This is a genomic window from Actinomadura rugatobispora (assembly GCF_042656285.1).
Taxonomy (GTDB): Bacteria; Actinomycetota; Actinomycetes; order Streptosporangiales; family Streptosporangiaceae; genus Spirillospora; species Spirillospora rugatobispora.
The window spans coordinates 55,810-112,027 of sequence record NZ_JBHSON010000013.1 but is presented as its reverse complement, the minus strand read 5'-3'; the positions used below and the strand labels follow the sequence as shown (position 1 = coordinate 112,027).

The following is a 56,218-nucleotide window of genomic DNA, read 5'->3' as shown; positions in this document are numbered from 1 at the left end:
CCGTGACCGTACCCGCCGGCCGCCATGTCCGGCCGCCCGTCGATCAGCAGCCACTCGGCGGCCGAGGGCACCCCGACCCGGACCGTGAGGTCGAGGCTCGTCCCGGCGCCCGGCTCGCCGAGCTCGCGCATCACCATCGGCGGCAGGCAGTCGCCCGCCAGGCCGAGCAGCGCCGGACGGGCCAGCGGACGGTCGGGCAGCCGCATCCACCAGCGGTGGGCGCCCTCGTCCACCGAACGCCGCTCGATGCCGCCGAAGAACCCCGCCGGGAGGCCGTCGGGGATCGCCAGCTCCATCTCGGGGCAGTCCGCGGGCGGCGGCACGGCCGGGGCCTCGGCGACCGCGCCCTCGGGGATGTCGGTCCCGGCCTCGCCGGAGGCCCCCAAAGCCTGCAGGACGAGCTCGTCGCCGACATGGGCGGTGACGCGGACCTGCGACGTCCGCCTCCCGGCCGCGACGACGTCCGCCTTCAGGTCGAGGCGGTCGCCCTCGCCGCACGCCCCGACGAACTGGGTCGTCGCCCACAGCAGCCGCCGGCCGGTCGACGCCTCGATGAGCGCGGACACCAGCGCGGCGCCGGTGCCGCCGTAGATCCGCCCGAACGGCGCGAGATGCCGCTCGCCGAGCTCGACCGTGGCGGTCTCGCCGCGCTCGTCCACCTTCAGCGCCAGCCACTCCCGGTCGGCGGCGCGCTCCGCGGCCTCGTCCCCTGCCATGCGGTTCGTCCCATCGTTCACGGCGCACCGTCCGGTACGGTCCCCGCCCGGACTTTACTCGACACCGATATCGACTGACGGTCCCGGGCCCCCGCCATCGGCCTCGCCGACGGCCCGGAGCAGCGGCCAGACCGCGGCGCTCATCTCGTCCGCGCCGCCGGGGCAGCCGCGGCGCAGCCAGTCCAGGATGGTCCCGAGCAGGGCGCCGGCGAGGAACGCCGCGTCGGAGTCGTGCGGGATCTCGAGCGGGTCGTCGACGTGGGTCCGCCGCCCGTCCTCGGCACCGGTGAAGTTGACGTGGATCGCGATGGCGAGCCGCTGGTGCATGCGGTTGATCACGCGCGCGCTGCCGCCGTCCCCGACCAGCGCCCGGTACAGGCGGGCGTGCTCGGCGACGTGCGCGAACACCGCGGTCAGCGCGCCGGCGGCGAAGTCCTCGCCGCCGGGCCGGTAGGACCGGCCGACGACGGGGGCGGCGGCGATCAGCTCGTCGAACAGCGCGGCGCACGCGCCGGCCGCCAGGTCGTCCACGCCGCTGTAGTGCTCGTAGAACGTCGACCGGTTGACGCCGGCCCGCCGGGTGATGTCCCGGATGGTGATCCGCGCCAGATCCCGCTCCTTGATCAGGTCCAGCACCGCCGTCTCGAGCGCGGTGCGGGAGCGGTGGACGCGGGGATCGGTGGACCGGTGGGCGTGCACACTCCCTACTGTATTGTTTCCGACAGATGTTGGAAAACCGGCATATGTCGGAGTAGAGGCGGTGCCGGCGGAGACGAGCGGGGAAGGGGCGATCGCATGACCCGGAACGTGGCGGTGGTCATCGGAGTCGGCGGGATGGGGCAGGCCATCGCCCGCCGCCAGGGGGTCGGGGCCCGCGTCCTGGCCGCGGACTTCGACCAGGATCTGCTGGAGACGGTGACCGGCTCGCTCCGCGACGAGGGTTACGACGTGACCCCCCAGGCGGTCGACGTCTCCTCCCGCGAGTCGGTCACCGCGCTCGCCGGGCGGGCCGCCTCGCTGGGCAAGGTCCACTCCGTGGCGCACACCGCCGGGCTGTCCCCCGTCCAGGCGCCGGTGGCGGCGATCCTGGCGGTCGACCTGCTGGGGGTCGCCCTGGTCCTGGAGGAGTTCGGCAAGGTCGTCGCCCCCGGCGGGGCCGGGGTCGTCATCGCCAGCATGGCCGGCCACTTCCACCCCGGCCTCCCTCCCGAGGACGCGCTGCGGCTGGCCACGGCCCCGGCCGACGAACTGCTGTCCCTGCCCGCCGCCGACGCCGCGGCCTTCGCCGACTCCGGCGCCGCCTACTCCTTCGCCAAGTACGCCAACCTGCTGCGCGTCCAGGGCGCGAGCCCGTCCTGGGGCGCACGCGGCGCCCGGATCAACTCGATCAGCCCCGGCGTCATCGCCACCCCCATGGGCCAGGCCGAACTGGCCGGCGAGCACGGCGCCGGCATGAAGGCGATGGTCGACGCCTCCAACGCCGGGCGCCTCGGCACGCCCGCCGACATCGCCGCCGCCGCCGACTTCCTGCTCGGCCCCACGGCGGGCTTCCTGTCCGGAACCGACCTGCTCGTGGACGGGGGCGTCGTCGCCGCCGTCCGCTCCGGGCGGCTCGGCTGACCGGCCGGGGCTCTCAGCCGGGGACCCGCCCGTTGCCGCCGGCGGCCCGGGCGAGGACCTCCGAACGGCCGGCGCGTGCAACGACCAGCGGCCGGTAGCGCATGACGAGCGCCGGGGCGCCGAAGGAGACGACCCCGGTCAGCGTGTCCCCCGCGAAGTACGCGGCGACGGTGCCCTTGACGGGGCCGCCGCCCAGGCCGTCACCGTGCAGCGGGACGACCTCGTCCGCGAGGTCGGTCCGCCCGATCGCCTGGATCTTCAGCTCGAACTGGTCGGACCACACGTAGGGCGGGCTCGTCGGCGGGAGCTCGGCGCCGAGGATGTCGCACGCCGCCGTCGCCGCCTGGTCGCACGTCATGGTCCAGTGCTCGCCGCGGTGGTGGTGGCCGGCGGCGGGGTTCCACCAGGCGGCCGCGTCCCCGACCGCCCAGACGCCGCTCATGCCCACCACGCGGCCGCGCTCGTCGCAGGCCAGGCCGTCCTGGACGCGGACCCCCGCGCCGCCGAGCCAGGTCAGGTCGGGGACGGCGCCGACGGCGGCCAGCACGACATCGGCCGACAGCACGGTGCCGTCCGCCATCTCGACCGTGCGCCCGTCCACCAGCCGGGCGATCCGCGACCCGCAGCGCAGGTCGACCCCGGCGCCGGTGACCAGGCGGGCCGCGAGCGCGCCGACCCGGCGCCCGAGCACCCGCTCGCACGGCACGCTCAGCGCCTCCAGCACGGTCACCTCGACGCCCGCGCGGCGGGCGGCCCAGGCGACCTCCGCCCCGATGAACCCGGCCCCGATGACGATCAGGGACCGGGCGGAGCCGAGGGCCTTCCGCAGCGCCAAAGCGTCGTCGAGGGTGCGCAACGTCGCCACCCCCTCGGGCTGGTGCGGCAGCCTGCGCGGGACCAGCCCGGTCGCGATGACGACGGCGTCGCCGGTGACGGTGCCGCCGTCGTCCAGGGTGACGGTCGTGCCGTCCAGGGCGACCGCCCCGGTGCCCAGACGCGCCGACACCTCCAGCTCGGCCAGGCCCGCCCGGTCGCGGAGGCACACCCGCTCGGGCTCCCACTGCCCGGAGAGGATCTGCTTGGACAGCGGTGGACGGTCGTAGGGGGCGTGCTCTTCGGCGCCGACCAGCGTGATCCGGCCCGCGTAACCGCCCGAGCGCAGCCGCTCGATCGTGCGCAGGCCGCCGAGCCCGGCGCCCACGACCACGACGTGCCGGGGAGTGTTGGAAGACAAAGGAGAACCGCCGTCAGTCGGACGCGGGGAGCGGCTTGGCCGACTTCTGCGCCACTTCGGCCCCGTTGACGGCGACCGGGTGCTCGCCGCCCTTGACGCACAGCAGCTCGATGTCGAGGCCGTCGGCGGTGTACCGCTTCCCCAGCAGGAGGCCGGCGCCGGTGGCCGCGGCCTCGACGGGCTCGCCCGCCTCGCCCTTCGGCACCATCCCGCGGCCCCCGCAGGTCACCTCGAGGTCCTCGGCGGGGGCCCGGACGACGACCAGGGCCGTCGAGTCCACGACGCTCTCCAGCGTCTGTCCCAGGGTCAGCTTCATCGGCAATCGTTCCTCATTCGTTCGGTGTGGCTCGGTCAGGTGTCGGTGCGCAGCAGCATGACCCCGCTGGGGGTGAGGCCGCCGCTGCTCACCACGGCCACGCGGGCGCCGTCGACCTGGCGGTCTCCGGCGTCCCCGCGCAGTTGCACGATCGCCTCGTGGAGCAGGCCCATGCCGTGGGTGCGGCCGTGCGAGAGCTGCCCGCCGTGGGTGTTGAGGGGGAGCACGCCGTCCCGGGCGATGTTCTTGCCTCCCTCCAGGAAGTCCCCGGCCTCGCCGATCTCGCAGAAGCCCAGCGCCTCGATCCAGGACAAGCAGTTGAAGGTGAAGCCGTCGTACAGCTGGGCGAGGTCCACGTCGCCGGGGCGCAGCGTCGTCCGGGTCCACAGGTGCGCCGCCGGTCCCAGCACCTGCGGCTCATGCGTGGAGGTGCTCTGGTCCCATTCGAGCCGCTCGACGATCTGCGTGCCGACCGCCTCCACGCGGATCGGGCGCACGCGCAGGTCCCCGGCGGTGTCGGCGGCGGAGACGACGACGGCGACCGAGGCGTCGCAGGGGACGTCGCAGTCGTAGAGGCCGAACGGCGTGGTGATCATCCGTGCCCCGAGGTAGTCGTCCATCGTCATCGGCTCACGATAGATCGCCGTCGGATTGAGCGCCGCGTTGGCCCTCTGGTTGAGGGCGATCCAGCCGAGCGTCTCCCGGGTGGTCCCGTAGCGGTGGAAGTGCCGCTGCGCGCTCTGGGCCAGGACGTGCGCGGCCGAGGTCGCGCCGAACGGCATCCCCCAGCCCATGTCACCGGCCATCCGCCCGCCGCCGCCGAAGCCGAGCCGCCCTTCGCGCAGCAGGCGGTCGTGGGTCGACTGCCAGACGGTCCGGAAGCACAGCACGTGCCGGGCCAGCCCGGCCGAGACCGCCAGCATCGCGGCGATCACCGATCCGCCGGGCCCGAAGGTCTCCCCGCCGCCGTTGTACCAGGTCGGGCGGATCCGCAGCGCCGCCTCCAGCGCCGTGACGCCGCCCTCCCCCATGCCGTGCTCCAGCCCGCCGCCCGGGTAGGTGGACAGGCCGTCGATGTCGTCCATGCCCAGGCCCGCGTCGGCGACGGCGGCCCGGCACGCCTCGACGGTGAGCGCCAGCGGGTCGGCCATCAGCCGGCGGCCGATCCGGGACGCCCCGGCGCCCGACAGCACGGCGTCGTCCTCGAACTTGCGACTGCGCACGGGGGGCCGCACCAGTGCGCGGATCCGTTCGGGGGACTCCTCGTCCTCGGGGAGCGGGGCCGGCCGCTCGGGCTGGTCGGCGGCGGGCCGGAACAGCGGCAGCCAGACGTCCTCGACCTGCTCGAAGGTCACCTCCATCCGCATGCCCAGGCGCAGGTCCTCCTCGGCGCAGTCCACCAGCCGCGTGGTCAGGCGGACGCGCGGGTCCTCCTCGACCGCCACCTGCGCCACGATGTACGGCGAGGGAAGCCCCGGCAGCCGGAACCGGTGGCTGACGGTGAAACCGATCAGGGTGGCCAGGCCCGACACCTCGCGCACCCGGGGCGGGGAGCCCTGGCAGTGCGGGCAGACGGGCTTGGGCGGGTGCACGAGCGCGGAGCACGACCCGCACTCCTGCAACCGCAGCCGCCCGTCGGCGCCGGCGGTCCAGTAGAACTCGTTCCAGGGCGTGACGAACGGGAGGGGCCGGCCAGGCGCGCTCACCGGCCCGGCTCCCGTCCCGCGGAAGGTCCCGCGTGGGTCACGGCGTACTCCTTTTCATGGGCGCTCAGCCGTCGAGCTTCGCCCGCGTCGTGCGGACCGTGATCGGCTCGGCGAGGCGCTGCTCGTCGCAGATGCGCTGGACCTTCTCGATCGTCTCCTCGAGACCGGCGCCCAGGCGCTCACCGGGGGTGAAGGTGGCCGGCAGGTGCTTCATCCCGTTGATGATGCCGGTCGAGTCGTAGTGCACCGCGCCCTCGGGGTCGCAGACGAAGTCGGGCATCCGGTCCAGCACCGCGGTGAGCATGATCTTGAAGGTCACGCGCGCCACGTTCGAGCCGATGCACCGGTGGATGCCCAGCCCGAAGCTGTTGTGGCGGTTGCCGGTGCGGTCGAGCCGGACGGTGTGCGGGTCCTCGAACACCGTCTCGTCCCGGTTGGCCATCGCCCACGACAGCCAGAGGCGGTCGCCCTCCTTGAACTTCGTGCCGTTGACCTCGCAGTCCTGGGAGATCGTGCGGCCGTCGCCCTGCGCGGGGGTGAAGAAGCGCAGGAACTCCTCGGTCGCGCTGTCCAGCAGCGTCTCGCGCTCCCGGCTCAGCCGCTCCCGCTCGCCGGGATGCTGCGACAGCCACTCCAGGGAATGCGCGGTCAGCGCCGTGGTGGTGTCGAAACCGCCGCCGATCAGCAGGTTCAGGACGCCCAGCAGCTCCATGTCGTCGGGCCGGCGGCCGTCCAACTCGAGGTGCACCAGCTCGTTGATCAGCCCGGGACGCGGCTCGGCCCGCACCTCGTACATGGTCTCGAACATCCGCTCGCCCATGCGCCGCATGAGCTGCCGCACCCGATCGAAGTTCCGCGAGCTCGGCGGCGTGTAGACGAGCGCGTGGATCGGCTCGCAGTAGATGTCCCAGTCCTTCAGCGGCGCCCCGAGCAGTGCCATCGTGAGCACCGCGGGCACGATGTTGGCCAGGTCGTCGACGAAGTCGATCCGGCCCGTCTTGATCTTCTCGTCGAGGCAGGCGCGGGTCAGCTCCTCGATCACCGGCTTCCAGCGCGCGACCGCCGCCGGGGACAGGTAGGGGTTGAGCGCCTGCCGGTAGTAGCGCTGGTCCGGCGGGTCCATCTCCAGGAAGCCGCCCCGGGTCCGCTGCTTGCGGTCGGCCACGTGCGGGATGTTGATCCCGACGTAGCCGGTCCCGGTGCCGGTCACGTCGTTGTCGTTGGACAGCAGGTCGGCCCGCCGGGCGAGGTCGAACAGCTCCTTGTTGCCGCTGGCGAACCAGTAGCCCCCGTGCGTGTCGTTCCAGGCGACCGGGCACCTGCCGTGGAACTCGTCGGTGAGCTGCTCGAACTCCACCCGGTACCGCGTGGAGTGGCGGTCCAGGCTGATGGTGTGTCCGCCGGGCGCGTCGTCCGCGGTCGGCGCATCGTCCATGGTCATGGCAAGCTTCTCCAGCCCGAGATCGGTGGTCGGGGTCAGGACAGGTCGATCGCCCGTTCCGGGCAGGAGCGGACGGCCTCCCTGGCCGCCCCCTCCTGCTCCTGCGGCACGTCCTCGTCGATGGCGTACGCGTGGCCGTCCTCGTCCCGCAGGGCGAACAGCTCGGGCGCGTTCATCGCGCACAGCGTGTGCCCCTGGCAGATTCCGGGATCGACGCGAACCTTCACGGTGGGCCTCCTCGCGCAAGTCGGTTCATATGGGGAGTCGGATCGGATGTCGGATCGGATAAGGAGGTCGCGGCTCAGCCTGCGGGGGGCACCGCGATGGTCTTGACCTCGAGGAAGTCCTCCAGGCCCTCGGTGCCCCACTCGCGGCCGAGACCGCTCTGCTTGTAGCCGCCGAACGGGGACTCCACGTCGAACCACTGGGCGCCGTTGACGCTGACGGTCCCGGTCCGGAAGCGGCGGGCCATGGCCATCGCCCGGTCCTGGTCGACGCTGAACACGGCCGCCGACAGGCCGTACATCGTGCCGTCGGCGATCCGCAGCGCGTCCTCCTCGTCGTCGAACGGCAGGACCACCAGCGCCGGGCCGAAGATCTCGTCCTGGGCGACGGGGGCCTTGGGGTCCACGTCGGTGATCAGCGTGGGCTCGACGAAGTAGCCGCGCTCGAAGCGGTCGGTCGGCTTGCCGCCGAGGACGACGCGGCCGTCCCGCGCGGCCAGCTCGTAGTAGCGCAGCACCTTGTCGCGCTGCGCGGCGTTGATGACCGGCCCCATGACGTTCTCCGGGTCGGTCGGGTCGCCCCACTTCACCTGCTCCATGGCCCCCTTGGCCATGTCGACCACGTCGTCCAGGCGGGCGCGCGGCACCAGCATCCGGGTCAGCTGGGTGCAGCCCTGCCCGGAGTGGATGCACACCGCGCCGGCCAGCGCCGGGACGACGAGCTCCAGGAGCGGGTCGTCCAGGAACACCGCGGCGGACTTGCCGCCCAGCTCCAGCGTGACCCGCTTGATCGTGTCGGCGGCGGCGCCCATCACCTTGCGCCCCGTGGCCGTCGAGCCGGTGAGGGTGACCGCGTCGATGTCGGCGTGCGTGGCCAGCAGCTGGGCGACACCGTTGTCGCTGGTGGTGACGACGTTCAGGACGCCGGCGGGGATGTCGGTGTGCTCGGCGGCCAGCGCGCCGAGCGCCAGCGAGCTCCACGGGGTGTCGGGCGCGGGCTTCAGGACGACCGTGCAGCCCGCGGCCAGCGCGGCGCCGACCTTGCAGATGCCGAGGTAGAGCGGGTAGTTCCAGGGTGTGATGGCCCCGACCACACCGGCCGCCTCACGCCGGATGATCCGGTCGGCGGGCCTGCCCATGACGGACTTGGTGGGCAGCGTGTGCTCCCACTCGTAGGTGTCCAGCAGCCCGATGTAGTGGTCGAGGTAGCCGATCGACTCCTCGATCGCGACCCCCGGCGTCTGGCTCACCGGGCAGCCGGTCTCGGCCACGTACCCCGACCGCAGGGTCTCGACCTCGGCGCGCAGCGCGTCGCGCAGCTGGACCAGGCAGCGGCGGCGCAGCTCGACGTCGGTCGACCAGCCGGTGGTGTCGAAGGCGCGCCGGGCGGCGCCGATCGCGCGTTCCAGGTCCGCGGCGTCGGCCTCCGGCACCGCGCCGAGCACTTCTTCCGTCGCCGGATTCACGTTGTCGAAGGTGCGGCCGCGGCCGGCCGCCACCAGCTCGCCGTCGACGAGCATCCGGTCACCGAGCGTGGTCATCATCGACTCCCGTTCGTTGGGGGTGGGGACGTACCGGCCCCTCGGGGCGGAGCCGGGCGGGCACGGGCGGGTTCATCGGGGGTGGCCCAGGGATTCCAGCGCGGCGTCCGCCGCCGCGAGCACGGTGCCGGCCTTGGCGTCGCCACCGCCGTCGGCGAGCGCGACCACCAGCCGGACGTCCTTGCGCAGCAGCGGACCGGCGTACTCCGCCAGGGGCGTCAGGGTGAAGTCCGGCGGTCCCAGCACGGACGCCGAGAAGCTCCCGCCGGATCCGTGCGCCAGCACCTGGGAGAGCTGGGCGCGGTCCACGCCGAGCCGGGCGGCCAGCGCGAACCCGCTCTCGGCCACGCCCAGGTTCGCCGCCATCATCAGGTTGTTGATCAGCTTGGCGCTCTGCCCGGCGCCGACCTCCCCCAGGTGCAGGACGGGGTCGCCGTAGCTCTCGAACACCGGCCTGGCGCGCTCGACCGCGCCGGCGTCGCCGGCGGCCATGACGAGCAGCTTCCCCTGCTCGGCGGAGTGCCCCCCGCCGCTGACCGGCGCGTCGACGAAGGCGACGTCCCGGGCCGCGGCCAGGTCGGCGAGCCTGCGGCAGGTGTCGGGGTGGACGGTGCTGTGCACGGCGATCAGCCCGCCGGGTTCGATGCCCGCCAGGAGGCCGTCCGGTCCGGACACCACCTCCTCGACCCCCGCGTCGTCGACCACGCACACGCACGCGATGTCGCTGGCCGCGGCCAGCTCCGCCGCGGAGCCCGCGACGGCGGCGCCGGTGTCGGCGAAGGCCGCGAGCGTCTCGGGGCGGCGCGCCCACAGCGTGGTCGGGAAGCCGGCCGCCGCGATGCGGCGGGCCATGGGGCCGCCCTGGCTGCCGAGGCCGATGAACCCGACGCGCGGGGTCGCGGGCGCGCTCACGTGACCGCCCCCGCGATCTTGAGGTTGATCAGCTCCTCGTCGCCGATGCCCAGTTCCCGCAGGATCTCGTCGGTGTGCTCGGCGAACAGCGGGCCGCGGGTCAGCTCGGGCGCCTCACGGTTGAACTGCACCGGGGTGCCCACCAGCTCGCGGGTCACGCCCTCGGCGTCCACCACCTCCGCGATCTGGCCGATCGCCCGCAGCGACCGGTCGTGGCCCAGCTCGTAGGTGTTCTGGACGACCGACCACTGCCCCTCCATGTCCTCGAAGGCGGCGACCCACTCGTCCTTGGTGCGGCTCGCGATGATCTCCGCGACGATGTCGCTGACCGCGGCGGCGTTGGCCATCAGCTTCTGCGCGGAGTCGAACCGCTCGTCGGTGGCGAGTTCGGGGCGGCCCGCCTTCTCGCAGAACTCCGGCCAGTACCGCCCCGGCTGCAGCATCGACAGGGACAGCCACCGGCCGTCGGAGGTCTCGTACACGCCCGTGAGCGGGTTGCTGGCCCGCGTGGCCAGCCGGTTCATCTTCGGCAGCGGACCGCCGGCCATCAGGGCCAGGTTCACGTTCATCTGGGTCGCCCAGGCCCCGACGCCCACCAGGGAGATGTCCACCGTGGCCGCGCCGTGCCCCTGCGCCCGGGCGAACAGGGCCGCCGAGATCCCGGCCGCGATCGTCATCCCGCCGATGTTGTCGCCGTAGGCGCCCACCGGCTGCTGGGTCAGGAACTCCGCCTCGGGCGGCGTGGCCGAGTCGGCGCTGCCGCCGCGCGCCCAGAAGGCCGTGCTGTCGTACCCGCCCTTGTCGGCCTCCGGGCCGCTGTGCCCGAAGCCCGTCCCGGCCGCGTAGATGATGTCGGGGTTGACCGCGCGGACGTCGTCGACCTCGATGCCCAGCTTGGCCCGGGCGCTGGGCAGGAAGTTGGTCAGGAACACGTCGCTGGTACGGATCAGCTCGTGCAGGACCCGCTTGGCCTCCGGCTTCTCCAGGGCCAGCCCGATACTGCGCTTACCGCGGTTGGGACCGTCCATCATCGGCGAGAACGTCGACCCCTCCGACCCGACGTTCTGGCTGAACACCTTGACGATGCCGCGCTGCGCGTCCCCCTTCTCCGCATGCTCGACCTTGATGACATCGGCGCCCCAGTCCGCCAGGACGGCACCGGCGGACGGCACGTAGGTGAACTGGGCGACCTCGAGGACCCGGACACCTTCCATCGGCTTGAACACAGTTGCGTGACCTCGGCTTCCTGACGGGGTGGCAGTGATCTTTCATGCGGAGACGGAGTCGTCCTGCCGGAGGCCCGCGACGAGATCGCGTCGCAGCACCTTGCCGGTGGCCGTGGTGGGGAACTGGTCGACGAAGGTCACCGAGTCGGGGGTCTTGGAGCCGCGCAGCCGCTCCCGCACCCAGGTCCGCAGGTCGCCGGGCTCGACCGCCGCTCCGGGGCGGACGACGACGAACGCCGCGATCCGCTGCCCCCATTCGGCGTCCGGCACGCCCGCGACCACGGAGTCCAGGACCGCCGGGTGGCCGTTGAGCACGTCCTCGATCTCGGCGGGCGCGATGTTCTCGCCGCCCCTGATGATGGTGTCGTCGGCCCGGCCGCGGACGAACAGGTAGCCGTGCTCGTCGAGGTAGCCGAGGTCCCGGGTGGGGAACCAGCCGTCGGGGCGCAGCATGCTCCCGGCCTCCAGGTACTCCCCGGCGACCTGGGGGCCGCGCACCACGATGTCGCCGACCAGGTAGGCCGGGCACGGGCGGCCGTCCCCGTCGTGCACCTCGATCTCGACCGACGGCAGGGCGCGGCCCACGGAGCCGAGCCGGGTGCGCACCGCCGGGTCGGAGCTCGCGGCGGCCTCCCGGTGGTCCTCGGGCCCCAGCACGGCGATGGACGAGGCGGTCTCGGTCAGCCCGTAGGCGTTGACGAAGCCGGTGTGGGGGAACCGCCGGAGCGCCTCCTCGATCACCTCGGGGGCGACCTTCGCACCCCCGTAGGACAGGGACTTCAGGCAGGCGGGCCCGCGCGTCCCCCGGGCCTGGAGCTCGGCCACGATGCGGGCGAGCATCGTCGGGACCACCATCGCGTGGGTGACCCCCTGGCGCTCCACGGTGTCCAGCCACTCCCCCGCGTCGAACCGCGGCATGTAGACGATCCGCCGTCCGCTGTAGAGGTTCGACAGGGCGTTGGCCACCGCCGCGATGTGGTACGGCGGGACGCTGACGAGGGTGGCGTCGGTGTCCGGCACCGAGGCGAACTCGACCGACCCGAACAGGTACGCCGTCAGGTGCTCGTGGCGCAGCACGGCGCTCTTCGGCGTGGAGACGGTGCCGCTCGTCATGAGCAGCGCCGCGACGGAGCCGGGCGGGGTCGTGACCGCCGCGGACGAGTCCGTCCCGGCCGCGGGCAGCGCCAGGAACTCCGCGGTGCCGACGGTCGCCGCGCCCGGCACGCGCTCCGGCGTGTCGGTCACGACGAGCGGGGACTCCTGGCGGGCCATCACCTCGCCGAGCTGCCGCTCCCCCAGCCGGTAGTTGAGGGGCAGGAACGGCACGCCCGCGAAGGCGGCGGCGAACAGCGCGACGGGGAACTCCGGTCCGTTGGGCCCCAGGTACACCAGCCTGCGCGCACCGGCCGCGGTGACGTGCCCGGCCCCCGCCAGCGCCCGGGCGCGCAGGTCCGCGCCGGTGAGGCCGGTGGCGCGGTCCCCGACGAGGACGCGGCCGGCCATGCCGTCGGCGACCATGTCGAGGATCATCGCGAGGTTCATCAGCTCTCCAACCGTCGTCGCGGTCCGCCGGCGTCCGTCAGCGTCCGCGCTTGACCTCTTTGAAGGGGACGTCCCGGTCGAGGGCCGGCTCGCGGGGCATGCCCAGCAGCCGCTCGCTGATGATGTTGCGGGAGATCTCGGTGGTGCCGCCGCCCAGGCTCGCGCTCTGCCGCATGAGGTAGCCGATGGACACCCGGCCGCCGATCCCCAGGTCGGCGCCCGTGCCGGTGGCCGCGTTCGCCCCCGCGATCTTGAGCGCGATGTCCTCCCTGAGCTGGGAGGTCTCGGCGTGCAGGAGGCGCAGCATGGACGAGCCGGCCGGCGGGAGCGCCCCGCTGCCCAGCGCCCGCGACACGCGCTCCACCATCTGCTCGTGCACGGCCGTCATGACCAGCGCCTCGCCGACCAGCTCGCGCACCGCCGGGTCGTCCGACCTGCCCAGCGCCCGCGCCACGTCGATCGGCGGCACGCGGGGCATGGTCGGGGGGAGCCCCCGGCCGCTGACGTAGGGCGAGCCGCCGCCCACCGCGTTGCGCTCGTGGAACATCTGCCGGGACGCGACCTCCCAGCCGCCGCCGACCTCGCCGACGACGGCCGAGGCCGGCAGCACGACGTCGTCGAAGTACTCCTCGCAGAACTCCCGGGAGCCGTTCACCATCCGGATCCGGTTCACCGTCACGCCCGGCGCCTTCGTCGGCACGAGGAACATCGTCAGCCCGCGGTGCTTGGACACCTCCCAGTCGGTGCGGGCCAGGCACAGCCCCCAGTCGGCCGCGTACGCGGAGGTGCTCCAGGTCTTCGCCCCGTTGAGGATCCAGCGGTCGCCGTCGCGCTCGGCCCGGGTGATCACCCCGGCGAGGTCGGAGCCGCCGCGGGGCTCGGACAGGAACTGGCAGAGCGCCTCGTCCCCGCGGATCGCCGCGCTGATCCGCTCGCGCTTCTGCTCCTCGGTGCCCACGTCGAGCAGCGTCGCGGCGCAGATGCTGAACGTGGGCGTGTTGAGCAGCAGCGGCATCTCGTAGCCCCTGCACTCCTCGGTGAACGCCTGCTGGTGCGCGGGCGACAGGCCGAGGCCCCCGTACTCCTTCGGGAAGCAGATGCCGGCGAAGCCCCCGGCGTACAGCTTCTTCTGGAGTTCGCGGGCGCGGTGCCACTCCTTGATGTCGTCATCGGCCGGCGGGGACACGTGGCCGTCCCAGCGCGGCATGTTCTCCGCCAGCCACGTCCGGGCCCGGGCGCGGAAGGACTCGACGCTCTCGGTGGTGTTCTCGGTCATCGCGGGTCGTTCCCTTCGGCCGGTCGGGCGGAGGCGAGGTCGGCCAGGCGGAGGCGGTGGTCGCGCGGGGTCCCGTAGAGGGACTGGTCCAGGACGGCGCGCCGCAGGTACAGGTGGAGATCGTGCTCCCAGGTCACCCCGATGCCGCCGTGCAGCTGCACGCAGTCCTGCAGGATGACCGGGGCCCGATCCCCCACGTACGCCTTGGCCACGCTGACCAGCCGGGGGGCGTCCGGCGCCGCCGCCTGCACGGCTCCGGCCGCCGCCTGCGTCGTCGCGTGGCAGGCCTCGATCCAGGTGCGCATGTCGGCGAAGCGGTGCTTGAGGGCCTGGTAGGACGCCAGCGGCCGGCCGAAGGAGTACCGATCGAAGGCCCACCGCGTGGTGAGGTCGAAGATCCGGTCCAGGCCGCCGCAGAGTTCCGCGCACTGCACGACGATGGCGATCTGGAGCTGGCGCTCCACGGTCCGCAGGTCTCCCGGCACGCCCACCAGCGCGTCCTCGCCGACCTGGACGCCCTCGAAGCGGACCTCGCCGAAGGCGCGGGACAGGTCCAGGGACCACTGCGGGGTGACGGTCACGCCGGGCGCGGAGGCGGGGACCAGGAACTGGGCGGTGCCCTGCGCGGTGGCGGCGGTGACCAGGAACAGGTCGGACTGCGCGGCGTCCTCGACGCGGTCCTTGACGCCCTCCAGGACGATGCCGCCGCCGGCGGGCGTCGCGGTGAGGCCCGGGGGCTCGGCCGTCCATTCCCCGCCGGGCTCGTAGACCGCCCAGCTCGCGACGGTCTCACCGGCGACGAGCGACTCGATCTCGGCGGAGTGGTCGGGGCCGGTGCCGTGCGCGTGGACGAGGCCGGCAAGCACGGCGTTGACCGGCAGCAGGGGCCCGGGGGCGACTCCCGCGCCAAGTTCCTCGGCGATGAGGGCCAGGTCGCGCACGCCTTCTCCGGAGACGCTGCCGCCGCCCAGTTCCTCCGGCACGACGGTCGCCGCCCAGCCCAGCTCGGCGCCCTTGCGCCACCAGTCACGGCTCCAGCGGAGCTCGCCGTCCTCCAGGCCGCGGATGCGGTCGAGCGAGCACTCCTTCTCGCGGAGCCCTCGCGCGGACTTCTGCAAGAGCTTCTGATCCGGCGAAAGAGCCAGCTCCATCGGGGACTTCCCCTCACATCCGGGCGGGATCGGCGGCCGGGCGCCGACCACGGGGCGCTGCGGCGACCCGGCGCCGTTCGAGACGCATCTCACTGAAGCGGATATTCAGATACATGTCAATATATCTAAATGTTTTCCCGGTGAGCTAAATTCATGGTCGGCGAACACTGGAACCGTGGTGGAGTGCAGAGGAGAGGGCGTCATGTCCCGCGAACCCGTTACCGCGACAGAGGTCTTCAAGGCGCTGGGCGACCCGATCCGGTGGAACATCGTCCAGCAGGTGGCTCAGCAGGACGAGTTCCCCTGCAGCGTCCTGGAGGACACGCTGCCCATCTCCAAGCCGACCATCTCCTACCACACCAAGATCCTGACCCAGGCCGGGCTGATCGAGGTGCACAAGCGGGGCCGCAACTACTTCTACTCGCTGCGCCAGGACGTCCTGCGCGAGGTGCTCGGCGAGCTGTGGGCCCTGGCGCCCGCGCCCGGACTCGCCGAGGGCGGCCGCCGCGACGGCGAGGACCGGCCCCCGCCCGCGACCGCGCCGGGCGACTCCGCTCCCGGCACCGCCCTCGTGACCTGGTAGCTCCCCTCCTCGATCTTCCCGATCTCGCGCCGCGTCCGGCATGGGCTCACCTGCCTGTCGGAGGACTGGACCTGGCCATGGGGGCGTCAGATCACCGATCGCAGCTCGGCCCCGGAGCGCCGCGCCGTCTCGAGGGCGGCGCCGCGTCCGGCCCGGTGTCCGGCGGCCGGATCGGCGGCGCGCCCGCCCACGGCCGAGTAGAGGCCGGGCACGGGGAGGCCGGCTCCCATCAGGACGGCTCCGGTCGCGGCGTCGAAACCCAGCTCGGCCTGGCGTGAGGCCGCCGCGGCGCCCGCCTCCCGCGCCGCGCACCAGGTGCGGACGGCCAGTTCCGGACTGGGCCGGGCCGTCGGCGGCGGTCCGTCCGCGTCACCGCTCGCGCGCGCCGCGCTCCACACGGCGGGCCCGACGAACTCCCAGTGGCGCGGGTCCAGGGCGAGCACGACCGAGGAGCAGCCGACCTCGCCGACGATCGTCTCCGCGAGCCGAGCCGTGGCGGCGCCGCCGTCGGACGGCGGCGCCGCGTACCCGACACCGCACACCCGCCCGGCGTCCATCATCAGCTCGTGCACGTGGCAGCGCGGGTGGACGGCGACCCCGGCCGCGAGCGCGGCACGCTGGAGGCCGGACCGCAGTGCCCGGCGGGACCGGGCGGAACGTGAGAGGGCGAGTGGCCGCGCCGTCGGCACGCCCCGGTCAAGGACGGTGACGCGGGCTCCGGCCCGTGCCGCCGCCAGGGCCGCCGCGGCGCCGGCCACGCCGAATCCGACGACCACCACGTCCGCGTTCCTCGGGAGCGGCATCGGGGCCTCCTCGCCAGCGCGGCCCCGGAACAGGTGTCCGCGGGGCGGTCCTCCGTCGGCACGGCTCACACTACGAGCGGGTGGTGACACGTGTCAACGACGAGTTCAGGCAGGCTCCGCCGCGCTGCGGCGCGGTCGTCCTACGTCGTCTCGCCCTGGTAGATCCGGTAGCCGTCGGTCAGGCCGGGCGGTTCCGGCCGGGACGCCGCCCCGCCGTACGCCCGGGCCAGGTCGTACCGGAAGAAGCCCACGATGGCCGGGAGGTCGCCCGCGACCGTCGTCAGCCGGGGCGAGACCACCTGCCCGACCTCGGTGCGCTCGACGCCGATGACGGCGACGTCGCCGGGCACCTCCAGGCCGAGCCCCTTGGCGGCGAAGACCAGGGCCAGGGCGACCTCGTCGTTGTAGCAGGCGATCCCCACCGGACGCCCGCGGAGCGAGACCAGGCGCTCCAGCGCCTTCCGGGCGGCCGCGGCCTCGATGGGCACGTGGAGGTGCGCCGGCGGCGCCAGGCCCGCCTCCGCGCAGAACGCGGCGACGGCCTCCGCGCGCCCGGGCCCGTACGGGTCGTCGCGCCGGTCGCCGGTGAACGCGTAGGCGATCTCGGTGCGGCCCCGCGCGTGCAGGTGCCCGGCCTGCAGGCGCCCGATGAACAGGTTGGGGTCGCCGGACCGGTACCGCGGCAGGACCAGGCAGCCGGCCGCGCGCAGCGCCTCCATGTCGTCCTCGGACAGCCCGCCCAGGTTGACCACCCCGGCGGGGCGCAGCGTCTCGATCATGTGGTGCAGCCGGTCCGGCGCCTTCCGTCCCGCCCTGACCCCCGCGAAGTGCACGACCACGGTGAAGCCGAGCTCCTCGATGTCGGCCGACAGCGCCTCGATGACCTCCTGGACGCGGGTGACGGTCGCGTGCGGCACGGCCAGGACGATGAAGTCGCCGCGTCCCCTGACCAGTGCCCGGCCCGCCGTGGAGCGGACGTAGCCGAGGGCCGCGGCGGCGCCGCGCACCCGCTCGACCGTCTCGGCGCTGAACCGCTCGACCTGGCCGTTGAGCACATGGCTCACGGTGGCCCGGGAGACCCCCGCGAGACGGGCCACGTCGACGCTGGTCGCGGGGCGCCGGGACGGCGGCTTCCCGTTCTCCGGCTGCCCGGACACGTCGTCTCCCGAGAGGTCGCGGACGGCGGCATGAGGACGATACATGATATATAGACGTATATAAAACTTTCACATCAGGAGCGGCGATGACGGAGGAGCGTACGCACGCCGGGCGGCGCGCGCTGGTGACCGGCGCCGGTCAGGGCATCGGGCGCGGCATCGCGCTGGAGCTCGCGCGCCGCGGCGCCGGAGTCGTCGTCAACGACCTCGCCCCCGAGCGCGCCGCCGCGGTGGCGGACGAGATCACCGCGGCCGGCGGGGACGCGGCGCCGGCCCCGTTCGACGTCACCGACTGGAGCGCGGTCGAGCAGGCCGCGAAGACGGCGGGCCCGGTCGACATCCTGGTCAACAACGCCGGCAACGCCGGCCGGGTGGCCGCGCTGGGCCGGGAGGACTTCGCGCCGTTCGCCGAGACCTCCCCCGCCGACTGGGCGCCCTTCCTCGGCGTCAACCTCTACGGCGTCATGCACGCCGTGCGGGCCTTCCTCCCCGCCATGATCGACCGATCCTGGGGACGGGTGATCACCGTCATCTCCGACGCGGGCCGGGTGGGCGAGCCGACGATGGCGGCCTACTCGGCGGCCAAGGCGGGCGCGGCCGGGTTCAGCCGGGCGGTCGCCCGGGAGGTCGGCCGGCACGGCGTCACCGTCAACTGCGTGTCCCTCGGGACGATCATGCCCGAGGGCGCCGAGGACGATCCCCGCCTCGCCCGCAACCTCGGCCGGTACGTCATCAAGCGGTTCGGACGGCCCGACGACGCGGCCGCGATGGTGGCCTTCCTCTCCGGCCCGGACGCGGGCTGGGTGACCGGGCAGACCTACCCCGTCAACGGGGGCTACTCCTTCTCGTCCTGACCACGGTCCGCCCGGAGCCCGGAGCCCGGAGGCGGCGGCCCGCGGGCGGCCGGGCTACGCCGCCGGCGGCGGGACGCGCGATTCCGTGAGCCGGTGGACGGTGCGCTCGATGATGGGCAGCAGGGCGGTGATCGGCATCTCGCGGTCGCGGAACTGGCTGAGCAGCCCGGAGACGACGTGGTAGAGGATCTCGCTGACGTCCCTGGCGTACACGGGGTCGGTGTCCTTCAGCAGCTGGTGGATGGCCGGCTGGAAGGCGTGCTTCCCGAAGGTGACGAGCCGGTCGCCGCCCGGGCCCCGCCGCGCGATGTCGACGGCCATGAGCAGCCGGGGGTGGCGTTCCCAGGGCGCGAAGATCTGCCGGAACATCCGCATGAGCCCCTCGTCGATCGGCTCGCCGGGAATCGGCTCGATCGCCTCCACCGGGGCCTTGACGTTCTCCTGCATCCACTGCTGCAGCGCCGTCACGATCATCTCGTCGCGGTTGCCGAAGCTCTCGTAGATGGTCCGGGTCGACACGTGCGCGCGCGCCGCGACCTCGCGGATCCGGACGGACTCGTAACCCTCCTCCTCGAGAAGCTCGGTCACCACCTGGAGCACCGCCTGCTCGCTCCGAGTCTGGGCCGTCAAACCCACTGCACTCCCACCTCCACCGGGTGCCGCCTACGCCAATGCCCGGGAAAACCGCGTCGCCCTGCCTCCGTCCCAGCCCCAGTACTGTAGCGGCGCGCCCGCCGGGTCCGGGCCGGTCAGAAGTCGGTCCCGCCGTCGATGTTGACCAGCGCCCCGGTGAGGTAGCCCGCGCGGGGCGAGAGCAGGAACGCGATCAGCTCGCCGACCTCCGACGGCCGGCCGGGGCGTCCCAGCGCGACGTCCAGATGCCACTCCTCGGCCATCACCCGTTCGAGCACGCCCTCCGGCGGGACCCCGCGCTCGGCGGCGATCCTGGCGCGCAGCCCCTGCAGCGCCGCCGTCTCGATCGCCCCGGGGCACACGCAGTTCGCGCGGACCCCGTCGGCGCCGTACGCCTTGGCGATGCCCTTGGTGAACGTGGCGACGCCGCTCTTGAGCGAGGCGTAGGGCAGCCGGGCGATCTCGGGCGCGCGGATGCTGTAGGCCGCGGTCGTGACGACGGTGCCCCCGCCGCGCCGGAGGAACGGCAGGGCGCTCTGGACGCTGCGCACGGTGCCCAAAAGCACGTCGCGGAAGACCTCCTCCCACCGTGCGTCGGCGACCTCGATCGGCTCGTGCCCCAGCAGTCCCGTGGTCACGGCGATGCCGTCCAGCCCGCCGAACCCCTCCGCCGCTGCCGCGACGGCGCGTTCCGCCTCGCCCTCCCGGCCGACGTCGGCGGTGACGGCGACGGCCTGGGCCGCACCGGCGTGCTCCAGCTCCGCCACCGCGGCCTCCGCCCGCTCCCGGCCGCGGGCGACGATCGCGACGCGGGCGCCCTCCTCCGCGAGCTGCCGGGCGGCCGCGAGGCCGATGCCCGCGCTGCCGCCGACCACGACGAACGCCCTGCCCTCCAGCAACAGATCCATGACGGCCCCCTACGACGGGGCTCCGCCGGGCGAGTCGCGGCGCGCCGGCATGACGGAGGGCGCGGCGCGCCAGTCCGGGACGCCGTCCTCGGGACGGGCGACGGGGAAGCGGTCCTCGTGCGCCACCGACCAGTGCGCGTGGTTGAGCTCGTGGAGCGTGAAGGTGGAGTTCAGCGCGTTGGCGAAGCCCATGTTGTCGACGGTCTGGTTGACCGACTCCTTGATCATCAGGGCCGTCATCGTCGGCAGCGAGGCGATGCGGCGGGCGAACTCCAGCGTCCGGTCGCCCAGCTCGTCCGGCGGGAAGATCTTGCTGACCATGCCGAGGCGGTGCGCCTCGTCGGCGTCGATGGAGTCGCCGGTGAGCATCAGCTCCTTGGTCTTGCGCGGCCCGAACTCCCAGGGGTGCGCGAAGTACTCCATGCCGCACATGCCCAGGCGCTGGCCGACCACGTCGGCGAACACGGTGTCGTCGGCGGCCACGATGAGGTCGCACGCCCACATCAGCATCAGGCCGGCGGAGAACACGTTGCCGTGCACCTGCGCGATCGTGATCTTGCGCAGGTCGCGCCAGCGCCGGGTGTTCTGGAAGAAGTAGTGCCACTCCTGCAGGTACAGCCGCTCGACGCCCTCCCGCGTGCCGCCGTTGGTCCTCCAGGTGACGTGCTGCTCCGGGCCCGGCACCTGCTCGGCGATGGCCTGCTTGGAGCCGACGTCGTGGCCGGAGGAGAACATGGGCCCCATCCCGCCCAGGATCACCACGCGGACCTTGTCGTCGGCCTCGGCGGCCAGGAACGCGTCGTTCAACTCGACGAGCAGGCCGCGGTTCTGCGCGTTCCGCTGCTTCGGCCGGTCCAGCATGATGCGGACGATCGCACCGTCGTCCAGCGCCTCGGTGCTGATGAACTCGTACTCTGCCATCCGGACTCCATGCGTTTCACCGGCCCGGTCGCGCGGACGCGCCGCCCGGGCCCGGTAGGGGTGGACGCCGTGCCGGCGGCAGTGGAGGCGCCGAGGGCACGGTCATGAACCAGGTGCTGCGGCGGCCCCGCCCCGCGGGGAAAGCGGGCCGGGCCCGCCACACCGGAGGGACCGGCACGGCGGGCGCGGCCCGCGCGGGACGCGGGCGCCCGGATCAGGCGGGGGCCAGCGCGCCCTTGGCGGGGTCGACCCCCATGATCGAGGCCAGGTTGCCGCCCATGATCTTGGCCTGGTCCTCCTTCGACAGGGACTTCAGCTCGTCGACGAAGGTGACCGGGTCGAACAGCCCCTCCGGGTGCGGGTAGTCCGAGCCGAAGATGACCCGGTCCGCGCCGATCACCTCGACGAGGCCGAGCACGTCCTCCTCGTGGAACGGGTGGATGTAGATCGAGCGCCGCAGGGCCACCAGCGGGTCCTCGGGGAAGATCTCCGGCGACCGGGCGTAGACCTTCTTGAGGTTCTGGACCAGCGGCCTGGCCCAGGCGCTGCCGTTCTCCACCGGCACGAACCGGATGTCGGGGAAGCGGGTGGCGAGCCCGTGGCCGATGATCGAGTAGACGACGTCCTTGATGGACCGGTACTCGGCGCTCACCAGCGCGGAGAAGGGCGAGGGCGCCGCCTTGAACGGCGTGTACTCGCCGGACCGGCCCTCCCACTCGTTGAGGTAGCGCACGAAGCCGTCGTCGGAGGCGTGCAGCCCGACCACGACGCCCGAGTCCTGCACGACCTTCCAGAACCGGTCGTACTCGGGGAGGGCGAACGAGCGCCGCTGCCCCCGGTAGTCGGGCACCGGGGCCGGGCGGATCAGGATGGCGCGGGCGCCGCGCTCGAGCACCCACTCCAGCTCGCGGATCGCCTCGTCGACGATCGGCAGCGTGATCACCGGGGTGGGGAAGATCCGGTCCTCGTAGTTGAAGGTCCAGTGCTCGTGCATCCACCGGTTCAGCGCGGTCACGATGGCGTGCGTGGCGCGCGGGTCGTCGGCGAGCCGCTCCTCCAGCAGGCTGGCGAGCGTCGGCCACATCATCGCGCGGTCGATGCTCAGCTCGTTCATGAGCTCGAGCCGGTCGGCGGGGTTGAAGAACGCCGGGGGCGACTCGATGTACTTCGGCGGCGGGGCCATCTCCTTGTCCCCGGGCCTGACCTGCGTCTTCGAGGAGGGGTTCTTGAGCCTGAACTCCAGCTCCTGCGCTCCGGGGGGCGCGACCTTGTTGAAGGTGGGGTTCGGGATGTACTCGCTGATCGTGTTCTTGAGCGCGATCTTCGTACGACCGTTGACCTGGACGTACTTCACGAGCCCCGAGTATTCCTCCGGCAGGTACTTCGTGAACGCGTCCGTGGTCTCGTACATGTGGTTGTCCGCGTCGAACACGGGAAATTCAAGTCGTCGGGACACCGCGACCTCCAGGCGTGTGGTAACCACGTTGTTCAGCGCCGCCCCGCACCTCGGTACGGCGTGTCGCCGATCGGGGTAACGTCGTCACCGACCGGATATACGCCGACCGGGACAGCCTGCGGTACGGGCTTGCAAGGAGTGATGGTAACAGGGTTTTCCAGTTTGGGGAAGGGGCTTCTCGCTGTCCTGGAGGCGGTACCGGGGCGACCATTCGGCGGCATCCCCAAATGCGGCCGCGGAGCGCCGCGCGGTGGCGGCGATCTTGACCGGTTACTTTGGACGGCATTACCGTAAGCCCTTCGGTAAGCAACCCGACAATGCCCGTACGGCCGCCGCCGGCACGTCGCCGCCTCGCCGGCGCCGTCCCCGCCCGAAGCGGCGGGGGCGCGGATCCGGCCGAGATACGGAACGCGGGGCCGCGGCAGGCGGCCCGTGGAGGTGTGGTTCGATGCTGCGCGACATCCGAGAGTTGAAGGACGACCCCGCGGCGTACGCGAACGAGTTGCGGCGCCGCTGGACCGGGCTGCTGAGCTACCGCTACATCGGCCGCAACCACGGCTCGATGAACACCGGGCCCGTCGACAACACCGTGACGCTCCGCCGCGACATGCGCAACGCCGCGGGCGGGCTCCTGGTCGCGCCGCTGTCGATCAGCGCCCCCGAGGGCGGCGTGGGCTCGGACCTGGAGACCGTCCCGAACCCGGTCGTCCACTCCTGCCAGATCCTCGACGGCGCGCGCGACGTGCGGCGCATCGAGGTGGTGGAGTCGGAGGTGCTCCACTCGGGCACGCGGATGGGCTACAGCCGGTCCAAGATCGTGGATGCCGACGACCACGGGCGGGTGATCGCCTTCGTCGAGGGCCAGGGCGTGCGGATCGGCACCGTGCCCGAGGGGCTCCAGAAGATGGAGGAGGACCGGCTGGAGATCGTCGACTCCCCCGACCTGCCGCCCCTGTGGGAGGCGTTCGGCGCCTCCCGCCGCGACGACGGCCACTGGGTGCTGCCCGAGCTCGCCGTGGAACTCGCCTCGCCCGACGCCGCCCTGCACATCGGGCCCCAGCACGTCCTGCTCGAGACCGCGGCGATCGACCTGGCCGCCGGACTGGCCGGCACCGACCTGCTCCAGATGCAGACCTGGCACGTCATGTTCCTGGCCCGCGGCAAGACCGGCCCCTTCCGCGTCGACGGGGAGGCCGCGCACGGTACCGCCGGAAAGGTCGGCGTCCGGCTGACCCTCCACGACGAGGGCCGGGACGACCGCACGGTGACCTCGGCCTCCGCGGTGTTCCAGACCGTCACCCCGGCGGGCGACCCGGCTTGATCACGGCCTGATCGGGCTCCTCGGCCCCTTCCGACGTCCCGCCCCTCCCGGTGGGACGGCCCCGGCCGGAGGCACGGCGCGCCTCCGGCCGGGCCACCTCCGGGCCACCTCCGGGCCACCTCCGGGCCACCTCCGGGCCACCTCCGGGCCACCTCCGGGCTACCCCGTCGCCCTGCGCGAGCGATCGGCGTGCTCCGCTCGCGCCGCACCGGGCCGCGGCGCCGCCCGCCCTCGCCGCGCGGGCGCGTCCTCCGGGCTGCCCTCGCGCGGCAGCGCCTCCAGGCCGCCGATCAGGCGCCGCATCCCGAAATCGAAGTCCTCGTCGGTCATCCCGGCGAGCGGGTGGGCGGCGACGGGGCCGCCGGGGGAACCGGGCGGCGCGGGACCGTCCGGCCCGGCCATGCGGTCATGAATGATCATGCCGCGCGTGTACACGGACGCGGCCCGGTAGGCCCGCCGCGCGTCCTCCGCGGTGAAGCCGGCGTCGACCAGCCTGCCGACCACGGCCTCCTCGATCTCCGCGACGCGGCGCAGCGACTCGGGGCTGTAGGCCGAGGCGCGCATCAGCAGCAGGTCGGACAGGACCCGGTCCTCCCTGTGCAGCCCGCGCTGCGCGTGGAAGTGGCCGGAGAGGGTCTCCTGCCAGGTGCCGCCGGCGTTCACGGCGGGCATCCCGTCCGCGTAGGCCGCGACGGCGGCGTCGGCCATCGTGTCGAGCAGGTCGTCCTTCTTGCGGAAGTACCAGTAGATGCTGGTGACCCCGACATCGAGGTGCGCGGCGAGGGTGGGCATGCTCAGCCGGTCCAGCGACACGCGGCGGGCGACCTCGAAGGCTCCGGCGACGATGTCGTCCGCGTTGATCGAGCCCCGCCGGCGCCGCCGGCGGGCGGGCTTCGACGCGGCCGGCTCGGACACTGGCACGTCCTCCAGGCAACGTCTCAAAGGCTTGCGCAGATCATACCGGACGGCTCTCCGCCCAGGCCCGCGCGGGGCCCGCGACAAGGCGGGCCGCGCTGACCCGCCCCCTCGATCCGATCGGGAACACGGCGTTACCAGAAAGGCTCCGGCTCTGCCTGAGAAGGCCCTTCCGATAGACGTAAAACGTTGTTACCATCGGCGGACGGCCATTGAACTCGAAACGCTCTGAAACCTGGCGATCCCCGGGGCCGTTCCACCGGCCGCGACCGGGCGACAACTCCGCGTTCGATGGCGGCGCATGCCATTTCACCACGACATCGGACGCCCGGCGTTCGACGACGCTCCGGAGGTAGCGCATGCCGGCTGCTCGTGAAGCACGGGACTGGGCACGGGGCGGAGGGCTGCACGGAATCGGCGACTCGCTGTACACGCCGTTCAGCGGGCCCGACGGCGACGACATCGACTACGACGCCTACCGCCGCCTCGTCCGCCACTGCGCGGCGGACCTGCGGCACGCGATGCTGTGGCTCGGCAGCGGTGTGGGCGAATGGTGGTCGCTCACGATGGACGAACGGAAGAAGCTCGTCGAGACGGCGATCGCCGAGGTGCGCGAGCTCGGCACGGACACGGTGGTCCAGGTCTGCACGCAGGCGACCTCGCCCAAGGACGCCCTCGAACTCACCCTCCACGCGCAGCGGGCCGGAGCCGACATCTGCTATCTGCAGACGCCGCCCATGGAACTGCACGGCGGCGAAGGCACCCTGCGGTTCTTCCAGTACATCGCCGACAGGACCGACATCGCCTTGGGGATGTTCAACTCCCCGTCATCCGGATACGCGCTCACTCCGGAGGAGATCGCGCGCGTCGCCGAGGAAATACCCGCGGTCTGCGCCATCAAGGAAGGCGTGTGCGAGCCCTGGCGCAGCAAGGCGATCCACACGCTGGCGCCGGAGCTGGTGGTCTGGGAATGCGACCTGATCGTCTACCGCGCCGGCTGGCTGCAGGCGGGCATCGTGGGCCCCGCGCAACTGGGCACCACCGGCTACCTCTTCGAAACGCCGGACGACCGGCGGTACACCGAGTTCTGGACGCTCATCTGGGAAGGGAAACTCGCCGACGCCATCCGGCACGCGCGGGAATCCCTGCTCGACCAGCTTTCGGACGAGCTGGGATCGTGGTTCGTCTCCTACCCGGGCCGCCCCGACTACTTCACCCACTGGGGAGAGGCCTTCCGGTACGCCGCGTCGGTGATGGGCCTCCCCATGGGCGACCATCCCCACTCCCGCCCGCCCCAGGCGATCCTTCCCGAGGAGGCCAAGGCACAGATCAGGCAGGCCTACGAGCGGGCAGGGCTCGCCGCCGTGGAGCCCGCGACGGCGTGAGCGCGGCCCGGCGGCACCTCTCGCATCGGCACGTGGTCGCACCGGAGAACCCATGGACGTGCAGGTCTTGGAAGAACTGCTGCCCCGCGGGGACGGCTCGTACCAGCGGCTGCTCATCCACCTTCCGGAGCGCCCCAGGGACGACGTGCCCGGCGTCCTGTGGCTGCCCGGCGTCCGCTCCGCCGCGCGGCTCCCGGAGCGGGACGGCGCGATCGTCCGGCAGCTGATCGGTGCCGGCGACTGCGTGGTCGTGGTGCCCGACTGCCGCGCCGGCGGCTCCGGGACGTGCGCGACGGCCCTCCGCGACGGCCATCGCGCCCTGCTGTGGCTCAGGGACAACGCGCGCTGGTTCGGGGCCAGGACGGATCAGATCGCGGTCGGCGGGACCGGCCGCGCCGGGGCCCTCACCGCGGCGCTGACCGTCCACGCGCGTGAGAGGGGCGAGGTCGGCGTCGCCTTCCAGATGCCGCTGCGCCCGGAGCCCGCCCCGGCGGTTCGGACATCGCGAGCGGACGACGGGCGGAGGGCGCCGCGGCTGCGCCTGGTCCCTCCCCCGGCCGAGGACGCCGCGCTCCTGCCCCCGGCGGCCGGGAGCGGCGGCTTCCGCGGTCTCCCGCCGACGCTCACCTATTCCGGTCGCCTCGATCCCGGCCTGGACGAGACGCGCCGCTACGCCGGAGAGCTGAGATCGGCCGGCGTGCCGGTGCGGTTCGAGGTCCTGCCGGACGGCGGCCGGGACGCCGATCCGGACCTGGAAGGGCGGGCGGCCGGCCTCCGGCTGGAGTGGTTCCGGCACGCGGTCAGGGCCTACTTCGGCTGAGCGCCCCGGAAGGCCCGGCTCCGCGTCTCAGGCCACCTCGGCGCGAATCGGGAGGTGCTTGAGCCCGCCGACGAACAGCGTCTTGATCAGCTCCGCGTCGCCGGCCGGCTCGATGTGGCGCAGCCGGGGCAGCAGTTCCTCGAAGAACGCCCGCGCCTCCATCCTGGCCAGGTGGGCTCCCAGGCAGTAGTGCGCGCCCTGCCCGAAGGCCAGGTGCGGGTTGTGGTCGCGGCCGATGTCGAAGCGGTCGGGCTCGTTGAAGACGTCCTCGTCGCGGTTGGCGCTCGGGTACAGGAGCAGCACCGCCTCGCCCTCGGGTATCGGCTCGCCGCGGATCTCGGTGTCGGCGGTGGCGGTGCGCATGAAGGACTTCACCGGGGTCGTCCACCGGATCATCTCCTCGACCGCGAGCGGCACCAGCGAGGGGTCGGCGCGCAGCCGGTCGAGCTGGCCGGGGTGCTCGATCAGCGCGTGCAGGCCGCCGGCGATGGTGGAGGAGGTCGTGTCGTGCCCCGCCGTCGCCAGGATGCCGAAGTAGCCCAGGAGGTCGAAGAGCTCGAGGCGCTCGCCGTTCACCTCGCCGTGCGCGAGCAGCGAGGCGATGTCGTCGGTGGGATGCGCCAGGCGGTCCTCGACGAGCTTGGAGAAGTAGTTGACGAACTCCATGAGCGCTTCGTTCGGGTCGTCGACCGCGGTGAGCGCCTGGTACTCGGGGTCCTCGGAGCCGAAGCTGCGCTGCGTCAGCTGCAGGATCATCCCGCGATCGGACTCGGGGACGCCGAGCATCGAGCAGATGACCGTCAGCGGGTACTGCATCGAGATCTCGGGGACGAAGTCGTACGGCCCGGAGCGCTCGGCCATCGCGTCGACCGCCGCCTTCGCCAGGCCGCGCACCTGCTCCTCGAAGGCCCGCAGCCGGCGGGGGCGGAACCAGTCCGCCACCAGCGCGCGGAACGCCGTGTGGTCGGGCGGGTCCATGCTCACGAGCGTGCGCACCGGCTCGGGGTCGGCGTCGGCCCGCACGAGCCTGTGCCGGGGGGCGGCGGCGAACAGCTCGCTCTGCCGCTCGACGGCGTGGACGTCCTCGTGTTTGGTGAGCGCGTAGAACGGCTCGAACCCCGGCGGCTCCATCCTGCGTACCGGGGTGTGGCGGCGCAGCACCGCACAGGCGCGCTCGAAGCGGCCGTCGGCGTAGGCGGAGGGGTCGACCAGCGCCATCGCCGCTTCCTGGGCGGACATCGCCCGTCCGTCTTCCAGATCGTTCGGGTGCACCCGCCAAAGCTACTGGATACATCTAGATATATTCAACGACGGGCAAACCTTAGTATTTCAAGGTTTTTCCGGCTTTGCCGCGCTTTCCAGAGCGGCGGCGCGCAGCTCGTTCTTGAGGATCTTGCCCATGGGGTTGCGGGGGAGCCGGTCGACGACGACGAGCCGCTCGGGGGTCTTGAAGCGCGCGAGGCCCTCGGCGAGGCAGTGCCGGGACAGGCCGGCGAGGGTCACCTCGGGCCCGCCCGGCCGGGCCACCACCACGGCGCAGACCCGCTCGCCCGTCCGGGCGTCCGGCACGCCGACCACCGCGGCGTCGGCGACGTCCGGGTGGGTCAGCAGCGCGTTCTCCACGTCGAGCGCGGAGATGTTCTCGGCGTTGCGGATGATGACGTCCTTGAGCCGGCCGGTGATGCTGATCCGGCCGTCGCCGTGCACCTCGCCCAGGTCGCCGGTCCGGAACCAGCCGTCCTCGTCGAACGCCTCGGCGTCGAGCGAGGCGTCGACGTAACCGAGGAAGCACTGCGGGCCCTTGAGCCGCAGTTCCCCGTCGACGATCCGGACGCGCACGCCCTCGGTGGGGCGGCCGACGGTCGACCCGAGGCGGGGGTCGTCGGGCGTCTCGCTGGAGGCGACGGGGAACTCGGTGAGCCCCCAGGCGCCGATGACCCCGGGCACGCCGAGCACCTCGGCGACCTCCCGGTTGACCGGCTCGGGGACCGCGGCGCCGCCGGAGATGCAGACGCGCACGTCGGGAAAGAGCGGCCCAGGACCGCCGTGGCGGCGCTGCGCGGCGATGTAGGCATGGAAGAACGGCGTCGCCGATCCCAGGATGGTGGGCCGGTGGGCGGCCATCCGCTCGGGCGTGGTCGCCGGGTCGAAGGACTCGAACATCACCATCCGCCCGCCCGCGATCAGCACCGAGCCAAGCGTGGAGACGCCGCCGATGTGCGCGAACGGCCACGCGGCCGGGCTGACGTCGGCGGGACCCTTGTGGTGCCGCTCGATCACGTTGCGCGCCGCCTGGAGCACCGACGCGTCGGTGTGCCGGGCGCCCTTGGCGTCGGCGGTCGTCCCGGAGGTGTAGTAGATCCAGCGGCACCGCGGCTCGCCGGCCGCCGTCGCGGGCGGCAGGGCGCCGGGGTCCCCGGCGGGCAGCCGGATGCCCGGCCCCGGCGTCCCCTCCAGGTCCAGGACGAGGGCCTGAGGACCGAGCGCACGGGCCATCTCGCCGTGCGCGAAGCCCCGCCAGGTCTCCGGCACCACCAGGAGCCTCGGGCCGACCTGGTCGACGATGAACCCGACCTCCCGCTCGCGCAGCACCGGGATGAGCGGGTTCTGCGTGACGCCCAGCCGGGCGCAGGCGGCCATCAGGACGGGGGCCTCGAGGATCGTGGGCAGCTGCCACGAGAGGGCGTCGCCCGGCCGGACGCCCAGGTCCAGCAGCCCGGCGGCGGCGCGCTCGGCCGCGTCCCGGAACGCGGCCGTCGTGAGCGACCGCCCGTGGTCGTCGGCCAGCACGATGTCGTCCGGGCGGGCGCGCGCCGCCGCCTCCACCAGGCCCCACAGGCTCACCGAGCCGGGACCGCCGCTGAACTCGGTCACCCGTCGGAGTGTAGACGAGTCACCGAAAATATCTAGAGGTTTCCGGTCAGGCTTCCGGGCGGCACACGACGCTCGCGTGGGCGACCACGGCGTCCCCGGCGCCGGCGTCGGTGAGCATGACGCTCACGAACGCCCGGTCGCCGCGCACGGCGAGCACGTCGGCGGTCGCCGCCAGCGGCCCGGCCGCCACCCGGCCGAGGTAGCGGATGTCGAGATCGACGGCGGCGTGCGGGCCCAGCGGCGAGAGCACCCACTCGGCCGCCAGTTCCGCGACGGTCGCCTGCGCGCCGCCCTGGACGGTCGCGCCCGGGCCGTTGGAGATCTCCTCGGTCCGCTCGACCAGCACGGTCCGCTCGTCGGGGTAGGACGGCAGGAACCAGTCGTCGAACGACGCCTCCCGCCGGGCCGGTCCGCGCGGCGGCGATCCGGTGCCCCCGTACGACCGGTTGATGAACGTGGCGACCGACCGTGCGAGCAGCGTCCCCTCGTGCCGCATCAGGACCTCGCCGACGAACAGCCGGCGCCCGGCCTTCAGCGGGCGGCACTCCAGGTCGACCCGGCCGCGCGCGGGAGCCGGCCGCAGGAGCTGGAGGTTCAGGTCGACGGTCGGGACCACCGGGCCGGTCGGGCGCAGCCCGGCGACGATGTCGGCCATGGCGACGAGCGCGCCGAGGCGCGGCCGCTCGGTGCCCTTGGCCCAGGTGGCCGGGCCGAGGTGCGCGGTGGCGCGGGCGGTCTCGCCGTCCGGGGGCAGCATCCGCATGTCGAGCACGGTGAGGAAGGAGTCGGAGCGGGTGCCGTCGGCGGCCGGGCCGCGCGTGCCGAGGTCGGTCATGGCGTCAGGTCGTCCTCCGTGCCGGGTCGGGGTCCGCCGCGGCGAGCAGGGCCCCCACGTCCTCGAGCGAGCGCAGGATGTCGTTCAGATGCGTGCAGGTGCTCGTCCCGGTGAACTCCCGGGACACGTGGCGGCGGACGCCGGTGAGCGGCGTACCGGCCAGCCGGGCGGCGCTGGCCGCCGCGGCCGGGCACTCGGAGGCGGGCAGCGTGCCGGGCTCGGCCTCGCTGGACAGGACCTCGAGCGTCGCCGGGTCCACCCTCGCCCGGACCGCGTACTCGTGCACGACGGTCTCGGCGCCGCCGACGCCGACGTAGCTGTCGCGGAAGGCGCAGTCCACCACGCCGACGCCGTTCTCCGTCCACACGTCGACGCGCCGCCGCCGGCGCATCCCGTGGACCGGGAGGGCATCGAACTCGTGCCAGCCCAGCCGGTCGCCCGTGCCGTCCGCCGGGACGGGCGGCCCGAACCGCACGGGCCGCGGCCGCCCGCTCGTCAGGGAGGTCAGCAGCGTGCCGCCGGTGGCCCAGCCCGCGCACAGGTCCGCCCGCTCCGCGGGGGCGGACAGCCGCGGCGGAGCGATGCCGGCGCCCTTGTTCGCGTAACCGCTGATGACCATCGCGCCGGCCAGGTCGTCGAGCAACTGGTGGCGCACCCGGCCGGAGCCCACGGCGTCCGGCACCGCCGCGGCCACGGCCCGGCGGTACCCGGCGGCGATCCGCGTCCCGGCGAGGCCCTGGAGTCCCGGGTGGGGCGGGTCGGCGTGGATCTCGCGGATCTCCCGGCCCGGCATCTCGACGAGGACGCCGATCCGGGCGGCGTCGAGCACCGTGCCCTCCCCGTCCGCGCCGGTGCGCAGGTCGCGACCGCGCGCGTCGACGGCGACCGGGCCGGGCACGCCCTCCGGCCTGAGCAGGTCGTGCGTCGTCGTGCGGCGCACCGAACCCGGCCTGCGCGGCGGGTCGAACACGGCGGGGAAGCGCGCCGCCGGCGGTGCCGGATCGGTGTCGGGTGGCATGGGTGCGATCAACTCCCCCAGCGAAAAGCTATCCATTTATTACCAAAATATATAGATATTATAGGCATCCAGCGGACGGCCGGACGGCGGGGCCTCCCCTCAGCCCCCGGAGGGACCGAGCGCGAACCCGGCTCGGCCATCCCCCGCGCCGGCCCGGCCACCCGGTTGCGCGACCATTGCTCGCACAACACCGGAAACGCATGGAAGCAGGTGTGGCAACGATGGTTCGGCCCCTTGAGGGAATCGTGGTCCTGGCGGTGGAACAGGCCGTCGCGGCACCCATCTGCACCCGCCATCTCGGGGATCTGGGCGCCCGGGTCATCAAGGTGGAGGACCGCCGCCGCGGCGACTTCGCCCGCGACTACGACACCGTGGTCGGCGGTATGGCCGCCCACTTCGTCTGGGCGAACCGCAACAAGGAGTCGGTCGCCCTCGACCTGAAGGAGCCCCGGGGGCGGGACATCCTGGACCGCCTGGTGGAGGGGGCCGACGTCGTCGTCCAGAACCTGGCGCCCGGGGCCTCCGCCCGCCTCGGGCTCGGCGCCGACGAACTGCGCGCCCGCCACCCGCGCCTGATCGTCGTGGACATCTCCGGATACGGACGCGGCGGACCCTACGCGCAGGCCCGCGCGTACGACCTGCTGGTCCAGGCCGAGGCCGGGTCCTGCTCCATCACTGGCACCCCGGAGGCACCGGCCAAGCCGGGCATCCCCATCGCCGACATCGGGGCCGGGATGTACGCCCTGTCGTCCATCCTGGCCGCCCTGTTCGTACGCGAGCGGACCGGAGAGGGGGCCTCGATATCCGTCGGGCTCTTCGACGCCGTGGCCGAATGGATGGGGTTCGCGCTCAACCAGGCCCGCTACGGAGGCGAGGACCTCCGGCCGAACGGCCTCAGCTCGCCGATGGTCGCGCCGTACGGCGCCTACGGGACGGCGGACGGCCAGGTCCTCGTGCTCGGCACCACCAACGACGGTGAATGGCGGCGGCTGGCGAAGGACGTGCTCGGCCGGCCCGACCTGGCGGAGGATCCCCGGTACGCGCGCAACAGCGACCGGGTCGGGCGCCGCGCGGAACTGGACGACCTGATCGCGAAGTGGGCGGCCGGGCATCCCCTGGCGCACTGCCGGGCCGCGGCGGAGGCGGCGGGCCTCGGCCATGCCCGGCTCAACTCCCCGACCGACGTGCTGGACCATCCGCAGCTGACCGAGCGCGGCAGGTGGCAGCAGGTCGGCTCGCCCGTGGGGTCTGTGCAGGCCCTGCTGCCGCCGCCCGAGTCCGCGGGCTGGGACTGGCGGCTCGATCCCGTGCCCGGTCTCGGCGAGCACACCCGCCCCGTCCTGCGCGAGCTGGGCCTCGGAGAGCAGGAGCTGGACCTGCTGGAGCGCGACGGCGTCATCGGCCCGCACGCCGCGCGACCCGGTGCCTGACGCCCTCACCACAGGAGATACATCTAGATATCTTCAATCCCCGGGGCGACCTTCAACATCTAGATGTTTGGCGGTAGCTTGTTCGCGAGGACCGCTACCGGGACCCGGTGCTCGCCGCCGCGAACGACCTTGAGATGGTGGTGTGCATGCACGTCGGCTCGTCGTCGCAGATTCCCCCCGTCTCACCGGAGTCGCCGTTCACGGCCGACCTCACGAGGGGTGCCGAGCGCGTGCTCCGTTCCAGCCCCGCACCCCCGCCCGTCCTCGCTCATGCCTGAGGAGAGGAGCCACATGTCCCAACAGATACCCTTCGTCGACTACCTGGTGCTCGGCGAGAACCCCCACCTGGTCGCGAACGAGTGCGCCGCCTGCGGCGCGCGCTTCTTCGACCGCCGCAACGCGTGCGCCGCGTGCGGCGCGACCGGGTTCCGGAAGGCGCAGGTCGCCACCGCCGGGGAGGTGCGCGCCTTCACGATCGTGACGGTGGCGGCCCCGGGCGTCCCGGTCCCGTTCGTCGCCGCCACGATCGACTGCGAGGGCACGAGCGTGAAGGCGAACCTGGTGAAGGTGACCCCCGACCCCGAGCACGTGAAGCTGGGAATGAAGGTGCGGCTGGCGACCCATTCCCTCGGCACCGACAGCGCAGGCACCGAGGCGATCGGCTTCGGTTTCGAACCTCTGGAGACGGCGATCGATGGCCAGTGACGACATCTGGATCCTCGGGATCCACATGACCAAGTTCGGCAAGCACCCCGACAAGGACACCGTCGACCTCGCGGCCGAGGCGGCCCTGGGCGCGCTGGCCGACGCCGGCGTGACGATCCGGCAGATGGGCGTGCTGGCCGCCGGCAACCTGATGGCCGCGGGCGCCGGCATCGGCCAGCAGCTGCAGAAGCAGATCGGGCAGACCGGCATCCCGGTGTTCAACGTCGCCAACGCCTGCGCGACCGGGGCCACCGCGCTGCGCACCGCCATCATGGCGATCAAGGCCGGCGAGGCGGACTACGGGCTCGCGGTGGGCGTGGAGAAGCTGTCCGGCGCCGGGCTGCTGGGCCAGCCGTCCAAGGCCAAGGACGACGGGAACTGGACGCCGTCGGGCCGGTCGGGCGCGGTGGCCTCCCTCGAAGGGCGCGTCGGCACCGGCACCATGCCCGGCGTGTTCGCCCAGATCGGCCAGGAGTACGGGCACAAGTACGGGGGGACGAGCTTCGAGCTGTTCGCCCGCATCAGCGAGAAGAACCACGCCCACTCCACGCTCAACCCGCTGGCCGCCTACCAGAAGCGGTTCACGCTCGAGCAGATCATGAACGACGTCATGATCTCCTACCCCAACACCCGGCCCATGTGCTCGGCGAACTGCGACGGCGCCGCCGCGGCCGTCGTGGTGAACGGCGCGACGCTGAAGACGCTGTCCAAGGAGCAGCAGCGCCGGGCCGTCAAGGTGTCGGCCTCGGTCCTCACCTCCGACCCGTGGCAGGAGGCGTGCCAGGTCCTCCCGGACGTGAACACGCTGACGCGCAACGCCGCCCGCCAGGCCTACGAGCAGGCCGGGGTGAGCCCGGAGGACCTGAACCTGGTGGAGCTGCACGACTGCTTCGCCACCGCGGAGCTCGTCCACTACGACAACCTGATGCTCTGCCCGGAGGGCGGCGCGGCGGACTTCTTCAACTCCGGCGCGACGTGGCGCGACGGGTCCACGCCGGTGAACGTCTCCGGCGGGCTCCAGTCGAAGGGCCACCCGATCGCGGCGACCGGGATCGCCAACATCTGGGAGGTCTGCCACCACCTGCGCGGCGAGGCGGGCGGCCGCCAGATCGAGGGCGCCAAGGTCGGCCTCGCCCACGTGATCGGCCTCGGTTCGGCCTGCGGCGTGCACATCCTCGAGCGCGCCGCGAGCTGACCCGACCGTCCGCGGGACGCCCGGGAACGCGAACGCCCCCGCCCGGCACGGGCGGGGGCGTGACCGCCCTACCTTCTCACCGCGGCGTCAGGAGCCGCCGCCGAAGAGCATCGACCCGAGCGGGTGCCCGTAGTCGAACGCGTACTCGTGGAGCCGGCCCGCCTCCTTCTGCAGCTCCTCGATCGTCCACTTGCCGTCCTTCTTGAGGGTGTCGACGATCGCCCAGGGGTGGAAGAGGTGGATCTCGCCGCCCATGACGAAGAACGCCCGGCCGTTGATCGGGCAGTTCTCGGTGGCCAGGTAGGCGACGAACGGCGACACGTTGCCGGGGTCGAGCATCGACCACTCGCCCGGCTCGGCGGCGGCCTCGCCCGCCCCGACCGTCGCCGTGAGCCGGGTGGCGGCCGCCGGGGCGATGGCGTTGACGCGCACCCCGTACCGGCCGAGCTCGGCGTTGGCGATGATCGAGAACGTGGCGATGCCGCTCTTGGCCGCCCCGTAGTTGGTCTGCCCGGCGCTGCCGAACAGCCCCGAGGTGGACGAGGTGTTGATGACCGACCGCGCCCCGGTCCGGCCGGCCTTCGACTGCTCCCGCCAGTAGCCGGCGGCGATCCTGGTCGGGCAGAAGTGGCCCTTGAGGTGCACCTTCATGATCGCGTCCCACTCGGGCTCGCTCATGTTGACCAGCATCCGGTCGCGCAGGATGCCGGCGTTGTTGACCAGGACGTGCAGGTCGCCGTAGGTGTCGACGGCCTGCGCGATGAGCCGCTCGGCGCCGTCCCAGGTCGAGACGTCGTCGCCGTTGGCGACCGCCTCGCCGCCCGCGGCCTTGATCTCGTCCACGACCTGCTGGGCCGGCGAGGCGTCGGCGCCCGACCCGTCGGGGCCGCCGCCGAGGTCGTTGACGACCACCTTCGCCCCCTCGGCGGCGAACAGCAGCGCGTGCTCGCGGCCGATGCCGCGACCGGCTCCGGTGATGACGCAGACGCGGTCTGTCAGGGCGTTCATGTCGCTCCATTCGTCGTACGGAGAAATACAGCTATATATTTAGTCTAGAAACATCTAGATATTATTGGTTAGGGTCGGGGCCGGCGCAACAGTGCGCGACACGGGAGGTGCGAGCGGCGTGACCGACGACGACCGGGTTCTGATGGAGCGGGACGAGGAGACGGGAGTCGCCCGGATCACGCTGAACAACCCCGGGCGGCGCAACTCCTACGACCCCGCGATGCGCCGGCGGCTGGCGGCCTGCCTCGACGAGGCCGCGCTGGACGACGCCGTCAAGGTCGTGCACCTGCGCGGCGCGGAAGGGGTCTTCAGCACCGGCGCCGACATGGGCAACGCCTACGCCTGGTACGGGGACGGCGCCCGCGCGGGCAAGGACGGCCAGGGCGAGGACGGCGCGAAGAAGCGGCGGCGGCCCAGCCAGCGGCGGCGCCTGACCGTCGACCGCAAGACCTTCGGCTTCTACCACGACTTCATGGGGTACCCGAAGGCCACGGTCGCGGAGGTGCGCGGCTACGCCCTCGGCGGCGGCTTCGAGCTCGCGCTCATGGCCGACATCGCCGTGGTCGCGCGGGACGCGCGGATCGGCATGCCCGCGACCCGCTTCCTCGGGCCCGCCCTGGGGTCGCTGCACCTGTTCTTCCACCGCCTGGGGCCGGTGCTCGCGCGCCGGCTCCTCCTCACCGGCGACGTCATCCCCGCGTCGGCCGTCGAGCACCTGGGCGTGTTCACCGAGGTGCTGGACGACGACCGCGTCGAGGCCCGCGCGGACTGGTGGGCGCGCAAGGTGGCCAAGATGCCCGCCGACGGCATCGTCATGGCCAAGGAGGCGTTCCGGCTGGTGGAGCAGATGCAGGCCTACCAGGGCGAGGAGGTGGCCAGCTACCTCTTCCACGCCTTCGGCACCAACCTGCAGTTCGAGGAGGACGAGTTCAACTTCGTGAAGGCGCGCGCCCAGCACGGCACCAAACGGGCCTTCCAGCTCCGCGACGAGCACTTCGAGATCCCCGAGCCCTGAGCCCGTGCGGTGGTCAGGCGTCGCGGACGAGCAGATCGACGACCCGCGCCGCCTCCTGCCCCAGCATGACCCGCCCGACGACGGCCATGTGGGTCCGCCAGTGGTCCTCGGCCGCCGGGTCCCCGGCCTCCAGCAGTTCCAGCAGCCTCCGCTGGGAGCGCAGGCCGCGCCGCCGCGTCGCCAGCGACCCCACGACATCATCGGCATCGCTCACCGCCATGACGGAACGCACCACGATCTCGTTCAGCATCTCGATCACGATCGCCAGCGTCCGGTTCCCGCCCAGCGACACCAGCCGCTCGTGAAAGCGCGCGTTGGCGACCGCGAACCGCTCCGGGTCATCGATCACCTCTTCCTCCCGGACCACCAGGGCGCGCAGCTCGGCGATGGCCGTGCGGCGGTGCCGCCGGGCCGCGATCGTCCGCGCGGCCAGGGGCTCCAGCAGGGTCCGGGCCTCGAACACGTCCGCCAGCGACACGTTGCGCGAACGCAGCAGCAGCGACCCCGTGCGCGCCGTCATCCGCTGGTCGGGCCGGTGCACGATCACCCCGCCGTGGACGCCGCGCACGACGGTGATCAGCCCGTCCGCCTCCAGCAGCCGCAGCGCCTCGCGCAGCGACGGCCGCGACACCCCGAAGCGCTCCACCAGCTCGGGCTCGCGGCCCAGCGAGTCGCCCTCGCCGAGCTCGCCACTGACGATCATGGAGCGGATCTCGTCGGCGATCTGCTGGGGCTTCCCCCGCGAACGGCCTCTGTCGTGCTTGTCGGCAACCACCTGAACCGTCCCACGTCGGCTGGGTCGAGAGCATATCCTGCCGCCGGTTCAGTAGTGGTTCGCCAGATCCACGACCGCCGGGGCCTGCTGGCCGAGCAGCACCCGTTTCACCGCCTGCATGTGGGACCGCCAGTGCTTCTCGGCGGCCTCCCCGTCGCCCTCCTCCAGCAGCACCAGGAGGCGCTCCTGGGAGCGGACGCTGCGCCGCCGCGTCGACAGCGAGCCGACCGCGTACCCGTCCTGGCGGACCGCGGTGACGGCGCGGACCACGATCTCGGTGAGCATCTCCGCGACCACGCCCAGGGTCTGGTTGCCGACCAGCGACACCAGCGTCTCGTGGAAGGCGGCGTTGGCCAGCCGGAACCGCTCGGGGTCGCCGATGGCCTCCCACTGCCGCGCGATGATCGGGCGCAGTGCGTCGACGGCGGCCCGGCGGTCGCTCATCCCGGCGATCGCCTTGGCGGCCAGCGGCTCCAGCATGGCGCCGGCCTCGAACACGTCGGCGAGCGGCACCTCGTTGGCCTGGAGCACCAGGGCGGCGCTGCGGGCCGCGATCCGCTCGTGCGGCTCGTGGACGACGACCCCGCCGCGCACGCCGCGCACGATGGTGATCAGCCCCTCGGCCTCGAGGATGCGCAGCGCCTCGCGCAGCGACGGCCGCGACACCCCGAAGCGCTCCACCAGCTCGGGCTCGCGGCCCAGCGAGTCGCCCTCGCCGAGCTCGCCCGCCGCGATCAGGGACCGCAGTTCGTCCGCGATCCGGTGGGGCTTCTCGCGAGGCGGACCTCCGTTCCCCTTGCCGTCGGCCACTCGTCCTCCATCGCCGCACCCCGTGACGGTCCCGATTTTAGCGAGCGGCGGACGGCCCCGGCGCCCTGGAAGAGGCCCGGCTCCGCGTCGGCGCCGGTCCGCACGCGGTCAGGGCGCCGCGCACCCTTGACAGGACACAAGTGCAAATGTGTATGGTCGCGATGTCGACGACCCCACCCCGTCCCCTTCCACCCCGTGAGCCGGCGGGCGCCGTCCGGCTCCACCGTCCCGCCCCTGGCGCGCGGACCCGTCTCCGTCCCCTCGCAGGCGGGCGCCCCGCGCGTCCGGGTTCCCGCGCGAACGCACCCACCGACGGACGTGACGCATGCACGAGGTAAAGCAGCCGCAGACCGCCCCGCAGGGAGCCGCCCGAGTGGCCGACCTGTGCGAGGTGGACCTCTCCGATCCCCGCACCTACACCGCGGGCCCGCCGCACGCGGCCTTCGACGTCCTGCGCGAGCGGGCGCCCGTCGCCTGGCAGGACGAGCGCCAGGTCGCGCAGCGGGCGAGCGAGGTCTCCAGCGGGCTCGCCGCCCCGCCCTCCCCCGGCTTCTGGGCGGTGACCGGCCACCGGCTCGTGCACGATCTGTCCCGGCAGCCGGCGCTGTACTCCAACTACCTCGGCGGGGTCCAGCTGTTCACCGCCGACGAGCTCACCCTGGCCGGGCTGCGGCTGATGATGCTCTTCATGGACCCGCCGGAGCACTCCCGGCTCCGCAAGATCATCTCGCCGGCCTTCGCGCCGAAGGCCATCCAGTCGCTGGGCACCACCGTCCAGCGGCACGCCCGGGAGATCGCCGACGACATCGCCGGGGCCGGCACGGTGGACCTGGTCACCACCGTCTCCAAGGAGCTCCCGACCCGGGTGCTGGCGGACCTGCTCGGGATGCCCGAGGAGGACCGCCACCTCATCGTCCAGTGGTCGGACGCGATGATCGGCTTCGAGGACGCCGAGCTCGCCGGCGACCCGGCCGCCGCGGCGGAGACCTTCGGCGAGGCGATCAACTACGGCAAGCAGGTCGCCGCCGACCGCCGAGCCCGGCCCACCGACGACATCATGTCCGCCATCGCCAACGCCGAGGTCGACGGCCAGCGCCTCAGCGACGACGAGTTCTGCATGTTCTGGATCCTGCTGGTCATCGCCGGCAACGAGACCACCCGCAACTCGCTGTCGGGCTCGGTCCTCGCGCTCCAGCAGCAGGGCCTGTGGGACGAGCTCGTCCGCACGCCGGGACTGCTCGCCACCGGCACCGACGAGCTGGTGCGCCACGTCTCCCCCGTGATGCAGTTCCGGCGGACCGCGGCCGAGGACGTCGAGCTCGCCGGGCAGCACATCAGGGCCGGCGACAAGGTCGTCCTGTGGTACACCGCCGCCAACCGCGACCCGAACGTCTTCGCCGACCCGCACACCCTGGACCTGACCCGCGACCCCAACCCGCACCTGGCCTTCGGCACCGGCCCGCACTTCTGCCTCGGCTCCCGCCTGGCCAAGCTCGAGATCTCCATCATGCTCACCGAGCTGCTCTCCCGATACCCGCGCCTGAGCCTGGACGGCGACGCCCGCCGCATCACCTCGAGCTTCATCGCCGGCATCGACCACCTCCCGGTCTCCCTCGGATGACCCCGCCCACGCACACCAGGCCCGCACAGATCCGGTCGGCGCGCACCCGGCCCGCTCCGGTCCGGCCCCCGCAGACCCGCCCCGCACCGACCCGTCCCGCACGCACACCGCCCGCACAGGCCACGGAGGCGCCATGACCACTCACGCGACGGCCGCACTCCAGGCGCTGCCCACGGCGGGAACCGACCCCGGCCGGCCCGCCGTCATCTGCGACTCCGGCGAGACGCTCACCCACGGCGAGCTCGCCGACCGCGCCTCGCGGCTGGCCGGCGCGCTGAGGGAACGCGGCATGCGGGCGGGCGACGTCGTCGCGATCCTGTCCGAGAACACCCCCGCGTACCTGGAGATGACCTGGGCCTGCCGGATCTCCGGGCTCTACTTCGTCACCCTCAACAGCCATCTCGGCGCCGCCGAGATCGCCCACATCATCGGCGACTCCGGGGCCCGCGCGCTGCTGGCCTCGGCGAACCTCCCCGTCCACGCGGAACTCGGCCCCGACCTCGCGCCCGGCGTCGGGCACCGGCTCCTGCGGGGCGGCGCGTCCCCCGGCTGGGAGGACTACGAGAGCGTCCTCGCGAGCGCCCCGCACTACGAGCGCGACACCGAGTTCGAGGGCGACCTGCTCCAGTACTCCTCGGGGACGACCGGACGGCCCAAGGGCATCAAGCGCCCGCTGCGCCCCGCCCCCGCGTCCCCGGCCGAGGACATGTTCACCCTCCTGGTCGGGCTCATCGGCGTCGACGGGGACTCCACCTACCTGTGCCCCGCCCCCCTGTACCACTCCGCGCCCATCATCTGGACGATGACCGCGCTCAGGGTCGGCGCGACCGTGGTGCTGATGTCCAGGTTCGAGCCCGGCAAGGCGCTGCGGCTGATCGAGGAGCACCGGGTCACCCACGGGCAGTTCGTGCCCACGATGTTCACCCGCATGCTGAAGCTCCCGGAGGCGGAGCGGCTCCGCCACGACGTGTCGAGCCTGCGGGGCGTCGTGCACGCCGCCGCGCCCTGCCCGGTCGAGCTGAAGCGGGCGATGCTCGACTGGTGGGGGCCGATCGTCCACGAGTACTGGTCGTCCTCGGAGGGCGCCGGCTTCACCTTCATCACCCCGGACGAGTGGCTGGCGCGGCCGGGCTCGGTCGGCCGCTCCCTGATGGGCGCCCTGCACATCTGCGACGACGAGGGCCGGGAGCTGCCCGCCGGCGAGACCGGCGTCATCTGGGCCGAGGTCGCCGCGGGCTTCACCTACCTCAACGACCCCGGGAAGGACGCCGAGACGACCAGCGCGCAGGGCTGGCGCAGCGTGGGCGACGTCGGGCGGCTGGACGAGGACGGCTACCTGTACTTGACCGACCGCGCCTCCTTCATGATCATCACGGGCGGGGTGAACGTGTACCCGCAGGAGGCCGAGAACCGCCTCCTCGAACACCCGAAGGTGTACGACGCCGCCGTGCTCGGCCTGCCCGACCCCGATCTCGGCGAGATCGCGGTCGCGGTCGTCCAGCCGGTCGACCCGGCGGGCGCCGGGCCCGAACTGGCCGCCGAGCTGACGGACTGGTGCACGTCCGCTCTGGCGCGGTACAAGTGCCCGCGCCGCGTCCAGTTCGCCGACGCGCTCCCGCGCTCGGACACCGGCAAGCTGTTCAAGCGGCGGCTGCGCGAGCAGCTGCTGGCGGAGACGGCGGGGACCTGATGGATCTGGCGCTGCTCCCGGAGGACGAGGAACTGGTCTCCGTCCTGGACGCCGCCCTGGCGAAGGAGTCCTCGGCCGACCGCGTCAGGGCGGCCGAGGGCCTCGGGTTCGACCCGGCGCTCTGGACGACGCTGAACGGGATCGGCGTGCCCGCCCTCGCCCTCGACCAGGACGACTGCACGGCGCTGCGGCTCGTCCTGATCGCCGAGACGGCCGGCCGCCATCTCGCCAGCGCGCCGGTCGTCGAGAGCCTGGTGACCGCGCGGCTGCTCCGGCGGTGCGGCGGCCCTGCGGCGGACGCGCTCGCGGCGCGGTGCGCGGACGGGCGGATCGCGACCCTGGTCCCGCACCCCACGCGCGGGCGGGCGGCCGAGCTCGTGCCCGCCGGCGCGGTGGCCGAGATCGTGCTCGCCTACGACGGCGGCGCCCTCACCGCCGTCCTCGCCGAACCGCCGATGGCCGCCGCCGCCAACCTCGGCGGCATGCCCCTCGCCGACCGCGACCTGTCCGGGGAATCGGGCGGGGCCGAGGTCGAGACGGTCGCGCGCGCCGAACCGGCCCGCCTGGCCTTCGAGGCCGCGCGGTCCGAGTGGCAGCTGCTGACGGCCGCGCAGCTCGTCGGCCTGGCGGCGCGGGCGCTGGAGATCGCGGTCGCCTACGTCCGGGAGCGGCGGGTGTTCGGCCGGCCGGTCGGGTCGTTCCAGACCGTCTCCCACAAGCTCGCCGACCACGCGACGGCGGTCGACGGGGCGCGCCTGCTCGTCCGGGAGGCCGCCTGGGCCGCCGACGCGGACGACCCGCGCGCCCGCGCGCTGTCGGCCATGGCCTTCTGCTACGCGGCCGAGCAGGCCGTCGCCGTCACCGCGGACGCGCTGCACTTCCACGGCGGCTACGGATTCACCACCGAGTACGACATCCAGCTCTACTACCGGCGCGCCCAGGCCTACCCGCTCGTGTGGGGGTCGGTGCAGCGGGAGTACCAGCGCGTCGCCGACCACCTGTTCGGCGAGGCCGGAGACCGGCGAGGCGGACGCCCATGAACTTCGAACTCGGCGCCGACAGCGAGGCCTTCCGCCGGGAGGTCGCCGCGTTCCTCGACGAGCACCTCACCCCGGACGTGCGCGACCGCGTGCGGGCGAGCGGCTCCATGCACGACTGGGAGCTGCACCGCGCCCTCGCCGGGCGCGGCTGGCTGGCCGCGGGCTGGCCGAAGGAGTACGGCGGCCAGGGCCGCAGCCCGCTGGAGCTCATGGCCATGCGGGAGGAGCTGAAGAAGCGGCACGCGCCGACCGAGGGCATGGGGATGACCGTGCTCGTGGCGCGCACCCTCCTGGACGCCGGGTCGGAGCGGATGCGCGCCGAGATCATCCCCCGCGCGATCAACGGCGAGATCCTGATCTGCCTCGGCTACACCGAGCCGCAGGGCGGCTCGGACGTGGCGTCCGCCCGCACCAGGGCCGAGCGGGACGGCGACGGCTGGGTGATCGACGGCCAGAAGGTGTTCACGACCCTGGCCGAGGAGGCGCACTACGTCTTCCTCCTCACCCGCACCAGCACCGAGGGGCCCAAGCACCGGGGGCTCACCATGTTCCTGGTGCCGATGGACACGCCGGGCATCGAGGTCCACCCGATCCGGACGCTGGGCGGGGAGCGCACCAACACCGTCCACTACACCGGCGTCCGGGTGCCCGACAGCGCCCGCGTCGGGGCCGTCGACGGCGGCTGGGACGTGCTGATGACGGCGCTGACCTACGAGCGCAGCGGCGTCGGCGACGATTCGCGGCTGCTGAACACGATCGTCGAGGCGGCGCGGGACGCGGCTCGCGAGACGGAGGGCGAGCGCGGCGCGGCGCACTCGGCGTCCATCGACGACCCGACCGTGCGCGAGCGGCTGGCCCGGCTCGCGATCGACGTCGAGGTCGCCAAGCTGCTGGGACGGCGCAGCTGCTGGATCGAGGCGACCGGCGGGATCCCGACCGTCGAGGCGTCGATGCACAAGCTCTTCCACGCCGAGTCCCGGCTGCGGTTCTCGTCCGTGCTGCTGGACCTGCTGGGCCCGCGCGGCCTCCGCGAGGTCGGCGATCCGCTGGCCGTGGCCGGCGGCGCGTTCGCCGAGGAGTTCCGGCACGCGGTGATCATGCCGATCTGGGGCGGGTCGAGCGAGGTCCAGCGCCGCATCATCGCCGAGCGCGGCCTGGGCCTGCCGCGCTCGCAGTGAGGCGGTGAGGCAGTGAGGACGCCACGAGAGGAGAAACGTCCATGCCCATGACACTTGGCGGCCGGCCGTTCCGGCCGTTCGACGCCGACAACCACTACTACGAGTCCGTGGACGCCTTCACCAGGCACCTCGATCGGAGGTTCCGCCGCCGCGGCGTCCAGGTCGTGCAGACCGGCGACCGGACGATGATCCTGATCGGGGAGAAGGTCAACCGGTTCATCCCCGACCCGACCTTCGATCCGGTGCTCGTCCCGGGCGCGCTCGACCCCTACTTCCGCGGGGAGATCCCGGAGGGGGTGGACCCCGACAGCCTCCGGGTGGTCGAGCCGATCCACCCCGAGTACCGCGACCGGGACGCGCGGGTCGAGCAGGTCGAGGCGCAGGGGCTCGATCTCGTGCTGCTCTTCCCCACCCTGGGATGCGGGGTGGAGCAGGCGCTGCGGCACGACGTCCCCGCCACGATGGCGACGCTGACGGCGTTCAACCGGTGGCTCGAGGACGACTGGGGGTTCGCCTACCGGGACCGGCTGTACGCCGCGCCGATGATCTCGCTGGCCGACCCGGCCGCCGCGCCGGTGGAACTGGACCGGGTGCTGGACCGCGGCGCCCGCGTGGTGTGCGTGCGGCCCGCGCCCGTCCCGGGTGCGGACGGCCGGCCCCGCTCCCTCGGCGACCCCGCGCACGACCCCGTCTGGGCGCGGCTGGCCGAGGCCGGCGTGCCGGTCGCCTTCCACCTCTCCGACAGCGGCTACACGCACATCTCGGCCGCGTGGGGCGGACCCGCCGACTACGACCCGTTCCACATCGATCCGCTGACCAAGCTCGTGATCAGCGACCGCGCGATCCACGACACGATCGGGTCGCTGATCATCCACGGCGTCTTCGACCGGCATCCCGCCCTCAAGGTCATGAGCATCGAGAACGGGGCACCCTGGGTCCCGCTGCTGGTCAAGCGGCTGCGGAAGCTGGCCAACCAGCAGCCGCGCCGCTTCGCCGCCGATCCGGGCGACACGCTGCGCGAGCACGTCTGGGTGGCGCCGTACTTCGAGGACGACGTCGCCGAGCTCGCCGGGGCGATCGGCGTCGAGCGGGTGCTCTTCGGGTCCGACTGGCCGCACGGCGAGGGGCTCGCCGAGCCGACCGACTTCACCAAGCAGCTCGGCGGGTTCGACGACGCCGCGGTCCGCCGGATCATGCGGGACAACCTGGCCGAGTGCCTCGGCATGCCCGTCGGCGGCTGAGCGCCATGGCCCACACCGAACCCGGCACCGACGAACCCCCGGTCCGGTACCTGCCCGGCACGATCGCGCACCTGGTGTTCAACCGGCCGCGCGTCAAGAACGCGCTCGACGCCGAGTCGTGGCGGCTGCTGGCGGAGGCGCTCGAACGGTTCGAGCACGATCCGGACGCCCGCGTGCTCGTCCTGTCCGGCGCGGACGGGGAGTTCTGCTCCGGGGCCGATCTGTCCGGCAACATCAACGCCTCGTCGGAGAAGGTCTCGGCGAAGATGCGGGAGATCTCGCCGATCATCGTCCGGCTGCACGCCATGCCGAAGCCGACGCTGGCGAAGGTGGACGGGGTGGCCGTCGGCGTGGGCATGAGCATCGCGCTGGGCTGCGACATCGTCCTCGCCTCGGACCGCGCGCGCTTCGGGGCGGTGTTCTCCCGGCGCGGCCTGACCCCGGACGGCGGGCTGAGCTGGCTGCTGCCCCGCGTCGTCGGCGCCCACAAGGCCAAGGAGCTCACCCTGTTCGGACGGCTGGTCGACGCCGCCGAGGCCCGCGAGCTGGGCCTGGCCAACCTCGTGGTCCCCGCGGACGAACTCGACGCCGTGGCCGACGACTGGTCGGAACGGCTCGCCCAGTGCGCGCCCGGCGCCGCCGCGGACACCCTCGGCCTCATCGACGGCGCCTGGAACAGCACGTTCACCGAGGCCCTGGAGAACGAGGCGGCGGCGCAGCGGCGCGCGGTCGCGGCGGTGCGGGCGGGCAGGAGCGCGGAGCGATGAGCGACCTCATCAAGGAAACCTTCCCCAACGCCTCGCGCACCGGGTTCGGACGCTCGCTCATCGCCCCGGGCGGGCGGTTCGCGGTCGTCGAGGAGGACGTCCTGGGCGAGCGGATGGCCGTGTTCGCCGACCGGGCCGCCTCGATCCTGGAGCTGCTGACCACCGCCACGGCGGCCTACCCCGACCGCGAGTACCTCGCCGACGAGGACCGCCGCCTCACCTACCGCGAGCACCTGTCCGCGGTCGCCGAGCTGGCGCGGATCCTGCGCGAGGAGCACGGGGTGGAGCCCGGCGACCGGGTGGGGCTGATCGCCGCCAACTGCATCGAGTGGGTCATCGGCTTCTGGGCCGTGCTGGCCGCCGGCGGCGTGGTCGTGGCGATGAACGGCTTCTGGAGCGACCCGGAGATCGAGGCCGCCGCGGCGCTGGTGGCGCCGCGCCTCGTGCTCGGCGACGACCGGCGGCTGGAGGCCGTGGCGCGCGCCGCGCCCGGCCTGCCCCGGCTGCGGTTCACCCCCGAGCTCTACGACCGGATCACCGGCGCGGGCGCCGCGCCGCCGGCGGTGCCGGCGGCGGAGGAGGACGACCCGGCGGTGCTGATCTTCACCAGCGGGACGACGGGCCGCCCGAAGGCCGTCGCGCACAGCCACCGCTCGGTGGTCGGGTTCGTCGCCTGCAACCGGTTCAACACGCTGGTGCGGGCCGGGGCGATGCCCGCGGCGCCGCCCCCGCCGGCGCGCGTCCTGGTCACCCCTCCCCTGTTCCACCTGTCCGCCCTGTACGGGGCCGTCCTGATGTTCACCGTCTCGGGCGGGCTGCTGATCATGCGCCCGGGACGGTTCGGTGAGGAGCGCACGCTGCGCGCGATCGAGTCCGAGCGGGTGACGGTGTGGCTGTCGGTCGGGAGCGCCGCGCCCCGGGTCGCCGCGCATCCGGAGCGCGACCGGTACGACCTGTCCAGCCTGGCGAGCGTGGTGGTCGGGGGCGCGCCGATGAGCCCGGCGGTCAAGCGGCAGCTCAGCGAGGCGTTCCCGTCCGCGGCGGCGGGCTTCCGGATGGGGTACACCAGCAGCGAGGGCGGCAGCATCGTCGCCAGCATCGGCGGCGCCGACTTCATCGCCCACCCCGAGTCGACCGGGCCGCTGCAGGACGGCGTCCAGGTCTCCGTCCGCGACGGGGACGGCACCGCCCTCCCCCTCGGGTCGGAGGGCTTCGTCCACGTCCGGAGCCCGTACACGATGCTGGGCTACTGGGACGATCCGGAGGCCACGGCGGAGGTGTTCGGCCCCGGCCGGTGGCTGGCGATGGGGGACATCGGGCGGATCGAGGACGGGCTGCTCTACGTCAACTCCCGGGCGGGCGATCTGATCTTCGTCTCGGCGGAGAACGTCCACCCGTCGGAGGTGGAGTACCGGCTGGAGGCCCATCCCGACGTCGAGGAGAGCGCCGTCGCCGGGATCGACGACCCCGTGACCGGGCAGGCGGTGATGGCGTTCGTGGTCCTGCGGGAGAAGGCCGCCGCCGGCGAGCGGGAGCTGGCCGACTGGTGCCGGTCGGCGCTGCCGCCGTACAAGGTGCCGACGGCCTGGCGGCTGCGGACCGAACCGCTGCCCCGGAACGCGGCGGGGAAGGTGCTGCGCACCGCGCTGCTCGCCGCCGAGCCCGGCCCCGGGAGGACGGCGCCGTGACCGGGCCCGGAGTGATCGACTGCCTGGTCAACGTGGACTTCGGCGACCGCGCGCAGCCGGACTGGATGGTCCGCGTCAAGGAGGACTACTTCAGGGCCGGGGACGAGATGCTGGAGAGCACGTCCCGGGAGGCCCTCATCGAGGAGATGGACGCCAACGGCGTCACCCGGGCGATCCTCCTGACCGGTCTCGCCGAGCCCTCGAAGCGCGCGCTGTCCTACGTGGAGGCGCGCCCGGACCGGTTCGCGCTGGGCATCGGACGGCTCGACCTGCTCAAGCCCATGCCGACGCTGCGGGCGCTCGACGCGTTCCGCCGCTCCCATCCCGTCGCCTACGCGCAGGTGGGGCCGAGCTTCTGGGGCGACGGCCGGTATCCGCCGAGCGACGCGGTGTACTACCCGCTGTACACCAAGTGCTGCGAGTGGGACCTCCCGCTCTGCCTGGCCACCGGGCTGCCGGGTCCGCCGATCGCCGGTGAGGCGCAGCACCCCATGCATCTGGACCGCGTCTGCCAGCGCTTTCCCGAGCTGAGGCTGTGCATGCACCACGGCGCGGACCCGTGGTGGGACGTGGCCATCCGGCTGATGATGAAGTACCGCAACCTCCGGCTGATGACCTCCGCCTGGTCCCCGCGCCGCCTGCCCGAGCCGCTGCTGCGCTACATGCGCGGCCGGGGCCGCGACCGCGTGATCTTCGCGTCCGACTCCCCGGTGCTGCCGATCACGCGCTGCGTCACCGAGGCGCGCGCCCTGGACCTTCCGGAGGACGTGCTCGCCGCCTTCCTCGGCGGCAACGCCGCCGGGTTCTTCGGTCCCGGAGCGTGACCGGCGGGCGCCGACCGGCGCCGCACGGCCCGGCCGACTATGCTCGGCAGCACGCCATGGGGCTGGTTCATGGCGCCGGGTTTTCGACGGGGAGCGGTTCGTGCGGCCACCTTTGCTTGCGGAACTCGTGGCCGCGCGGCTGAGGGAGAGGATCCTCAACGGCGAGCTGCGCGAGGGCGACGTCCTGCCGCCGCAGGAGCAGCTCATGGCCGAGCTCCAGGTGAGCTTCGGCGTCCTCCGCGAGGCGCTGCGGATCCTGGAGAACGACGGGCTGCTCCTGGTCCGCCGCGGGAACGTGGGCGGCTCCGTCGTCCGCGCCCCCAAGGTCGGGCGCGCCGCCCAGATGATCGGCATGCTGCTGCAGGCGCGGCTCACCACGGCCGCCGACGTCAGCACCACGCTCACCCGGATCGAGCCGATCTGCGCGGGCATGTGCGCGGCCCGTCCCGACCGCGCGGAGACCGTCGTCCCGGCGCTGCGCGCGATCCTGGACCGCCAGCTGGCGGAGATCGACGACCTGGACGCCTACGTGCCCAACGCCCGGCGGTTCCACGAGGCGATGGTGGAGCTGTGCGGCAGCGACACCATGATCGTGGTGGTCGGCGCGCTCGAGGCGATCTGGTCGGCGCACGAGTCCGCGGTCTGGAGCACGGTGGCCACGGGGCACGGCCCGGCCCGGTCGGCGGCGGCGGTGGCCTCCGCCGCCGAGTCCCCGGACGCGCCGATGTCGCGCGCGGTCCGCCGCGACGCGATCCGCGCGCACGAGAACCTGCTGGCGGCGATCGAGGCCGGGGACGGGGACCGCGCGCAGACGCTGGCGGCGGCGCACCTGTCGCTCGCCCGTGACAACACGCTGGCGTGGGCGGAGAGCACGACCATACGCGCCGCGACGATCACCCCGGCGCTCGACTGACCGGCACCCGGAGCGGAGCGCCGGCGGAGTGGAGGGTGACGGTCAGTCCGCTCTTGCCGGGGAGTCTGAGGGGTCGCCCCCTCAGAATGTCACCACCGGCACCCGGAGCGCTCCCGCTCAGCGGGCGAGCAGGCGCTGGAGGGCGGCCTTGTCGACCTTGCCGCTGGCGACGCGGGGCACGTCGGCGCCGGCCGCCAGCACCCGCAGGACGCCGGGCACCTTGACCGCGCTCAGCCGCTCCCGCAGCGCCGCGCGCACGCCGGCCTCGTCCAGCGGCGCGTCGCGGTCCGGGACGACGGCCGCCGCGAGCAGCGCCGCGCCGTCCGGGCCCGCGAGGTCGGTGACGAACGCGTGCCGGACGCCGGGGACGCCCAGCAGTGCGGCCTCCACCTCCGACGGGTACACGGTGACACCGCGGATCTTGAGCATGTCGTCGAGGCGGCCGTGGTACCACAGGCGCCCATCGTCGCCGAGGTGCCCGAGGTCTCCCGTCCGGTACCAGCCGTCCCGGGTGAAGACCTCCTCGCGGGACCGGCCGCACATGCCGCGCATGAGGTTGGGGCCGCGCACCCAGATCTCGCCGTGGTCGCCCGGCTTCGCCGGTTCCCCGGTGCCGGGGTCGGCGATCCGTACCCGCACCCCCTCGAACGGCGTCCCGCAGCTGCCCCACGCGTCGGGCGGCATGTCGCGGTCGACGGGGTCGCCGCAATAGGGCCCGAAGGTCTCCGTCATCCCGAACAGGTTCGCCCGCGACCCCGGCCGGCCCCGCAGCTCCGGCGGCAGGACGCCGGCGAGGCTGCCCGGCCGCAGGGACGATAGATCGGCTTCGGCGGCGCGCGGATGGGCCGCGAGCCGGGCGGCCTGGTCGGGCCAGCCGCGGAACAGCGTCGCGCGCTCGCGGGTCAGCAGTTCGAGCGTCTGCTCGGGTTCGGGGACGGCCTCGGTGAGCAGCGTCGCGCCCGCGACGAGCGCGGTGAGCAGGCCGCCGCCGAATCCGCCCATCCAGAAGAACGGCATCGGGATGTACAGCCGCTCCTCCGGCCGCACGCTCCGGGCCGCCAACCCGGAGGCCACCGCGCGCAGGGCGTTGCCGTGGGTGTGGATGACGCCCTTCGGCAGTCCGCGGCTCCCGGAGGTGAACATGATCGCGAGATCGTCGGCGGGCCTGGCCCGGCTCTCCAGGGCGGCCGCGAGGTCCCGGTACGGGGCGGCCGGCGCGGGCCGGGCCCGCAGCTCGTCCCAGCGCCAGGCCGACCTCAGCGCGGGGAGCCTGGGCGTGCGCCCGTCCTCCGCGCCGAGGGGCAGCAGCTCCGCGAACTCCTCCAGGTAGTCGCGGCCGCGGAACCCGTCGACCAGCACCAGCCGCTCCACCGCGGCGACGCGCAGCTGCTGTTCGAGCTCGGGCGGGCGCGACAGCGTGCTGAGCGGGACGAGGACGGCGCCGATGCGCATGGCCGCGAAGGCGCAGACGGCCCAGTCGATGCCGTTCTCCATCAGCAGCCCGACCCGGGTGCGGCGGCCGACGCCGTGTGCGGCGAGCACGGCCGCCAGGTCCCGGGACGCCCGGTCCAGCCCGGCCCAGGTGATCCGGTCGGTGACGGTCACCAGGGCGTCCAGGCCGGGGGCGTCCGCGGCGAGCCGGGCGAGCGCGGCGGGCATCGTCTGCGGGGTGTCAGCGGTCACCGAACAACTCCTCGAGGGCGCTCATGTCGACCTTGCCGCTGGAGCGCAGCGGCACCTCGTCGACCGGCACGGCACGGACCGCGCGGGGGATCTTGTACGGCGAGAGGACCGGGGCCAGGGCGGCGCGCAACCCCGCCGCGTCCGGCGGCGGCCCCTCCGCGCTCTCCTCGCCGTCCGCGCCGCCGACGACCAGGACGGCCGCGACGATCTGGCCGCGGTCGGCGTCGGGCAGGCCGAGCACGTACGACGAGAGGCCGGTGGCGGTGAGGATCGCGTCCTGCACCTCGGCCGGCGACACGCTCGCGCCCGACGTCTTGATCAGGTCGTCGCCGCGGCCGAGGAAGTACCAGTGCCCGTCCTCGTCGGTGCGGGCCGCGTCGCCGGTGTGGAACCAGCCGTCCTCGTCGAAGGCGTCGAAGCGCTCGACGCCGAGGTAGCCCCGCATGAGCGCGGGACCGCGCAGCCACAGCTCGCCCTTCTCCCCCGGCGGGAGGTCGGCGCCGCTCTCCGGGTCGACGATCCGGGCCTGGTATCCGGGGACCGGCCGCCCGAACGAGCCGCGCCGGCCCTCCGGCAGGTCCTCGTCGTGGTCGTCGGCGAGCACGACGCTGCCGCCCTCGGTGATCCCGAGCATGTTCGGCCGCAGCCCGGGATCGGCGGGCCGGGCGCTCTCGGGCATGATCGGGTAGAGGTTGCCGCGGCGGATGGACGACAGGTCGCGGCGCGGGTAGCTCGGGTCGGCGGCCAGGGCCGCGACCGACGAGGCGTAGCCGTTCACCATCGTGGGCCGCTCGCGCTCGATGACGTCCAGCACCTTGGACGGCTCGGCGGCGCGCGAGCAGACGAGCGTCGCCCCGGCGAGCAGCGTCCCGAGGAGGGTGTAGGAGAAGCCGCCGATCCAGAAGAACGGCGAGTTGGAGAACAGCACCTCGTCCGGGCCGTAGTCGCGCATCGCGTTCAGCACGCGCAGGTGGTCGAGCAGCGCGCCGTGGGTGTGCACGACGCCCTTCGGGGCGCTCGTCGAGCCCGAGGTGTGCACGATCACCAGGTCGTCCGACGGCGCCACGTCGGCCTCGACGGCGGCGAGGAGGTCGTCGCCGACCGCCTCGCCCGCGCGCGGCAGGCCGGCACCGTCCTCGCCGGCCCCGGCGGTCTCGCCGAGGAAGAAGACCCGGCGCAGGTTGGGCGCGGCGGTCGACGGCAGCGGCGGCGGCCGGTCCGTGTCGAGGCCGATGGCCTCCGCGAGCAGGGCGCGGAAGTCCTTGGAACGGTAGGAGGGCGCGGCCAGGAGGAGGGCGGTGTCCGAGCCGTCGACCAGGGTGTGCAGTTCCGCGGCGGTGGACATCGTGCTCATCGGGACGGCCACGGCTCCGATCCGGGCCGCCGCCAGGGCGCCGAGCACGAAACCGGCCCCGTTGGGCATCAGCAGGCCGACGTGGGTGCCGCGGCCGGCGCCCGCAGCGATCAGCTCCTTGGCGAGCCGGCCCGACGCCTCGAAGGTCTCGCGGTAGGTCAGCCGCTCGTCATCGCAGACCAGGAAGGTGCGGCCGGGGACGTCGGACGCCCTCAGCCGCAGCACCTCCCCCACGGTGCGGGCGTCCTCGTTCACATGCGCGGTCATGGCGTCACCTCCGTGCGGAGACGGCGGGCAGCTTCGCGCGGTCGCCGCGGACCGCGCTGGTGCGGGCGGAGCAGAGCGTCTCACCGGCCGACATCAGGCGCATCTCCGAGTCCACCGAGCCGTCCGCGACCGTCCTGTCGATCGTGAACTCCAGCTCCGCCGACACCGGGACGGGACGCCGGTAGCGCAGCTCGATCCCGCGGGTCTTGCCCGTCTCGCCCACGGCGCAGTTGTGGTGCTGGACGACGCAGTCGGCGAAGACCGCGAGGAACCCGCCGTGGACGCAGCCCGGCGGGCCCTCGTAGCAGATCGGGAACCGCACGGTACCGGTGGCGCGCTCCGGGCCCTCGACGGTGATCCGGTACGTCGGGAACATCGGGTTGAACTCACCGACGTCGGTTCCGTGGTCGAGGTAGACGCGGCCGTCGCCGCCGGCCAGGGCGCCGACCCGCGGCCCCGGTCCGGGCGGGACGCGCCGTTCCAGCCGCCGCCGGGCCTCGCCCAGCGCGCGGGTGGCCTCGTCCAGGAGCGGGTCCGCCTCTTCCAGGCTCAGCACCACCGAGCACAGGGCCCGGACCTCCTCGGCGAAGCGCTCCTGCTCGGGGAGCGCCCGCTCACCGAAGACCCACGGCTCCATCAGGCCCCCTTCGGCAGGCCGAGGACGCGCTCGGCGATGACGTTGCGCTGGATCTGGGACGTGCCGGCCGCGATCGTGGTGTGCAGCGACCACAGGTAGTCGTGCGTGATCGTCCCGGTGTCGAACCCGTCCACGGTCTCGCCGGCGATCGCGGGGCGGCCCGCGACGCGCACGAACAGCTCGCTGATCGACTGCGCCAGCTCGCTGTAGCGCAGCTTCACCGCCGAGCCGTAGGCCGCGGGGAGGCCGGTGCGCGCGCTCTCGGCGATCGACATCTGCGTCATCCGCCACAGCGCGGTCACCTCCGCCGCCATGATCCCGACGTCGCGGCGCAGCCCCGCGTCGTCCCAGGCCACGCCGGACCCGTCGCGCCGGGTCCGGGCCAGCCGGACCAGCGCGCGCAGCGTCCGGCCCAGCTCGACGATGTGGGACGCGAACGCCGTGCCGCGCTCGAACCGCAGGGTGACGTTCGCGACCCGCCAGCCGTCGTTCTCCGCCCCGACGAGGTTGGCGACGGGCACCCGCGCCCCGTCGAGGAAGATCTCGCAGAAGTGGTCGTCGTCGTCGATCGTCCGCAGCGGCCGCACCTCGATCCCGGGCGTCCGCATGTCCAGGATCAGCCAGCTGATCCCCTGGTGCCTGGGGGCGTCCGGATCGGTGCGCACCAGCAGCTCGCAGTAGTCGGCGACCTGCGCGCGGGTGCTCCAGATCTTGTGGCCGGTGACGACGTAGTGGTCGCCGTCGCGCACCGCGCGGGTGCGCAGCGAGGCGAGGTCGGAGCCGGCCTCGGGCTCGGAGAAGCCCTGGCACCAGACGTCCTCGCCGCGCAGGATCCGCGGCAGGTGGTGGGCGCGCTGCGCGTCCGTGCCCTCGGCGATCAGCGTCGGCCCGGCGTGCCTGGTCCCGACGAACATCGTGCCCGGTGGGGGTGCGCCCGCGCGGGCGTTCTCCTCCAGGAAGACCAGCTGCTCGCCGAGCGACGCGCCGCGCCCGCCGAACTCCCGGGACCAGCCCATGCCCGCGTAGCCGGCGTCGGACAGGCGCCGCTGCCACCGCACGTCGTAGGCGCGGCGCGCGGCCCAGTCTCCGGCCGGGGGCGGCGGCCCCTGGTCGGCGACCGCGTCCGCCAGCCAGGCGCGCACCTCCGCCCGGAACGCCTCGTCCTCCGGGGACGTCAGGAAGGTCATCCGGACTCCTCTCCCAGCGGGCCGAGCAGTTCCCGCGCGGCGGTGAGGTCGACCTTGCCCGAGGCCGTCCGCGGAAGCTCGCCGGCGAACCGCACATCGACCGGCACCTCGTAGCGGGCCAGGTGCTCTCGGGCGTGGGCGAGCAGTTCCTCGCGCCCCAGGGTGCGCCCCGGACGCGTCTCGACCACCGCGACCGGCACGGCGCCCAGCCGCGCGTCGGGAACGCCGACGACCACGGCGGCGCGCACCGCCGGATGCCGTTCCAGGGCCGACCTGACCTGGTCGGGCTGCACCTTGAAGCCGCCCCGGATGATCGTCTGGTCCGCGCGTCCCACGATCCAGAGGAACCCGTCGGCGTCGATGCGGGCCAGGTCGGTGGTGCGGATCCACGGCGCGTCCTCGCCGAACTGCGCCGGGCGCACCTCCAGCAGACCGGCCTCGCCCGCGGGCAGTTCCCGGCCCTCCGGGGCGACCACGCGCAGCCCGCAGCCGGCGTGGGCGCGGCCCACGCTGCCGCGCTTGCTCTCCGCGAACTCGCGGTGGTCGGCGAGGTTCCAGCCCGCGACGCCGCCGCCGAACTCGGTGGCCGCGTACGACGTCAGCACCGGCACGCCGAAGCGCTCGGTGAACGCCTCCGCGTCCGCGGGGTCCAGCGGCGCCGTCCCGGACACCACCGACAGCAGGCTGGAGAGGTCGTCGCGGGTCAGGTCGGAGTCCAGGACCATGCGCAGCGCCGCCGGGACCAGGCTGGCCGTCTTGGGGTGGTGCCGGCGCACCGCCGCCGCCCACCGCTCGACCTCGAACCTGGGCAGGAGGACGAAGGAGCGCCCGTCAAGCACGCACTGCACGACGCGGAACAGGCCGCCGAGATGCACGAGCGGGGCGTTCACGATGGCCACGCCGCGCCGCAGGACGGGTTCCCGGCTCCGGTTCGACTCGTAGTGCTTGGCGCCCTCCATGGTCCGCGCGAGCATGTCCGCGCCGAGGTCCACGCGCTTGGGCGGCCCGGTCGTGCCGCTGGTCAGCATCCGCACCGCCACGCCCGGCGCCGCCGGGACCCGGGGGGCGGACTCGGCGCGGGTGACCTGCGCGCCCTCGCCCGTGCCGTCCGGCACGACGCGCAGTCCGGGGCCGGTGTCCGGGCCGAACGTCGCCATGTCGTCGGCGGTGCCGGCGAGCCCCGCCAGCTCCAGCCCGGCGATCTCGGAGCGGACCCGTTCGACCCCGAGGCCCGGGTTGATCGTCACCACGCATCCGTCGGCGAGCAGGACGCCGAGCAGGACCCCGACATGCCAGGGCGTGTTCCGCAGGATCACCCCGACGGGCGCGCCGGGCTCCGGCACGGCCTCGGCGACGGCGTCCGCGATGCCGGCCAGCCGGCCCCAGCTCCACCAGGCGTCCTCGAACTCGATGGCGCGCGCGTCCCGGTCGAGCGTCAGCATCCGGTCCAGCCCGCGCGCCAGCGGGCTCCCGCTCCGCGTGCCCGCGGTCATCGGATCACCACGTCCGGCTTGGCGACCTGGTCGCGGTCGACCTGGCTCATGCCGATCGGGTTGCCGAGCCTGGTGTAGGTGAGCCCCTGCTCCACGGCGGCCCGGTACGGCTTGTCCAGCGACTCCCAGATCGCCCGGACGGTGCCCTGCGTGGCGGCCGCCGGCTTCTCCGCGATGCTCCGCGCGATCTCGTCGGCGCGCGCCCACAGGTCCCCGGCCGGCACGATCTCGGTGACGAGCCCGATCCGCAGCGCGGTCTCCGCGCCGACGCGCTCGTCGTTCCCCCGCAGCGCCATCCGCAGGGTGTCG

The 56,218-nt window shown here is 73.5% G+C and carries 52 protein-coding genes (2 of these 52 running past the window's edge); 19 read left to right on the top strand and 33 right to left on the bottom strand.

The genetic code is table 11. The annotated features are described in order from the left end of the window. Positions 1-716 carry the 5' portion of an acyl-CoA thioesterase gene (locus ACFPZN_RS12105; RefSeq protein ID WP_378281977.1) on the bottom strand. It extends 82 nt beyond the left edge of the window, so 716 of the gene's 798 nt are visible here — the first part of the coding sequence; it begins with the start codon at positions 714-716; its stop codon lies beyond the left edge, outside the window. Positions 717-770: 54 nt separating this feature from the next. Continuing rightward, entirely contained in the window at positions 771-1,415 is a 645-nt protein-coding gene (locus ACFPZN_RS12100) for a TetR/AcrR family transcriptional regulator (RefSeq protein ID WP_378281976.1), read from the bottom strand. A 96-nt stretch (positions 1,416-1,511) separates the two neighbouring features. Here ACFPZN_RS12100 and ACFPZN_RS12095 point away from each other — a divergent pair, with 96 nt between their 5' ends. After that, on the top strand, positions 1,512-2,336 hold the full coding sequence (locus ACFPZN_RS12095; protein WP_378281975.1) for an SDR family oxidoreductase: 825 nt from the start codon (positions 1,512-1,514) through the stop codon (positions 2,334-2,336). Between the two features lie 13 nt (positions 2,337-2,349). On the opposite strand, the gene ACFPZN_RS12090 is transcribed toward ACFPZN_RS12095, so the two are convergent. The 11 genes from ACFPZN_RS12090 to ACFPZN_RS12040 form a co-directional block, all read right to left on the bottom strand. Beyond that, positions 2,350-3,570, bottom strand: coding sequence for an NAD(P)/FAD-dependent oxidoreductase (locus ACFPZN_RS12090; protein ID WP_378281974.1), 1,221 nt, complete (start codon positions 3,568-3,570; stop codon positions 2,350-2,352). Between the two features lie 13 nt (positions 3,571-3,583). Further along, a complete protein-coding gene (locus ACFPZN_RS12085; RefSeq protein WP_378281973.1) occupies positions 3,584-3,886 on the bottom strand; it encodes a hypothetical protein in 303 nt (100 codons plus the stop codon). 35 nt (positions 3,887-3,921) lie between these two features. Beyond that, positions 3,922-5,592 carry a thiolase C-terminal domain-containing protein gene (locus tag ACFPZN_RS12080; protein WP_378281972.1) on the bottom strand — a complete coding sequence of 557 codons (1,671 nt, stop codon included), beginning with the start codon at positions 5,590-5,592 and terminating at the stop codon, positions 3,922-3,924. A gap of 64 nt (positions 5,593-5,656) precedes the next feature. Continuing rightward, positions 5,657-7,033 (bottom strand): cytochrome P450, encoded by a 1,377-nt coding sequence (locus ACFPZN_RS12075; RefSeq protein WP_378281971.1) that lies wholly within the window; start codon positions 7,031-7,033, stop codon positions 5,657-5,659. Between the two features lie 35 nt (positions 7,034-7,068). Next, a complete protein-coding gene (locus tag ACFPZN_RS12070) occupies positions 7,069-7,260 on the bottom strand; it encodes a ferredoxin (protein ID WP_378281970.1) in 192 nt (63 codons plus the stop codon). Between the two features lie 74 nt (positions 7,261-7,334). Next, the gene (locus ACFPZN_RS12065) at positions 7,335-8,798 is read right to left on the bottom strand and encodes an aldehyde dehydrogenase family protein (protein WP_378281969.1); all 1,464 of its coding nucleotides are present in this window, start codon (positions 8,796-8,798) and stop codon (positions 7,335-7,337) included. Between the two features lie 72 nt (positions 8,799-8,870). Beyond that, the gene (locus ACFPZN_RS12060) at positions 8,871-9,710 is read right to left on the bottom strand and encodes an NAD(P)-dependent oxidoreductase (protein ID WP_378281968.1); all 840 of its coding nucleotides are present in this window, start codon (positions 9,708-9,710) and stop codon (positions 8,871-8,873) included. Continuing rightward, positions 9,707-10,924 (bottom strand): CaiB/BaiF CoA transferase family protein, encoded by a 1,218-nt coding sequence (locus ACFPZN_RS12055; RefSeq protein ID WP_378281967.1) that lies wholly within the window; start codon positions 10,922-10,924, stop codon positions 9,707-9,709. Before ACFPZN_RS12055 ends, ACFPZN_RS12060 begins: the two co-directional genes overlap by 4 nt. Positions 10,925-10,978: 54 nt before the next feature. Then, positions 10,979-12,478 carry a class I adenylate-forming enzyme family protein gene (locus tag ACFPZN_RS12050; RefSeq protein WP_378281966.1) on the bottom strand — a complete coding sequence of 500 codons (1,500 nt, stop codon included), beginning with the start codon at positions 12,476-12,478 and terminating at the stop codon, positions 10,979-10,981. 37 nt (positions 12,479-12,515) lie between these two features. Further along, positions 12,516-13,754, bottom strand: coding sequence for an acyl-CoA dehydrogenase family protein (locus ACFPZN_RS12045; RefSeq protein WP_378281965.1), 1,239 nt, complete (start codon positions 13,752-13,754; stop codon positions 12,516-12,518). After that, on the bottom strand, positions 13,751-14,905 hold the full coding sequence (locus ACFPZN_RS12040; RefSeq protein WP_378281964.1) for an acyl-CoA dehydrogenase family protein: 1,155 nt from the start codon (positions 14,903-14,905) through the stop codon (positions 13,751-13,753). The genes ACFPZN_RS12045 and ACFPZN_RS12040 overlap by 4 nt, the downstream gene beginning before the upstream one ends. A 202-nt stretch (positions 14,906-15,107) precedes the next feature. On the opposite strand from ACFPZN_RS12040, the gene ACFPZN_RS12035 reads away from it, so the two are divergent. Next, entirely contained in the window at positions 15,108-15,488 is a 381-nt protein-coding gene (locus tag ACFPZN_RS12035) for an ArsR/SmtB family transcription factor (protein ID WP_378281963.1), read from the top strand. An 86-nt stretch (positions 15,489-15,574) separates the two neighbouring features. On the opposite strand, the gene ACFPZN_RS12030 is transcribed toward ACFPZN_RS12035, so the two are convergent. Together ACFPZN_RS12030 and ACFPZN_RS12025 are read right to left on the bottom strand one after the other, a co-directional pair. Then, entirely contained in the window at positions 15,575-16,291 is a 717-nt protein-coding gene (locus ACFPZN_RS12030; protein WP_378281962.1) for an FAD-binding protein, read from the bottom strand. A 140-nt stretch (positions 16,292-16,431) separates the two neighbouring features. Next, complete coding sequence (locus ACFPZN_RS12025) at positions 16,432-17,493, bottom strand: LacI family DNA-binding transcriptional regulator (protein WP_378281961.1); 1,062 nt, start codon at positions 17,491-17,493, stop codon at positions 16,432-16,434. 41 nt (positions 17,494-17,534) lie between these two features. On the opposite strand from ACFPZN_RS12025, the gene ACFPZN_RS12020 reads away from it, so the two are divergent. Further along, positions 17,535-18,302, top strand: coding sequence for an SDR family NAD(P)-dependent oxidoreductase (locus ACFPZN_RS12020; RefSeq protein ID WP_378281960.1), 768 nt, complete (start codon positions 17,535-17,537; stop codon positions 18,300-18,302). 54 nt (positions 18,303-18,356) lie between these two features. On the opposite strand, the gene ACFPZN_RS12015 is transcribed toward ACFPZN_RS12020, so the two are convergent. From ACFPZN_RS12015 to ACFPZN_RS12000, 4 genes are all read right to left on the bottom strand, one after another. Then, positions 18,357-18,932: a TetR/AcrR family transcriptional regulator gene (locus ACFPZN_RS12015; RefSeq protein WP_378281959.1), complete on the bottom strand. Its 576-nt coding sequence runs from the start codon at positions 18,930-18,932 to the stop codon at positions 18,357-18,359. 119 nt (positions 18,933-19,051) lie between these two features. Continuing rightward, positions 19,052-19,843, bottom strand: coding sequence for an SDR family NAD(P)-dependent oxidoreductase (locus ACFPZN_RS12010; RefSeq protein WP_378281958.1), 792 nt, complete (start codon positions 19,841-19,843; stop codon positions 19,052-19,054). Between the two features lie 9 nt (positions 19,844-19,852). After that, a complete protein-coding gene (locus tag ACFPZN_RS12005; protein WP_378281957.1) occupies positions 19,853-20,764 on the bottom strand; it encodes an enoyl-CoA hydratase in 912 nt (303 codons plus the stop codon). A gap of 214 nt (positions 20,765-20,978) precedes the next feature. After that, the gene (locus tag ACFPZN_RS12000; protein WP_378281956.1) at positions 20,979-22,175 is read right to left on the bottom strand and encodes an amidohydrolase family protein; all 1,197 of its coding nucleotides are present in this window, start codon (positions 22,173-22,175) and stop codon (positions 20,979-20,981) included. Positions 22,176-22,668: 493 nt separating this feature from the next. Between ACFPZN_RS12000 and ACFPZN_RS11995 the strand changes: the two genes are divergently transcribed. Beyond that, complete coding sequence (locus ACFPZN_RS11995; protein WP_378281955.1) at positions 22,669-23,541, top strand: hypothetical protein; 873 nt, start codon at positions 22,669-22,671, stop codon at positions 23,539-23,541. Between the two features lie 159 nt (positions 23,542-23,700). On the opposite strand, the gene ACFPZN_RS11990 is transcribed toward ACFPZN_RS11995, so the two are convergent. Further along, entirely contained in the window at positions 23,701-24,456 is a 756-nt protein-coding gene (locus tag ACFPZN_RS11990) for a TetR/AcrR family transcriptional regulator (protein ID WP_378281954.1), read from the bottom strand. Positions 24,457-24,815: 359 nt separating this feature from the next. On the opposite strand from ACFPZN_RS11990, the gene ACFPZN_RS11985 reads away from it, so the two are divergent. Together ACFPZN_RS11985 and ACFPZN_RS11980 are read left to right on the top strand one after the other, a co-directional pair. Next, complete coding sequence (locus ACFPZN_RS11985; protein WP_378281953.1) at positions 24,816-25,841, top strand: dihydrodipicolinate synthase family protein; 1,026 nt, start codon at positions 24,816-24,818, stop codon at positions 25,839-25,841. Positions 25,842-25,893: 52 nt separating this feature from the next. Then, positions 25,894-26,661, top strand: coding sequence for an alpha/beta hydrolase (locus ACFPZN_RS11980; protein ID WP_378281952.1), 768 nt, complete (start codon positions 25,894-25,896; stop codon positions 26,659-26,661). A gap of 27 nt (positions 26,662-26,688) precedes the next feature. On the opposite strand, the gene ACFPZN_RS11975 is transcribed toward ACFPZN_RS11980, so the two are convergent. From ACFPZN_RS11975 to ACFPZN_RS11960, 4 genes are all read right to left on the bottom strand, one after another. Beyond that, entirely contained in the window at positions 26,689-27,900 is a 1,212-nt protein-coding gene (locus ACFPZN_RS11975; protein ID WP_378281951.1) for a cytochrome P450, read from the bottom strand. Positions 27,901-27,990: 90 nt separating this feature from the next. Continuing rightward, entirely contained in the window at positions 27,991-29,535 is a 1,545-nt protein-coding gene (locus tag ACFPZN_RS11970; protein WP_378281950.1) for a class I adenylate-forming enzyme family protein, read from the bottom strand. A gap of 46 nt (positions 29,536-29,581) precedes the next feature. Next, the gene (locus tag ACFPZN_RS11965) at positions 29,582-30,370 is read right to left on the bottom strand and encodes a hotdog domain-containing protein (protein WP_378281949.1); all 789 of its coding nucleotides are present in this window, start codon (positions 30,368-30,370) and stop codon (positions 29,582-29,584) included. A gap of 4 nt (positions 30,371-30,374) precedes the next feature. Then, complete coding sequence (locus ACFPZN_RS11960; RefSeq protein ID WP_378281948.1) at positions 30,375-31,388, bottom strand: DUF2889 domain-containing protein; 1,014 nt, start codon at positions 31,386-31,388, stop codon at positions 30,375-30,377. A 221-nt stretch (positions 31,389-31,609) separates the two neighbouring features. On the opposite strand from ACFPZN_RS11960, the gene ACFPZN_RS11955 reads away from it, so the two are divergent. The 3 genes from ACFPZN_RS11955 (at position 31,610) to ACFPZN_RS11945 (ending at position 34,718) form a co-directional block, all read left to right on the top strand. Beyond that, the gene (locus tag ACFPZN_RS11955) at positions 31,610-32,818 is read left to right on the top strand and encodes a CaiB/BaiF CoA transferase family protein (protein WP_378281947.1); all 1,209 of its coding nucleotides are present in this window, start codon (positions 31,610-31,612) and stop codon (positions 32,816-32,818) included. A gap of 291 nt (positions 32,819-33,109) precedes the next feature. Next, the gene (locus ACFPZN_RS11950; protein ID WP_378281946.1) at positions 33,110-33,523 is read left to right on the top strand and encodes a Zn-ribbon domain-containing OB-fold protein; all 414 of its coding nucleotides are present in this window, start codon (positions 33,110-33,112) and stop codon (positions 33,521-33,523) included. After that, positions 33,513-34,718, top strand: a complete 1,206-nt coding sequence (locus ACFPZN_RS11945) for a thiolase family protein (RefSeq protein WP_378281945.1) — start codon at positions 33,513-33,515, stop codon at positions 34,716-34,718. Before ACFPZN_RS11950 ends, ACFPZN_RS11945 begins: the two co-directional genes overlap by 11 nt. 87 nt (positions 34,719-34,805) lie before the next feature. Here ACFPZN_RS11945 and ACFPZN_RS11940 read toward each other — a convergent pair whose 3' ends face one another. Further along, on the bottom strand, positions 34,806-35,726 hold the full coding sequence (locus ACFPZN_RS11940) for an SDR family oxidoreductase (protein ID WP_378281944.1): 921 nt from the start codon (positions 35,724-35,726) through the stop codon (positions 34,806-34,808). Positions 35,727-35,844: 118 nt separating this feature from the next. Here ACFPZN_RS11940 and ACFPZN_RS11935 point away from each other — a divergent pair, with 118 nt between their 5' ends. Next, on the top strand, positions 35,845-36,741 hold the full coding sequence (locus ACFPZN_RS11935; protein ID WP_378281943.1) for an enoyl-CoA hydratase/isomerase family protein: 897 nt from the start codon (positions 35,845-35,847) through the stop codon (positions 36,739-36,741). A 13-nt stretch (positions 36,742-36,754) separates the two neighbouring features. Here ACFPZN_RS11935 and ACFPZN_RS11930 read toward each other — a convergent pair whose 3' ends face one another. Then, positions 36,755-37,516 carry a FadR/GntR family transcriptional regulator gene (locus ACFPZN_RS11930; protein ID WP_378281942.1) on the bottom strand — a complete coding sequence of 254 codons (762 nt, stop codon included), beginning with the start codon at positions 37,514-37,516 and terminating at the stop codon, positions 36,755-36,757. Positions 37,517-37,564: 48 nt separating this feature from the next. Continuing rightward, positions 37,565-38,326 (bottom strand): FadR/GntR family transcriptional regulator, encoded by a 762-nt coding sequence (locus tag ACFPZN_RS11925; protein ID WP_378281941.1) that lies wholly within the window; start codon positions 38,324-38,326, stop codon positions 37,565-37,567. A 325-nt stretch (positions 38,327-38,651) separates the two neighbouring features. Here ACFPZN_RS11925 and ACFPZN_RS11920 point away from each other — a divergent pair, with 325 nt between their 5' ends. From ACFPZN_RS11920 to ACFPZN_RS11880, 9 genes are all read left to right on the top strand, one after another. Next, positions 38,652-39,947, top strand: a complete 1,296-nt coding sequence (locus ACFPZN_RS11920; RefSeq protein ID WP_378281940.1) for a cytochrome P450 — start codon at positions 38,652-38,654, stop codon at positions 39,945-39,947. Positions 39,948-40,080: 133 nt separating this feature from the next. Further along, positions 40,081-41,637 (top strand): acyl-CoA synthetase, encoded by a 1,557-nt coding sequence (locus ACFPZN_RS11915; protein WP_378281939.1) that lies wholly within the window; start codon positions 40,081-40,083, stop codon positions 41,635-41,637. Beyond that, positions 41,637-42,677 carry an acyl-CoA dehydrogenase family protein gene (locus ACFPZN_RS11910; protein ID WP_378281938.1) on the top strand — a complete coding sequence of 347 codons (1,041 nt, stop codon included), beginning with the start codon at positions 41,637-41,639 and terminating at the stop codon, positions 42,675-42,677. The genes ACFPZN_RS11915 and ACFPZN_RS11910 overlap by 1 nt, the downstream gene beginning before the upstream one ends. Continuing rightward, positions 42,674-43,855, top strand: coding sequence for an acyl-CoA dehydrogenase family protein (locus ACFPZN_RS11905; RefSeq protein WP_378281937.1), 1,182 nt, complete (start codon positions 42,674-42,676; stop codon positions 43,853-43,855). The genes ACFPZN_RS11910 and ACFPZN_RS11905 overlap by 4 nt, the downstream gene beginning before the upstream one ends. 41 nt (positions 43,856-43,896) lie before the next feature. Beyond that, on the top strand, positions 43,897-45,096 hold the full coding sequence (locus ACFPZN_RS11900; protein ID WP_378281936.1) for an amidohydrolase family protein: 1,200 nt from the start codon (positions 43,897-43,899) through the stop codon (positions 45,094-45,096). 5 nt (positions 45,097-45,101) lie between these two features. Continuing rightward, positions 45,102-45,863: an enoyl-CoA hydratase/isomerase family protein gene (locus tag ACFPZN_RS11895; protein WP_378281935.1), complete on the top strand. Its 762-nt coding sequence runs from the start codon at positions 45,102-45,104 to the stop codon at positions 45,861-45,863. Beyond that, positions 45,860-47,551, top strand: a complete 1,692-nt coding sequence (locus ACFPZN_RS11890) for a class I adenylate-forming enzyme family protein (RefSeq protein ID WP_378281934.1) — start codon at positions 45,860-45,862, stop codon at positions 47,549-47,551. The genes ACFPZN_RS11895 and ACFPZN_RS11890 overlap by 4 nt, the downstream gene beginning before the upstream one ends. Further along, positions 47,548-48,375 (top strand): amidohydrolase family protein, encoded by an 828-nt coding sequence (locus ACFPZN_RS11885; protein WP_378281933.1) that lies wholly within the window; start codon positions 47,548-47,550, stop codon positions 48,373-48,375. Before ACFPZN_RS11890 ends, ACFPZN_RS11885 begins: the two co-directional genes overlap by 4 nt. A gap of 100 nt (positions 48,376-48,475) precedes the next feature. After that, on the top strand, positions 48,476-49,288 hold the full coding sequence (locus ACFPZN_RS11880) for a FadR/GntR family transcriptional regulator (protein ID WP_378281932.1): 813 nt from the start codon (positions 48,476-48,478) through the stop codon (positions 49,286-49,288). 117 nt (positions 49,289-49,405) lie between these two features. Here ACFPZN_RS11880 and ACFPZN_RS11875 read toward each other — a convergent pair whose 3' ends face one another. The 6 genes in view from ACFPZN_RS11875 to ACFPZN_RS11850 are tightly spaced (at most 4 nt apart) and all read right to left on the bottom strand, a layout consistent with a single transcriptional unit that may run on beyond the window. Continuing rightward, on the bottom strand, positions 49,406-50,971 hold the full coding sequence (locus tag ACFPZN_RS11875; protein ID WP_378281931.1) for a class I adenylate-forming enzyme family protein: 1,566 nt from the start codon (positions 50,969-50,971) through the stop codon (positions 49,406-49,408). Continuing rightward, positions 50,961-52,592, bottom strand: coding sequence for a class I adenylate-forming enzyme family protein (locus ACFPZN_RS11870; protein WP_378281930.1), 1,632 nt, complete (start codon positions 52,590-52,592; stop codon positions 50,961-50,963). Before ACFPZN_RS11870 ends, ACFPZN_RS11875 begins: the two co-directional genes overlap by 11 nt. 4 nt (positions 52,593-52,596) lie before the next feature. Then, the gene (locus ACFPZN_RS11865) at positions 52,597-53,229 is read right to left on the bottom strand and encodes a hypothetical protein (RefSeq protein ID WP_378281929.1); all 633 of its coding nucleotides are present in this window, start codon (positions 53,227-53,229) and stop codon (positions 52,597-52,599) included. Next, positions 53,229-54,416: an acyl-CoA dehydrogenase family protein gene (locus tag ACFPZN_RS11860; RefSeq protein ID WP_378281928.1), complete on the bottom strand. Its 1,188-nt coding sequence runs from the start codon at positions 54,414-54,416 to the stop codon at positions 53,229-53,231. The genes ACFPZN_RS11865 and ACFPZN_RS11860 overlap by 1 nt, the downstream gene beginning before the upstream one ends. Next, positions 54,413-55,909, bottom strand: a complete 1,497-nt coding sequence (locus ACFPZN_RS11855) for a class I adenylate-forming enzyme family protein (RefSeq protein ID WP_378281927.1) — start codon at positions 55,907-55,909, stop codon at positions 54,413-54,415. The genes ACFPZN_RS11860 and ACFPZN_RS11855 overlap by 4 nt, the downstream gene beginning before the upstream one ends. Continuing rightward, a protein-coding gene (locus ACFPZN_RS11850; RefSeq protein ID WP_378281926.1) for an enoyl-CoA hydratase/isomerase family protein crosses the window boundary here: on the bottom strand, positions 55,906-56,218 show its end. It continues 479 nt past the right edge of the window; only the last 313 of its 792 coding nucleotides appear in the window; its start codon lies beyond the right edge, outside the window; its stop codon occupies positions 55,906-55,908. Before ACFPZN_RS11850 ends, ACFPZN_RS11855 begins: the two co-directional genes overlap by 4 nt.

Bases quoted from the DNA above. Each gene is read 5' to 3' on its own strand.
- ACFPZN_RS11965 (WP_378281949.1), bottom strand. From the start codon at position 30,370: ATGACCGACCTCGGCACGCGCGGCCCGGCCGCCGACGGCACCCGCTCC.
- ACFPZN_RS11910 (WP_378281938.1), top strand. From the start codon at position 41,637: ATGGATCTGGCGCTGCTCCCGGAGGACGAGGAACTGGTCTCCGTCCTG.
- ACFPZN_RS12085 (WP_378281973.1), bottom strand. From the start codon at position 3,886: ATGAAGCTGACCCTGGGACAGACGCTGGAGAGCGTCGTGGACTCGACG.
- ACFPZN_RS11975 (WP_378281951.1), bottom strand. From the start codon at position 27,900: ATGTCCGCCCAGGAAGCGGCGATGGCGCTGGTCGACCCCTCCGCCTAC.
- ACFPZN_RS12075 (WP_378281971.1), bottom strand. From the start codon at position 7,033: ATGACCATGGACGATGCGCCGACCGCGGACGACGCGCCCGGCGGACAC.
- ACFPZN_RS12050 (WP_378281966.1), bottom strand. From the start codon at position 12,478: ATGAACCTCGCGATGATCCTCGACATGGTCGCCGACGGCATGGCCGGC.
- ACFPZN_RS12055 (WP_378281967.1), bottom strand. From the start codon at position 10,924: ATGGAAGGTGTCCGGGTCCTCGAGGTCGCCCAGTTCACCTACGTGCCG.
- ACFPZN_RS11980 (WP_378281952.1), top strand. From the start codon at position 25,894: ATGGACGTGCAGGTCTTGGAAGAACTGCTGCCCCGCGGGGACGGCTCG.
- ACFPZN_RS11890 (WP_378281934.1), top strand. From the start codon at position 45,860: ATGAGCGACCTCATCAAGGAAACCTTCCCCAACGCCTCGCGCACCGGG.
- ACFPZN_RS12030 (WP_378281962.1), bottom strand. From the start codon at position 16,291: ATGCCGCTCCCGAGGAACGCGGACGTGGTGGTCGTCGGATTCGGCGTG.
- ACFPZN_RS12005 (WP_378281957.1), bottom strand. From the start codon at position 20,764: ATGGCAGAGTACGAGTTCATCAGCACCGAGGCGCTGGACGACGGTGCG.
- ACFPZN_RS11995 (WP_378281955.1), top strand. From the start codon at position 22,669: ATGCTGCGCGACATCCGAGAGTTGAAGGACGACCCCGCGGCGTACGCG.
- ACFPZN_RS11865 (WP_378281929.1), bottom strand. From the start codon at position 53,229: ATGGAGCCGTGGGTCTTCGGTGAGCGGGCGCTCCCCGAGCAGGAGCGC.
- ACFPZN_RS12000 (WP_378281956.1), bottom strand. From the start codon at position 22,175: ATGTACGAGACCACGGACGCGTTCACGAAGTACCTGCCGGAGGAATAC.
- ACFPZN_RS11895 (WP_378281935.1), top strand. From the start codon at position 45,102: ATGGCCCACACCGAACCCGGCACCGACGAACCCCCGGTCCGGTACCTG.
- ACFPZN_RS11940 (WP_378281944.1), bottom strand. From the start codon at position 35,726: ATGAACGCCCTGACAGACCGCGTCTGCGTCATCACCGGAGCCGGTCGC.
- ACFPZN_RS12010 (WP_378281958.1), bottom strand. From the start codon at position 19,843: ATGGATCTGTTGCTGGAGGGCAGGGCGTTCGTCGTGGTCGGCGGCAGC.
- ACFPZN_RS11860 (WP_378281928.1), bottom strand. From the start codon at position 54,416: ATGACCTTCCTGACGTCCCCGGAGGACGAGGCGTTCCGGGCGGAGGTG.
- ACFPZN_RS12045 (WP_378281965.1), bottom strand. From the start codon at position 13,754: ATGACCGAGAACACCACCGAGAGCGTCGAGTCCTTCCGCGCCCGGGCC.
- ACFPZN_RS11950 (WP_378281946.1), top strand. From the start codon at position 33,110: ATGTCCCAACAGATACCCTTCGTCGACTACCTGGTGCTCGGCGAGAAC.
- ACFPZN_RS11900 (WP_378281936.1), top strand. From the start codon at position 43,897: ATGCCCATGACACTTGGCGGCCGGCCGTTCCGGCCGTTCGACGCCGAC.
- ACFPZN_RS11955 (WP_378281947.1), top strand. From the start codon at position 31,610: ATGGTTCGGCCCCTTGAGGGAATCGTGGTCCTGGCGGTGGAACAGGCC.
- ACFPZN_RS11945 (WP_378281945.1), top strand. From the start codon at position 33,513: ATGGCCAGTGACGACATCTGGATCCTCGGGATCCACATGACCAAGTTC.
- ACFPZN_RS11915 (WP_378281939.1), top strand. From the start codon at position 40,081: ATGACCACTCACGCGACGGCCGCACTCCAGGCGCTGCCCACGGCGGGA.
- ACFPZN_RS11985 (WP_378281953.1), top strand. From the start codon at position 24,816: ATGCCGGCTGCTCGTGAAGCACGGGACTGGGCACGGGGCGGAGGGCTG.
- ACFPZN_RS11960 (WP_378281948.1), bottom strand. From the start codon at position 31,388: ATGCCACCCGACACCGATCCGGCACCGCCGGCGGCGCGCTTCCCCGCC.
- ACFPZN_RS12035 (WP_378281963.1), top strand. From the start codon at position 15,108: ATGTCCCGCGAACCCGTTACCGCGACAGAGGTCTTCAAGGCGCTGGGC.
- ACFPZN_RS11905 (WP_378281937.1), top strand. From the start codon at position 42,674: ATGAACTTCGAACTCGGCGCCGACAGCGAGGCCTTCCGCCGGGAGGTC.
- ACFPZN_RS12065 (WP_378281969.1), bottom strand. From the start codon at position 8,798: ATGACCACGCTCGGTGACCGGATGCTCGTCGACGGCGAGCTGGTGGCG.
- ACFPZN_RS12020 (WP_378281960.1), top strand. From the start codon at position 17,535: ATGACGGAGGAGCGTACGCACGCCGGGCGGCGCGCGCTGGTGACCGGC.
- ACFPZN_RS11855 (WP_378281927.1), bottom strand. From the start codon at position 55,909: ATGACCGCGGGCACGCGGAGCGGGAGCCCGCTGGCGCGCGGGCTGGAC.
- ACFPZN_RS12095 (WP_378281975.1), top strand. From the start codon at position 1,512: ATGACCCGGAACGTGGCGGTGGTCATCGGAGTCGGCGGGATGGGGCAG.
- ACFPZN_RS11920 (WP_378281940.1), top strand. From the start codon at position 38,652: ATGCACGAGGTAAAGCAGCCGCAGACCGCCCCGCAGGGAGCCGCCCGA.
- ACFPZN_RS11870 (WP_378281930.1), bottom strand. From the start codon at position 52,592: ATGACCGCGCATGTGAACGAGGACGCCCGCACCGTGGGGGAGGTGCTG.
- ACFPZN_RS12040 (WP_378281964.1), bottom strand. From the start codon at position 14,905: ATGGAGCTGGCTCTTTCGCCGGATCAGAAGCTCTTGCAGAAGTCCGCG.
- ACFPZN_RS12025 (WP_378281961.1), bottom strand. From the start codon at position 17,493: ATGTATCGTCCTCATGCCGCCGTCCGCGACCTCTCGGGAGACGACGTG.